Genomic DNA, 57,671 nt, shown 5'->3' on the forward strand with positions numbered 1-57,671 from the left:
TGAAATTACCCAGGTACACTTACTACTGCCTGCTGCAGAGGGCGAGTTGTTTATCTGTGGGGCAGCATTTGACGAACATTCTATTGGGGATGTTTTCGATTTGAAACTGCTGAAGGACAAGGATATTTCCCTTCTTTTTTACGGATCTAACCTTGCAGAGGTGGATGAAGGAAAGAACCTCGTTAATAAAATTTCAGAACTTACGCATCTGCATATTGCAGCTTCTACAACCACAACAGCCGGACAAAATGCCGGCGGCGACTGGAATCTTGAATATCAGTCAGATGACAAAGCCGTGATTGAACCTTTGTTTAATGCTGATTTGCTGACCGATTATCCCTACAATTTCTAAATTTTACCAACCTTATGAAAAATAAGTACAAATTAGTTTTGTTTGTGCTGTTTGTAATGTATTTCCAGTTTTTTACAGCACAAACTGTGAATATGTCGGTTTCTCAAGGGCCGAATATTGACGTTATGATGACCATCGGTATGTCTGATCTGAATATCGATAATTTTGAAGCAGATCTGAATACGGCACTTCACAATAAAGGTATACCTGAAGATAAACTCCGGGTAGAGGCTTTCGAGCGAATCACAACTTCATCCAATTCCGAAGATGCTCAGGCCATATTTGATATGTGGACCAGGTATGGTTACAATAAGGATACCTGGGAATTTGATCCTGTTAATAAATATATAAAAAGACAGAATAACGACTATCTGGCAGGATTTTATGATCCGACCTTCAATTCATCGAAATACACTCTTGAGGTAGACATGCTCAGTACAGAAGGATCGGATAACGATGATATGGGTATCACCTTTGGTATGAAAAGCGGAGCAGTGGGAGCATACCTGTTTAATTTTTCAGGCGCAGTCCGTACCTTAAAAACAACAGATTTTATTCCCGGACATGGTTTTGCATCCGGGCTTTATAAAATCACAGGTGATAACGGAGCACTGGAAGATGAACGGTACTATGTGAAAGGGTTAGTTGATTGCAGGCAGACCATTTTTTCGCCTTCTAATCACTCCACCTGGTATCACCTTAAACTGGAAGTCAACGGAAAGACAATAAAAATCTGGATGGATGGAGTTGAAGTTGTAAATTATGAAGCTCCGGAAATAGTTGAAGGCAGCTACGGATTTTTCTCTAACAGTCAGCCTGCAGCAACATTTAAAAACCTGGAATTAACACAATATTCCTTACGTGAATTTAAGGATGTATTGCGTGAACCACAATGGAGAAACAGTGCACTGCGGTTTAATGTGAATCTCGATGATCAGGAAGTGCAGGATTTTACAACGGATGACGACCTTGCAGAAATTCTGATGCGCTGTATTAATGAAGATATTCACTACCTTGGTTGGGGTGTTGATGCCAATAAGGATCAGTTTGAATGGTTTGTTCAGCAAAATAACAATAAGGGAACTTTTGTCAACAGAAGTTCTGGTTACTGGGCCTTGTGGATCGATGAAATTGCACAATACATTTATGATCAGTATGTATTTGAAACGGTTGAAGGGATGTATTTTATCGTGGGGACGTCAGTAGATATTGCCGTTGATCCTTCAGAGATGAAAACGGGCACTGCAAATGAAGCCTATCCCTGCGGCCGCTGGAAAATTACACATGATAACACGGTATTTGATAATAGCAATGGCCTGGCATCATGGCATGACCTTTACCTTGAAGATGTGCCGGAATACTATGATAAAGTGGGGAAATACACCTACTATTTCGAAGATGTTCCGTTAGGGAATGACATTTATTTTCACCGGATGCCGGTAGCCAGCTTTTCATATAATTCAGGAACCGGGGAACTGGTAAATAATTCCTTTGACCTTGATGGTGGAACAGCAAATGGTATTGAAGAATCACTGTGGCAATGGAAAGCGGTGAATTCAGAAGGAATAGATGAGTGGACCGATGGAATGTTTGATAAAACAGCTGTTCCCGGAGGTGAGTACCTTATCATGCTTACGGTTAAGGATCATCAGAATACCTGGAGCAGGCCATCCTGTAAATATGTCGAGGTATCTGAAACAACAGGAGGAGATGATGATATACCCATTGCACAGTTTAATATTCAACCGGATGTACTAACTACCTTTAGTGGTAATATGACGGTTGCAATAGATAATACTTCTGTTGATCCGTATAACAGATTGCTGGATCAGGAAGAATGGACTATTGTTCAACGTAAATATGATATAAACGGAGATCCCGTTGAAACCGAAATATACAGTGGAAATACGGCTTACACGGACTTTTCAGCTTACAGTGATGAAAGCGCGGAATACATTTTAAGTCTGAAAGTCAGAACAAATACCGGAATCTGGTCATTACCTTATTTCCGTACTTTAACCGTTATAGATGACGAAAGAGCACCTTCCGTTAATGCAAGTCCGGCAAGCGGAGACGTAACTACTGATGATTATATTTCTCTGAGTTTCAATGATGAATCCGGAGGAAGCGGTTTTGATGTCCAAAGGTATGTGATGACCAGGGATGCCGTAAGTCCGGAATCTGATGATCAGATTTGGGGATCGTGGAGTACTTCACAAACCAGACTGATTACGTTTCCTGCCGGTGGTGCTGACTGGTATATTCATTGCGAAGTGAAGGATAAAGCGTCAAACGTCAATGCCGTGTCTTTTGGACCTTATAATGTAACATTGATCGTAAGTGCTTTAAATGATCTTGTTCTGACAGATGAAGAAACAGCAACTTCGCCTGTGGATGTGCTGTATAATGATAAATACAGTACAGGAGGTAATCCTGAGGTTACCATTGTGACCCAGGGAAATAAAGGCCATGCAGTCGTTAATCAGGACGGCAGGATTGTGTATACACCGGAAAAAGATCTGTTCGGCACGGACAGTTTGTTTTATCAGTTGGATGATAATGGTACAACAGATGAGGCTAAACTGACTATTGTAATCAGAAACGTTGATGATGCGCCGGTTGCAAATGGTGAGGAGTATGCCCTGGATGAAAATGGTACAATTGCGCAGAATGTAGCCGATAACGATATTGAAGTCGATAATGATAACAGGGTTTATCACCTGGTCAGTGGACCATCTTACGCATCAGCCTTTAGTTTAAACGAAGATGGTTCCTTTAGTTATATACATGATGGCAGTGAAGTGGAAAGCGATGCATTTACCTATAAATTCGAAGATGCACATGCGTTTAGTTCTGTTGTAAGTACCACATTACACATTTCACTAATAAATGATCTTCCTGTTGGAGAGGATGAAGTCATTGATGTAACGGAAGATGTTGTCCGCCACTTCAGTGCTGCAGACTTTGCATTTAAGGATGATGATATAAACTCTGCATGCAAAGGTATTGTTATTGAGACCTCAGTTGACAGGGGTTCGCTGACATATGATGGTCACAACGTTGAAAACGGAGATTTTTGTGCAGACCTGTCACTTCTCGCGTTTAAAACATTGCAGGATGAAAGTGGTGATACCTATGCTCAGTTTACGTTCAGGTTAATGGATAATACGGATGCATTAAGTTCAGCTGCTTATACGATGACGATGAATGCACTTCCTGATAATGACGGAGATGGTATTGCCAATAATGTGGATCCTGATGATGACAACGACGGAATTACCGATGATGTGGAAATCGCCAATGGAACCGATCCCTATTCATCCGACACAGATGGCGACGGTGTAAGTGATGCGGAAGATGCATTTCCGAAAGATGAAGCAGAATCCGTGGATACTGATAACGATGGCATTGGAAATAACGCCGACACAGATGATGATAATGATGGTTACACCGATGCTGATGAGGCAGCCAACGAAACTGATCCGCTGGATGCAGAATCAGTACCGGCCGACAACGACGGAGATAAGGTAAGTGACCTGAACGACAATGATGACGATAATGATGGCGTTGCAGATGCAGAGGATAAATTCCCGATGGATGCAGCAGAGTCAGCAGATAATGACAATGACGGAATTGGAGACAATGCCGATACAGACGATGATAACGATGGTTACACCGATGCCGACGAAGCAGCCAATGATACCGATCCGCTGGATGCAGCATCTGTACCGGCCGATAACGACGGTGACAAAGTCAGTGACCTGAACGACAACGACGACGATAATGATGGCGTTGCCGATGCAGAGGATAAATTCCCGATGGATGCAGCAGAATCAGCGGACAATGACAATGACGGAATTGGAGACAATGCCGACACAGACGATGATAACGATGGTTACACCGATGCTGATGAGGCAGCCAACGAAACGGATCCGCTTGATGCAGCATCTGTACCGGCTGATAACGATGGTGACAAGGTCAGTGACCTGAATGACAATGATGATGATAATGACGGCGTTGCCGATGCAGAGGATAAATTCCCGATGGATGCAGCAGAGTCAGCAGACAATGACAATGACGGAATAGGTGACAATGCCGACACCGATGATGATAACGATGGTTACACCGATGCCGACGAAGCCGCCAATGATACCGATCCGATGGATGCAGCATCCGTACCGGCTGATAACGATGGCGACAAAGTCAGTGACCTGAACGACAACGACGACGATAATGATGGCGTTGCAGATACAGAGGATAAGTTCCCGATGGATGCAGCAGAATCAGCAGACAACGACAATGACGGAATTGGTGATAACGCCGATACAGACGATGATAATGATGGTTACACCGATGTTGATGAAGCAGCCAATGAAACAGATCCGATGGATGCAGCATCTGTGCCGGCCGACAACGACGGTGACAAAGTCAGTGACCTGAACGACAACGACGACGATAATGATGGCGTTGCAGATACAGAAGACAAATTCCCGATGGATGCATCAGAATCAGCAGACAACGACAACGATGGAATTGGTGATAATGCGGATACGGACGATGATAACGATGGTTATATTGATGCAGATGAGATTGCCAATGATACCGATCCTCTGGATGCCGAATCTGTACCGGCTGATAACGATGGTGACAAAGTCAGTGACCTGAATGATAACGATGACGATAATGACGGCGTTGCAGATGCAGAGGATAAGTTCCCGATGGATGCAGCAGAATCAGCAGATAATGACAATGACGGAATAGGAGACAATGCCGATACAGACGATGATAACGATGGTTACACCGATGCTGATGAAGCAGCCAATGATACCGATCCGCTTGATGCAGCATCTGTACCGGCTGATAATGATGGTGATAAAATCAGTGACCTGAACGACAACGACGACGATAATGACGGCGTTGTGGATGCAGATGATCAGTTTCCGTTAGATGCCTCAGAGTCTGTGGACACTGATAATGATGGAACCGGAAACAACGCCGATACGGATGATGACGGTGATGGTTATTCGGATGCAGATGAGATTGCCAATGATACTGATCCGCTGGATGCCGAATCTGTACCTGCCGATAATGATGGCGATAAGATCAGTGATCTGAATGATGACGATGATGATAATGACGGCATTACTGATGATGTAGATCCGACGCCGTTAGGTAATCCGGATGCCGTTTTGCCTGCAACGTTGGTTAATGTAAATCTTTATCCGGCAATAGGACATGGCCTTGCTATGCTGTCTGTAGATAATAAGCAGATTTATGATATTTATATCTATAGTCTGAATGGCCGGTTATTACATCAGATAAACAGTGTTCAGGGTAAACAAAAGGTTGATGTGAGCGACCAGCCCGGTGGAATATATCTGATCAGGGTCGTTCAGAATTCAGAGATAATAGCCAGTTTGAAACTCATAAAACAGTAATAAATCATAATGAAAGTGGAGGAGGTGTTCTTTGAGCACCTCCTTTTTTTGTATACGTGCAGATATTAAGGGTTTTAAGCCTGATTCAGGTACGGGATACAAGTCTGTAAATTAAATAAAAGTTAAATAAAAGACAAATAAAGTTAAATTATATTAGGTAATAAGGTGAATATATTGTAAATTTACCTCGTTAAATATTACGAAATAGTCAATTAGCTTAAATTTACTGTCATGAAAAGTCTTATAACCTTATTACTTCTTTTTGTCGGACTGGGTCTGAATGCTGAATCGCAAACAAAAGATCTGGTCGTAATTGATGAAAGTATTCAGGATATTAATCTTCTGAAAGAATCTACGCTGAGAGATGCAGAAATACTTCTCGTAAATGAAGAGTCTGAAGTATGGTTCGAAATATACCGGATCATTAATACCAATAGCAATATTAAGCAGGTCCATCTGCTTCTGCCGGTAAAAGATGGCAAGCTGGTCCTGAACAATGTAAGCTATGATCAGAATACAATAGGTGATGTTTTTGATATCAAACTTCTGAAAAACAAAAACATCTCGCTTCTGTTTTATGGCTCAAATTTTGCCTGTCAGGAACAGGGTAAGGCTTTAATAAATAAAATTTCCGAATTAACAAATCTGAAAGTCGCTGCGTCTGAAACCAAAACGGCTGGAGAGAATGCAGGTGGTGACTGGGGATTGGAATATCAGACCAGTGCTGATTTGGTTTTCGAACCTATTTTTAATGAGGCGGCACTAAAGGATTATCCATTGAATTTTTAAGGTAACAAACATATATTGCCTGTTTGAATGTAGAAAAGAGGGGGAATTCTGTAACGGAATTCTCCCTTTTGCATTATAAATACCAAAGGTTAATAATTCTGACAATTTGTTAAATGACATTTTTGTCAGTATCTGTTTTCTGTTGTTACTTGTTTTACACGTTATAGTGTAATGCATTGATTATGTGTGTTATAATCTTGTTGAACGGGCCTGGTTTTAAGATGCCGGATTTTTGATCACGAAATATGGAATGGTATTTGTTAAAACAGTTGCCAATATTAAAGGATTAAACAACAGCAGAGCTGCGCTCATTTAAATAAAACCGTTAAATTTGCGTCTGTTCAAAAAAATCACAATAACCAATGGGAATAAATACAGTGCTCTCAAAGTTTTTTGGAAACAAATCCGACAGGGATATCAGGGAAATTATGCCCTATATTACAAAAATCCATGAGGTATATCCTGAAATAGAAAAACTTGACGATGATGCCTTAAGAAATAAGACAACAGAAATAAAGCAAAGAATTAAAGATGTTTCATCTGAAGAACGAAGCAAAATTGAATCCATAAGGCAACAGATCGATGAAGATGCGGTTGCTTACGAAGAACGCGAAAAGCTTTACGATGAAATTGATGAACTGGAAGAAAAAATCTGGGAGAAGGAAAAAGGATTACTTGAAGATGTCCTGCCTGAAGTTTTTTCTGTTGTAAAGGAAACAGCCAGAAGATTTAAGGAAAATGAAACCATTAAAGTTCTGGCCACACAGTTCGACCGTGATCTGGCTGCAAAATTTGATTTTGTGGATATCGAAGGCGACTATGCCATCTGGCATAATTCATGGGTGGCCGGTGGTAATACGATCACCTGGGACATGGTCCACTATGAGGTTCAGCTGATTGGTGGTGTGGTATTGCATCAGGGTAAAATAGCGGAGATGGCGACAGGTGAAGGTAAAACTCTTGTAGCCACTTTACCGGTCTTCCTGAATGCGCTGGTGGGCAGAGGTGTACATCTTGTTACGGTAAACGATTACCTGGCTAAGCGTGACTCTGAATGGATGGGACCGCTATACCAGTTTCATGGTTTAAGTGTGGACTGTATTGATAAACATCAGCCGGGATCTGAGAGCAGAAGAAAAGCCTATAAGGCAGATATCACTTTTGGAACCAACAATGAGTTCGGCTTCGACTACCTGCGTGACAATATGGCATTTAATCCGTCAGAACTGGTGCAGAGAAAGCATCATTATGCCATAGTCGATGAGGTTGACTCCGTATTAATTGATGATGCCAGAACTCCGTTAATTATTTCGGGTCCGGTGCCTAAAAGCAACGATCAGCAGTTTGAAGAGCTGAAACCCAGGGTTGAAAAGCTGGTATCGCAGCAGCGTCATATGGTAACACAGTTGCTGACCGAAGCGAAACAGAAACTCAATTCCGAAGATTCAAAGGTTCAGGATGAAGGGGCTCTGCTGCTCTACAGGGCATACAAAGGGTATCCAAAGTACAAGCCATTGATTAAATACCTGAGTGAGCAGGGAATTAAAGCCCGAATGTTAAAAACAGAGAATCTGTACATGCAGGAAAACATGAAAAACATGCATATCGTTACAGATCCCCTGTATTTTGTAATTGATGAAAAGCTGAATTCTGTTGAACTCACAGATAAAGGTATTGATATTCTGACCGGCGATTCGGATGATCCTAAATTCTTTATTCTGCCTAATATTGGCGAGACCATTGCCGAAATTGAAAAGAATAAAGAGCTGAAGGAAGAGGCCAAAGTGGCTAAAAAAGATCAGTTATTGCAGGATTATGCGGTAAAATCGGAACGTGTACATACGGTCACACAACTTTTAAAGGCCTATTCCATGTTTGAAAAGGATGACCAGTATGTTGTGATCGACAATAAGGTGAAAATTGTGGATGAACAGACGGGTCGTATTATGGAAGGACGCCGTTACTCCGATGGTCTGCATCAGGCAATTGAAGCCAAGGAACGTGTAAAGGTGGAAGCTGCAACGCAAACCATGGCAACCATCACCCTGCAGAACTACTTCAGAATGTATGAAAAGCTTGCCGGTATGACCGGTACTGCGGAGACGGAAGCAGGAGAATTGTGGGATATCTATAAACTTGATGTCGTTGTGATCCCAACCAACAAACCAATTATTAGGGACGACCGTGAAGATAAGGTATATAAAACAAAACGCGAAAAATACAATGCTGTAGCAGAAGAGATCGTAGAACTGACTAAAGCCGGAAGACCGGTGCTTGTCGGTACAACCTCTGTTGAGATCTCTGAGTTGCTGAGCAGGATGTTAAAGATCCGGGGCATCAATCATAATGTGCTGAATGCCAAACTGCACCAGAAAGAAGCCGACATTGTGGCTCATGCCGGTAAAGAAGGTATGGTAACCATTGCAACAAACATGGCAGGTCGTGGTACGGATATTAAGCTTACGCCAAAAGTTAAGGAAGCCGGTGGTCTTGCCATTATAGGTACTGAACGGCATGAATCTCGTCGTGTGGACAGACAGCTGCGCGGTCGTGCCGGTCGTCAGGGAGATCCGGGTTCATCACAGTTCTATGTTTCACTGGAAGATGATCTGATGCGTCTGTTCTCAAGCGACAGGATTGTTAAAATAATGGACCGCCTAGGGTTGGAAGATGGAGAGGTGATACAGCACTCTATGATATCCAAATCCATAGAACGTGCACAGAAAAAAGTTGAGGAAAACAACTTCGGTATCCGTAAACGCTTGCTTGAATATGATGATGTCATGAATTCACAACGTGAGGTCATCTATACCAAACGTAAGCATGCCTTGCTGGGTGAACGTATGGGTGTTGAAATAGCTAATATGCTCTATGATACCTGCGAGGGACTGGTTGGTGAATATCATGATGCCACGGATTATGAAGGTCTCCGGATGGAACTCTTCAGGATTTTTGCCGTGGATCTTCCGGTAACAGAGGATGAATTCACCGGAATGTCTAAAAAAGATCTGTTTGATAAAACATACAATCAGATAATCGATACCTATAAGCGCAAGCAGGATAAGATTGCAACTACGGCAACACCTGTCATTCGCAATGTATACGAATCCAAAGGAGAACAGTATACCAACATCATGGTTCCGATATCCGATGGTAAGAGAATGTTCCAGATCAGTGCAAACCTGGAACGTGCCTACAAAAATGATTGTAAGGAGATCATCAGAAGCCTGGAGAAAAATATTCTGTTGTTGTACATCGACGAGGAGTGGAAAGAACATTTGAGAGAACTGGACGATCTGAGACAATCGGTTCAGAATGCAACGTATGAACAGAAAGATCCATTGCTCATATATAAATTTGAATCTTTTAACCTGTTTAAAACCATGATAGGTGAAGTAAACAGGAATGCCATTACCACTTTAATGCGGGCTCAGATTCCCACAAGAGAACCCGAGCAGGTACGCGAAGCCGTGGAACGCAGAAGTGATATGAGTAAATACAATACCCGTAAGGATGAGGTTGCAGCAGGTGGCAGATCGGGTGGAGAAGATCCGGATCAGCCAAAGCCAAAAGCACAGCCGGTAAGAGTGGATAAGAAAGTAGGCAGAAATGATCCGTGTCCATGTGGCAGCGGTAAGAAATACAAACAATGTCACGGTAAAGACGCTTAGTTATGCTCGGATACATTTTATGGAATGCTGATCCTGAAATATTCTCACTCGGCCCGTTGCACGTCCGTTATTACGGACTCATGTTCGGTATAGGTTTCTATATTGGCTACAGAATAATGCTGAACATTGTTAAACGGGAAGGATTACCCCAGGAATGGGTTGAAAAGCTTTTCATTTATACTATTATAGGTACTGTTGTAGGTGCACGTCTGGGACATTGTTTGTTTTATCAGCCGGAGTACTACCTGGCACATCCGATTGAAATCCTTAAAATTTGGGAGGGCGGACTTGCCAGCCATGGCGGTGCCATTGGCGTTTTAACAGCCCTCATCTTATTTTCCAGGAAGGTTTCCAAACGCAGTGTATTCTGGGTGCTGGACCGAATAGTCCTTGGTGTAGCTCTGACGGCAGCCCTCATAAGATTTGGCAATTTAATGAACAGTGAGATTTACGGATATCCTACTGATTCTGATTATGGGTTTGTTTATCTGAAAGACACAAAATTTGCCCACATGCTTGATGACGGCAGTGAGCTGGCAAAATTTGTTGATGATTATCATGTGGAAAAGGTGAAAGGGGAATCCCCGGACGGAGGCAAATCATGGCCTGTAATGTTTAATGTAACACTAAAGCAAGGTATTTCAGATGAAAAACAGGCTGATGCAATAGCCCGCTTTATCATTAAAGATGCATTGTCCAGATACGTCAAGGAGGATGGCGCCGAGTCTAATGTATATGTAGAACCGGATGTGCAGCCACAACTTAAGGTATTCAGGGGACACTGGCAGGCTACGTTTCCGGCTTTTGTCATACCCAAACACCCAACTCACATTTATGAGTCTCTGTGCTATTTGTTTGGTTTTGTATTGCTGATGTTTTTATATTATCGCACAAACCTCGCAGAAAAGAAAGGATTTCTGTTTGGATTATATCTTATTATTACCTTCCTGTCGCGTTTCCTCATCGAATTTGTTAAGGAGAACCAGGTCGGATTCGAAAAAGGCATGTCGCTGAATATGGGGCAGTGGCTGAGTATTCCTTTTGTACTGGCCGGCATTATTCTGATGATTCGCCCATTTATCATAAAAACCAAAGAAAGTAAGTAAAATATGGACGCCACAGTATCTCAAAAAGCCATAGAATATACCCGTAACCGGTCATGGTTGTTTGCTTTTGGTTCGCTGGTATTTGCCGCAGCCGGGGTTTATCTGATGCTAAATGCCGAAAACCTCACACAAAATGGCGGTACTGAATTGACGAACACGGTAATTGGCGGTTTTATGGTACTCTTTTTTGGATATGGTATGTTTTTGAATATCAGAAGATTAATTAAAAGAACACCGGCCTATATTTTTACCGGGGAAGGGCTGGTTTATAATCCAAAGGATCCGGAGCCTGGAATCGTGCCCTGGAGAGAAATACGATCTTTTGAAAGAACAAAGGTGAAAGGCAATTATTTTATTCTTTTAATGCTCAAGAATCCTGAGGCTGTAATAGAACGAGAGCGAAACGGCATGAAAAAGAGATTAATGAAAATGAACATGCGGGCCTATAAAACACCGTTGAGTATTGCGATGAATGAATTACAGATATCTGTAGTGGGTTTTGAATCGTTGTTAACACAGTACCTTAAACCGGTTTCCCGTCCCTGATTTGTATTCCGTGACATTTTTATTTACTAACACGAATAAAGTTTTATTTGTGAAATTAATTCTGTGTTAAAAAATTTGTGTTCCACAAAAAATATTTCATATATTTACACCTGTTAAGTAAGTATGCCTTAAACTTATTACTGAAAAAGAATTATGTAGATCAATTAAAAACATTTCGGATTGTTTTTTTATATAATTGATTGAAACAAAAGTTAAGTGTAATACAATGATTTATTTACCTGTAAACCTTAAAACATAAAGGAAAATGTTATCAAATCCTCTACCTTCAAAATTTTTATGGACGCTGACGCTTGGCGTTATACTTGTCACTTCAATCGGGACCTTTGCCAGAATACTGGAATGTCCGTATGCTGTCATGCTGTTGATCACAGGTCTGATATTATTGATTTGTAATATCATACTAATTATCAGGGATATTGTATTGAATGACATTACGAATAAAGCATTCTGGATCATTACGATGCTGGTCTTCCCGCCTGTAACATCCATTTTTTACCTGTTGCAAAGGGATGAACAGATCAAGTAATCAAAGAATGATAAGGCTGCTCAGCTGATCTTTGTTAAAAACAAAATTGGCCGTCTCCTGGAGTTGCAGTGCAGTTATGGATTGAATACGTTCGATCAGTTCCTGATATGAATCAAACCGGTTATAATGCAAAATACTTTTTCCGAAAGTCAGAAAATGGTTTTCCCTGTTCTCTGTTCCAATCGCTAACTGGCCGATCAGCTGACGTTTGGCAATATTAAGCTGGTTGACTGACAACGGCGTTTCTCTGAGCTTTTTTAGTTCAAGTTGAATAATGCGTTCAGATTTTTTCAGGTTCCTCTTGTCTGATCCAAAATAGATAGTTATTAATCCGTTTGAGGTAAATGGTGTGTAATTGGATTCGATGTTATACGCAATACCATTTTTTTCCCTCAGGTTAAGATTAAGGCGTGAGTTTAAACCCGGTCCTCCCAGTATATTATTCAGCAGATATACACTGTGCCTGTTATCATCATGAATGCCAGGAGCCACATTACCTGTAATATAGTGTACCTGGTATGTTTCCTGGCTCAGCGTCTTATATGTGGGTTTGTAGGTAAAATGACCGTTTCGTTGAGGTTCACCATAATTTTCAGGAAAGATTTCCAGGTATTTACGTGCAGTGGTCAGTACCCGGTTAAAGGAATAGTCGCCCATAACAAAGTAAACAATCTGGTTGCTGTGGTAGTTTTTCCTGATAAAACGGCTCAGATCATCCGAATTGAATTTTTCAAGCGTTTCCTCGGTTCCCAGAATATTATGGCCGAGGGGATGATCCTTGAAAATAAGGTCTTCAAAATCATCATGAATGGATTCGTAAGGTGAATCCTTGTATGAGTTTATTTCATCCAGTACCACATCCTTTTCCTTGTATATTTCATTTTCAGGAAAGGTGGAATTAAAGGTTATATCCGCCATCAGTTCTGTGGCCCGCGCCAGAAATGCTTTTGGGAAGGCAGCATAAATAAAGGTTTCTTCCTTTGTAGTATACGCATTTATTTCGCCGCCAATATTTTCAAGCCGGTTGAGGATCTGATAATTTTTTCGTTTAGCTGTCCCTTTGAACAACATATGTTCTATAAAATGAACGATGCCCTGTTCGTGTTCCGTTTCACTTGAGGAGCCACAGTTTATCACAATGCCGCAGTATGCTACATTCGATTGATAGGGCAGGTGAGCCACCCTTATGCCGTTTTGTAATGTCTCTAAATGATATTCTGCCATAAGTGGCGCAAATATACATGATTTTTTTACGCTGATAAATAATGATTGTTAAATCAGTGAAAGCCTGCAAATTCTCAAAACTCGCTTAAAAAGAAAACCACCTGCCGGACTACCGGCAGATGGGTTTCAGAATTAATGTAACTAAATTTTAAAATCAATATGTTATTGTGGTAAAAGAGAGCCGTTATAAATCACACCGTTTACAATTAAGCGGTAGAAGTAGATTCTGGATGATTCTTTGAAAAACGGAATATCAATGTTGCGAATGTTTTCTGTTTCCACATACTCATCCATAAGAACGTCAATCAGGTTGCCCAGGGAATCATAAACTTCCAGTCTGACATGTGCACTTTCTGTCAGGTCAATGTTAAAGTAAACTTCTCCTTCCGATGGATTCGGATAGGTGCAAAGACTAACATTCTGTTCTGCCGTTGGTTCAGTTCCGTCCATGGTGGTACTTTTTCGGTCCGTATCGTTACAATGCCCCGGACCGATAATGCCATTATTATATTTGTCGAGTGTGCCTGCGATAGCCAGAACAAGAGAACGGACTGATTCAGCTGATTCAACGCTGTAGTTTGCTAAAAGCTCCTCAGCCTGCTCCATCTCTTCCCGAACATCATGTGGATCAGATCCTGCCAGGATATTCAGATTGGCTGCACCGTATGCTCTTCCAAGGATAATGTAGCAGCTGCTTACAGAAGGACTGGAGATAATCTCAAGATAGGTCATGCCGCTGGTAAAGAACATTTCATTTTCATATTCTTTTCTGCCATCCATATCCATATCCGGCAGATTGGTCCATTTAATGTCGTATTTCCCTGATTCAGCAGAATGCGTTTTCCAGTAGCCGGGTGTAAGTGTGCAGCCCGAACCGGTTGGCTGAGGATCGGGATCAGGATCCGGATCAGTGCCGTCATTGGGTTCAACCGTTACAATAACATGACACTCAGAGCTTGTGATCAATGTGTCATCATCCCCTGAAATGGTAACAATGTTCCGGATAACTTCGGTATCCCCGGTGAAATCAGGTCCCATGGTGATGTTATAGTTATAATAAACCGGTAACTGATCCGTGAATGTGACAACGCCCAGGGGGTTATCCAGCATATTGTCTGTTACCCTTATTGTTCCGTTGACAACATTGGCAGGAGTTGAAAATGTTACATTCTGAAGCGAGGTGAACGGTATGCCATTCAGTTGCGCTATGGCACTGTTGTATCCGCTCTGAGCCTGTTCCGGATGATATATGATAGCAACTTCGGTGGTAGATCCAGGTTCAATCTGAACGACAGAATTATCCAGTGTAATGGCTGTATTGTTGAACCTGTCCGTAAGCTCAACTTCCATCGACCTGGACGGATGAGGATTATACAACTGTATGGTACAGGACAGGATATAATTCTCATCACTGAAGTTTGCGTCAACTTTTACTTCAAACGGTACATCAAGTGTTTCACCCTGTACCACATTATAGGAGGAGCTGTCACTGGTTTTGACAACGTTCCAGGCACAGTGTCTGTCAAAGCTTCCTTCTGTTTTTTGTGAAACGACAGGTGCATAGCAGTTGATGTCCACATCAGCCACCGCCGACTTATCCAGTTCAACAATTTTTGCCGTGTTCGGTAGGGTGAAGCTGTAAACGCCGTTAATAAAATCCGGTTGAATTAATCCATAGGTGTAAACCGGACGATTGTAGGTGAAGACCATTGAAGAGTCAACATCAGTCCATACTTTACTGCCGTATGAATCAGTTACCGTTACCGTATCATTTTTAATTGCTGTAATGTTGTTTATATCACTGAAGTTGTATGTCGCAGTTTTAATCTGGTCAGTATACTCATTTGCCATAAAGGTTATGGCCATGCCATCTGCCGGTTTTTCTTCAGATGTGAGTGTATATGTAAATTCTCTTGTTGTGGCTGGTGGTATGGTGGCATAGCCATACATGTTTGCACCATCCAGCATAACCTGACTGCCGTTTACCTGTTCCATGACAGTCAAAAAGAGATAATCGTCCGGATTTGTATTGCATATAAATACACTGCCTTTAATTGAATACCAGGTCATCGATCCTGTTTTTTCAACCGTAACCGTATAATCAACTGACGATTCTTCGCCAGCCATGAGGTTTAATTCTTCTACTGATGCCGTTTTAGTGATGGTCCAGTCATAAGCAAGAACTTTATCCGTTTTCATCACCTTGGTCATGGTAGGAATGTAGTAGTTTACGGTTGTAGTAACTTTGCTTGTTACTGCATCTTCGTTTAATACGAAAGCATTCGTAACAGAAGTGCTTTGTTTTCCGTCCGTATAGTCCGATTCATTAAGGACCGGTGTTTCAAAACTTCTTGTGACAGTTAACGTAGTACTTTCCGTTACAGGTTCATCTGTAATGACCCCAAAAGTGTCAGATATTGTTGCTGTTCCGTTTGTTTCGCTTATTACGGCATCGTCTTCATTCAGCGTGTAATTCAGAACATCTGAAATCTGTTTGTCATTGATTTGTATCACAACACTGTTTTGTTGATCCACCGGTTTTTGGTCGGTCGTATAAACATAGGTCAGATCAAGGGTTTCCCCGGGTTGCAGTACAATGATCTCTCCGGGTTCAATCTCATTAAAACTGACCTCTGATCCGTTGAACATATCTGAGATGGTGAATGTCATTGGTTCAGTTCCGGAAGGATTGGTAATGGAAACCGATCCTGTGACCTGGAATTTACTGTCAGTATATTTCTTTTCAGCATTAACGGTATACGTTACATCCGTCTGATCAGAGGGAAACTGGTTGACTTCAGGATCACTTGTTACCGTCAGGTCCCATTCAGAATTCCTGTTAAATGACGTGACCGTTGTTTGTTCCACAACCGGATAAAAACAGGTGACGTTTACAACGGCTTCTGCTGTTTGTCCGGTTTCCGAAATCATTGCTGTATTATCCACGTCAAAATTAAGAACACCTTCTGTTATTTGCGCATCACCTTTAAGATCTTCACTGATGGTGCGGGTATAGGTCCATTCACTGTCTTCAGAAATATTATACCAGCTTTTGTTGTCATAGGTGTCTGTTACGTTTATGATGTCATTTATTTCAGATACCATAAGCATACTTTGTGGTAGACTTATCGCAGTTTCCTTGCCATAGGTTATACCGCCGGAAATTAATCGGACGGATAATATTGTGCTCTCAGGCTCCTTATTCAGCCTTAAGGTAAAAGGAAAAACCCTGGTTTGATCCGGATTAATGATAAAGGTATTATTGTATGCAACACCTGTAATTTCGGCATTTACATCGTCAATGGTAGCTGTAAGTGTTCCGGTCAGATTGTTGACTTTTAATGGATTTACCACTGTGATTAATCCTTCAACCAGGTATCCCAGCGTAGCAGAATCCTTCGTTACGGAAACGGTATAGCTTACATCCTCAGTATCGCCGGTAATGAGATTCAGTGTATCTTCCGATACTGATTTGCTGATCGACCAGTGGTTCGTTCTTTCAAAAGATGTATTGGTGGCCACTTTTATGTCTGGCATGCTGACCATCACAAGCACTGAATCTGTATCTGAATTTCCGGTTTCAGCGATAATGGCTTCAGAGGACCTGAAAAGTGACGATTCCGACCCGGAGTAAATGTAGCTATCGTGACTGGTCCATTCCGCACTCTCTGAAACCCTGCCCAGAAATTCACCATTACGGAATATTGAGACCGAATCATTAATGATGATTCCATTGCCTTCTGCATGAACAGGTGCCATTGTTTCTGAAGGTTTAACCGGAACGGAACCTGATATATCCAGTGCAATGGTTTCCGGAATGTCCCCCTGAAGTATGGCTGTGTAGGAACAGCTTATACTTTCATCCGGTTTCAGAATACATGGTATGTTTCCGGAGAATGTCAGGTCTGTAAGTGTAATGCCTTCTGCAACAGGCTTTAAAGAATCAATGGTAAGGGCTTGTTGCAAAGTGTTGTGGATTACTATTTCACCTGTTATTTTGCAGGAGTTCTGTATTATTCCTGTTTGTATCAGTTTGGTAGAAAAACCGGTTGTGTAAGTAGCACCGGGAAACGTAAATACCGTGTCCTGCAATGCGGTTTCTTCGATAGACCATGTTTTTTCGCTGCTACAACTATAGCCGGCAGTGTGATTGACTTCAATTGCCTGGGAAAGTACAAAGTCAATATGGCTGATATCGTAATATTTACAATCCGATTTCATCGGAGCATGCAGTCCGGTGTCTGAGGTCACCTTTAAACCGTCGTAGTCATATATATTGGCGGCACTGTTCAAATCCACTGATTTTAAGTTATTCAGCGAACCACCTTTCACAATGACCTTTTCAATGGAAAGTCCCGGAGAAGTTTCAAAAGAGAAACTCTGATGTTCCGGATATCCGGTTTTTGTCACCTTTATCCAGGCATCATTGAATTGATAGTTATCATCTGAACAACTATAAAATGAAGTACTTGTACTATTTTGCAAAACGAAGGTTCCTTCATAGTAACCATCAATTTTAAAACCCGGATTATTACTGATCGTACAGGCTGTTGGATTACCCTCAACAACGTAGGGTACCACCCCGGTAAATGTTGTAACCGAATCACAATCCTGAGATATACCCGGAAGTGACGGAATTAACAACATTGCTGCAATCAAAAAAGGTAGAGAAGCTTTCATATTGTGCAAATTAGACGTTTAACCTTTACGGGTCATGTTAAGTTGGTTAAAAACAATTTATACAAAATTAATGTAAAAATTACAATAAAGAAAATAAATTGGCGTTAAAATGCACTTATTGTTAATATATAGTAATTTGAAGATGATTTAAAAGAATTGACTGATATGTCACAATATAAGTCTGAAAGGAGGGTGTTCTCAGATTTTAATACTGAACTTACGGGCAGGATCAAACCACAACTTATCCTCTTGTATGTGCAGAGGAGAGTTGAAGTTGTTTTCATATAAGCTTCCGGTTCCAAGTCCCTGGTGCATGGTAATTCCCAGTGTGGAGGTCCATTGAGCAATGGCATTCAATCCGATATTCGATTCCAGCGAAGAAGTTATCCAGTACTTTATGTTTTGACAATCAGCTCTTTTCATCCAGTCCTCACAGGCCCTGAATCCTCCCAGAAGACCCGGTTTCAGTATAATATACTGAGGGGATACATAAGACAATAGTTCGTTTTTTTCGCTGGGATCAGTTACGCCAATTAACTCTTCATCCAGTGCCACAGGAACCGGGGTGTTTTGACAGATTTTCTGCATCAGTTCAGGCTGTCCGGCTTTTACCGGTTGTTCAATGGAATGTATGCTTAAACCGGCAAGTCTGTCCAGGACAGGCATAACGGTGTTTTTATTAAATGCACCGTTAGCATCTACCCGCAGCTCAAGACTACCGGCGCTATAGCGTTTTCTGATTGAAGTGAGAATATCCAGTTCTGTTTCAATACCGATGGCGCCGATTTTCATTTTCAGACAGCGGAATCCTGCGTTCAGTTTATCATCAATCTGTTGAAGCATCCAGTCTCTTTCTCCCATCCATATCAAACCGTTAATGGGAATGCCATCCAGGCCACGGGTAAAACGGTTGTCTGTATAAATATGAGATGTTGCATGCAAATCTGCCATACCAGTTTCGAATGCAAACTGAATAGAGGGCCATGCTGCAAGTTGCTGGGTTAAATTGGGCTGATATCCGGTACGGTTAAAATCAGTGATTAATGCAAGCAGCTTTGTTTCAAATTCAGGATGATCATCATAGCTGAGTCCGGGCAACCTGGATATTTCACCGATACCGGTTTTATTTTCATCACTGAACAATAAAAGCCATGCAGGCTTGGTTTTTAAAACACCACGGGAAGTTCCCGCGGGAAACCGGAAGATAAGTTCATATTTATGCAGCCTGACGTTCATAATTGAATGATGAACACAAATAAACAAATAAAAAAGAAAATGGAGACTTATTAACATTATTTGTTGAAAACTTGTTTGAGCACTGTTAATTAGTAGTTAGTCAGTTGTTTATCCTGTGTTCAAAACAAGGTTGTTAACTTATCGTAAAACTATAAGCACAATCCTTACGTTATTCAACCGTAAAACGTGAATTTTTGTTATTTTTGTTGCTTATATAGCAAGGTAAAGCTATCAGAAAAAAAAGTATAAATGGGAAAGAATATTTTAAGAAAAGGCCATAGTTTGGTTCTGCTCCTGTTTGCAATGCTATCCGTAACCTCTTGCGTCACAAAAAAGCAGATTACTTATCTTCAGTCTCCCACAAAGAAGATTCCGTCATATGAAGATTACAAGCCGGAAAACTATAAGGTAGAACCCGGTGATGAATTGTATATCAATGTTGAACCATTGATGGAGGAAGAGCAGGGATTTCTCTCCACTTCCAGGCAAATAGCGGGTGGATCGATGGTGGGCAGAACATTATCGCTTTTAAGTTATCTGGTTTACGATGATGGCACCATTGATTTTCCTTATGTGGGAACTATAAAAGTTGAGGGACTGACAACAAGGGAGATCAGACAGAAAATAATGGATGTACTCGATGACTACCTGATGGAACAGGCAAAAGTTACGGTAAAACTGGTTAACCGGTACATCAGCATAATCGGTGATGTAAAATCCCCCGGCCGATATGAAATTTATGAAGAACAGCTGAATATTTTTCAGGCCATTGCCATGTCAGGTGATGTGGCTACCTACGGTAACAGGGCACAGATAAAGATAATACGAAAAGTTGGAGATGAGACGGTAATTAAGGAATTTGACCTGCGATCTGAAGATATTATCGGTTCAGAATATTACTATGTGGTACCCAATGATGTGATTTATGTGGAGAAAATGCAGGGACAATTCTTCCGTTTTGATAATTTTGGCAACCTCTTTTCCACCATAACCTCATCGTTATCGTTTTTAATTTTAGTACTGAGTTACACAAACGTTCAGTTGAAGCCATAGAATAGCATGAAAAAGAATTCTGTTGAAGAGAATTATAACAAACCTTATTATCCGCAGATTGAGCAGGAAGATGAAGGTATCAATATCAAAAAGTGGATTGTAAAAATCCTGGCCAACTGGTATTTGTTTGTTCTGGGTGTCGTCATAGCCGGCGGTATAGCCTATTTTATCAATAAAAAGATTGTCCCTTCCTATAAAGTGGGAACCACTGTGCTGATTGAAGAGTTCAAAAAATCGAACCTGATTGGTGCCCAATCCGTGATGCAGGGGTATGGCCTTGGCGGATACACCAACGTGAACAACCAGGTGGTTATCCTGCAGACCTTCTCATTGATTGAAAAGGCAGTGGATTCTCTGGATCTTTCAGTGGATTACTATGCTAAAGATGCATTCAGGGAGGTGCCGCTGTATAAAAACTCTCCGGTTGTTATCAACTTTGATTCCGTACCGGTAACAGCCGTTAATCTGATCTATTATTTCCGCAATGTTGATGAAAACCGGTTTAAAATTGTGTCAGACGGGAACGACTTTTTTGAAGGCTTTTCAGTGGAAGGCCGGTATGGTATCCCTGTCGTACACAAAGGTATTAAGTTCATGGTGACCCGCGACCCGGTTTACTATTCTGCCAAGGATCCCATCGAGATAAAATTCAGTTACAGAACGAAACAAAGTATTGTAAAAGAATTTAACAGCCGCTTATCCATTGATTATGTCATGGACGAAGCAACAATTGTGGAAGTATCCCTGACCGGCCCCAACCCACGGCGGGATCAGGAATTTCTGGATGGTTTGACGGCTGAATTTCTGGATGATAACCTGGCCAGAAAAAATCAGGAAGCCATTCGAACGATTGCCTTTATAGATAAACAATTGCGCGATATTGCAGATTCTCTGGCTAAAGCGGAAACAAAGCTGCAGAATTTCCGGTCCGAAAACCTGGTAATGGATATTTCGGCTCAGGCTAAATTATTAATTGACCAGGCCAATAAACTGGAAGACCAGCGGGCAAATCTGTTGCTTCAGAACAGCTATTACGATTATCTGATTGAATATCTGAAAAGTGAAACAACTGCCGGTAATATTGTTTCACCTTCTACCATGGGAATAACAGAACCTCTGCTGACAGAGCAGGTTAAACAGTTTGCTGAATTACAGAACAAACGTCTGTTTTTAACGGATAAAAACCCATTGTACGAATCTACAACAAGGCAGATTAATACCGTTCGTGAAGCATTGATAGAAACGACAGACAATGTGATTGAAAAAACAAACATTGCCATAAAAGATGTGGATGAACGCCTGGAAGAAGTTAAAAATAAAGCCAAAATCTTACCGGCAACGGAACGCGCGCTATTGGGCATTGAACGTACATTTACGGTAAATGACAGCTACTATACGTTTTTGTTACAGAAAAGATCTGAGGCGCAGATTCAGAAAGCATCGAATACACCGGATAATCTGGTTCTGGATCATTCCATGGTCCTGGCTAGGGTGGATGCCAATAAATCACGGATCAACTTTTTGATTTCTCTGGTTCTTGGATTGGGTATTCCGTTTTTGTACATCATCCTGAAAGATTATTTCAATATGCGCATTCAGAGTAAGGATGACATTGAAAAAGTATCAAGTGTACCGGTGCTGGGCATGATCCCACATACCAAAAAACAAGCCAGGGTTATAACTGTAAAATATCCCAAGCTCGCTGTATCTGAGGCGTTCAGAACCATCCGGACCCGCCTGGAATTTATGACGCAGGGTAAAGGGCAGATGATGATTCTTGTCACGTCATCCATGCCGGGTGAAGGAAAAACTTTTACTTCACTGAACATGGCCGGTATTTATGGCCTGTCGGGTAAAAAAACAGTTTTGCTTGGGTATGACCTCAGGAAACCGAGAATTGCAAAATATCTTGACATAAACGCCACTCCGGGTATCTCGAATTATCTCATTGGAAAGGTAACACTGGACGAGATCATCCAAAAACCGGAGGGACTTCCTTTTGATGTGATCGTTTCAGGTACGGTACCACCAAACCCGGGCGAGTTAATAGGGTCAGAAAAAAACAAAGAGTTGCTGGAGGAGTTAAAGAAGCATTACGATTACATCATTATCGACTCCAGTCCTGTGGGCATTGTTTCAGATGGTTATCTGCTGGCGCATTTTACAGATGTAAACCTCTTTATAGTCCGGCATAATTATACTATCAAACAGTTGCTGAAAGATAATCTTGAAACGGCAACGGCAGACGGCATTCCGAATCTGGCCGTTATTGCCAACGATATACTGGTTAAAAAGAGTACATACCGGTATGGAAGATATGTTTACGGACGTAGATATGGTAGCGGTTATGGCTACGGCTACGGTTATGGTTACGGCTATGGCTATGGATATGGTTACGGATACGGTTATGGTTATGGCGAGGGATATATTGAATCGGAAGAGGATAACAATTCCGGTTCAGATGATAAGGCTTAACCGGACGATATAATTATCAAGGTAATTCATTTTGGGTTGATCCTGAAATGAAGTACCTTTTTTTGTAAATGAGGCCTGCTTGGTTCACCTGTTGTGACTGAGGAGGCGAAGCTGTGTAAAGACATGAGTGAACAAAAAAACAAATATGCATGGTATGCCATCTACACGCGCTCCAGAGCAGAGAAGAAAGCATATGAATTTCTGCTTGAAGATGGCATTGAAACGTATCTTCCCATAAAAAAAACCTTACGGCAGTGGAGCGACCGTAAAAAAATGGTGGAGATGCCTTTAATACCATCTTACATCTTTGTCCATGTTTCGGAGAAAGAATATTACAAGGCACTCAATACACCGTATACCATCCGGTATGTAACTTTTAACGGAAAAGCGGCTCCAATACCTGAGCGGGAGATTAACATGCTTAAACTGATGTTAAGGGAGCTGCCCGGAGATGTGAATCTTATTGTTACGGATATTGAAAAAGGTGATATGGTTGAGATTACGGCGGGTCCGCTGAAAGGCGCAAAAGGAGAGGTCGTATATAAGAAAGGGAAACAGCACTTTCAGGTGCGACTTGAACCATTGGGGTATGCCGTGCAGGCAGAAGTGGCGGGCGTATTTTTGCAAAAAATAAAAGAGTAATGTACTTACGGGTTAAAAAATCTGTATGACCTTTGATGCCTATTTAGTCAGTGCAATCATTATTTTAATGGTAATTGCCCTGTTTAAGGAAATGTTCCGGCCGGGACTGATTCTTTTTTCAGGACTGTTTCTGTTTATGGCGCTTGGCATCATTGATGTCCAGGAAGCCCTGGCCGGTTTTTCCAATAAGGGGATGATCACCATTGCCATCCTTTTCCTTGTGAGTGAAGGTATCCGACAGACAGGAGCACTGAATTACCTGGCAAAGGTTATGCTGCCCAAAAAAGCATTACCCGTGCCCATTCTCTATCTTAAGACTCTGATTCCGGTATCGGCACTTTCTGCCTTTCTGAACAATACACCTGTGGTTATTATTTTTGCACCCATCTTTAAAAAATGGGCTGAAAAAGTTAACCTGCCGGCTTCCAAATTTTTGATTCCACTGTCTTACGCCACTATTCTGGGTGGGGTATGCACCTTATTCGGAACCTCCACAAACCTTGTGGTTCATGGTCTGATGCTGGATGCCGGATTCAAGGGGTTTGGAATCTTCGAACTGGGGAAAGTAGGCGGATTAATTGCACTGGCCGGTTTTATTTATATGGTTATATTCGGAAACTGGTTGCTGCCGGGTAAAAAAGTGCCCAAAACCTATTCATTCACCAATTTCAGGGAATATTATTTTGATGTCGTGATCAAACCCGGAAGTCCGTTGATCGGAGAGATGATCGAAAAACGGAAGAATCTTAAGTTTAAGGATTTTCTGGTCTCATCAATCCACCGTAACGGTCAGATTATTAAAACCACGCGTGGACGCTACATCATAGAAGAAGGGGATCATCTTATCCTGGCAGGAAAATCAGAAGCCATTGAGATGTTGCTGGAAATTGACGGACTGGAAATGGCCTGTCTTCAGAAAGTGGGGGATTCATTCCGCAAACAGAACCTTAAACAGATTGAAGCGGTGATATCACCCCGATTCCCAGGAATCGGCAGAAAAATCGGAGATTTCGACTTTCTTTCTCATTATGGTGGCATAGTTATGGCCGTACACCGTAATGGTGAACGCATCTCTTCCAATGTGGATGAACTGATTCTGAAAGAAGGGGATAATCTGATATTACTGGCAACAGAAAAGTTTCTGAATGACTGGGGGGATTCAAGGGTTTTTTATACAACCTCTTACCTGGGAGATGTCAGCAAGCCGGAGAAAAAGGACAAAATGTGGCTTTCTCTGATCATCATCATTGGTATGGTCGCAGGGACCACATCTTTTCAGCATTACAAGCTGTTTGATAAAATACCGCTTGATATGTTCTTTTTTGCTGCCATGGCAACAGTGCTCATGGTCTGGACCCGTATTTTACCGGCACAGAAATATACCAAGGCTATCAGTTGGGACGTGATCATTACCATTGCATGTGCATTCGGAGTGAGCAAAGCACTGAATAATTCCGGAGCTGCCGATGTGGTGGCAACGTTTACCATTAATATTTTTAAACGGTACGGTCCTTATGGGGTCATTGCTGGAATTTACCTGATAACCATGTTATTTACCGAGGTAATAACGAACAATGCTGCGGCCGCTCTTAGTTTCCCGATTGCTTACGCTGCAGCTCAGCAACTTGGGGTTGATCCGAAACCATTTTTTGTAGCCATTGCAATGGCAGCATCGGCTTCATTCAGTACACCTATCGGATATCAGACCAACCTTATTGTTCAAAGTATAGGTAATTACAGATTCTCGGATTATTTAAGAATAGGATTACCACTGAACTTCATAAGTATGGCTATATCAGTCATTTTTATACCCTACTTTTGGGAGTTTTAAAAACTATTTATAAAACAGAATTTATTTTTATCAGGAACGTGAAAATTATAAAGAAATGAAAGAAATTAATATTGCAGTCATCGGACTTGGTTATGTTGGATTACCGTTGGCAGTTGAATTTGGTAAAAAATACAAAACGATTGGTTTTGATATCAATCCGAAAAGAATCAGTGAATTAAACCAGGGAAAAGACAGGACACTGGAAGTGGAAGATGAATACCTGGCTGAAGTTATCCAAAACTCCGATGATAATAAAGGTATTTCTTTTACAACAGATATTAACGCCATCCGTACATGCAACTATTTTATTGTAACGGTTCCAACGCCAATTGATGAAAATAAGGTGCCGGATCTGACACCTTTGAAAAAAGCATCGGCATCTGTTGGACAGGTCCTGAAAACAGGCGATATTGTGATTTATGAATCTACGGTCTATCCCGGAGCTACAGAAGAGGAGTGCATTCCTGTACTGGAGGAAGTTTCCGGTTTAAAATTCAATGTGGATTTCTTTGCAGGTTATTCGCCTGAACGTATAAATCCCGGTGATAAACTGCATACTGTGACAAAAATATTGAAAGTCACATCCGGTTCCACACCTGAAGTGGCTGAAAAAGTAGATCACCTTTATAAATCAGTTATAGTGGCAGGTACGCATAAAGCGTCTTCCATAAAAGTGGCCGAAGCCTCCAAGGTGATTGAAAATGCACAACGCGATTTGAATATCTCATTTGTGAATGAACTGGCGCTGATATTTGACCGTATTGGCATTGATACCAATGAGGTTATCGAGGCTGCCGGAACAAAATGGAATTTTCTGAAATTCAAACCGGGCCTTGTAGGTGGTCATTGTATTGGCGTTGATCCGTATTATCTTGCATTTAAAGCAGAATCGCTGGGATATTATCCCGAAGTCATCCGTTCAGGAAGAAGAGTAAATGACAATATGGGCATTTTTGTGGCGAACAAGGTCCTTAAACTGATGATTAAAAAACAAAAGGCCATCGCCGATGCAAGGATACTCGTGCTTGGGGTGACATTTAAAGAAAACTGTCCTGATGTTAGAAATACCAAGGTGGTGGATGTGGTGCATGAATTCAGCGAATTCAGTAACGAAGTGATTGTACTGGATCCCTGGGCGGATAAAGAAGAAGTGAGAGAGGAGTACGGTGTTGATATCGTTAATAGTCTGGATTCCATTAATGGAAAGAAATTTGATGCAATCGTTCTGGCTGTTTCTCATAACGAATTTCTGGAAATGGACTTTGATGCATTGAAGAATGGAAATGCTGTGATTTTTGATATCAAAGGGGTTTTACCAAAAGAAATAGTTGACGGAAGATTATAAAATAGAATCAAGAACCAAGAATCAAGAACCAAGAACCAAGAACCAAGATATATGACTTACGACTTACGACACACGATTTACAATTCATGGTTCACGATTCACGGTTCACGATTCACGGATCATAGCAGGACTCACGATTCACGGCTCACGATTCACGACTCACGAATTACGGCTCACGTGTCAATTTTCTTTAAAATGCATAAAAGTAAAAGCAATCAACTACTTTAAACTGACTATTAATTATTAAGAAATGAATGAGATACATCCGATTTTCGACAGAATATTGCAGCGTAAAGATAAAGAGAAATTGCTGAATCAGCGTTCGGTATGTGTTTGGTTTACAGGTTTTTCAGGTTCAGGAAAATCCACCCTGGCCATAAATCTTGAACAGGAGTTACATAACAGAGGATTCCTGACCCAGATTCTGGATGGTGATAATATCCGTTCCGGAATTAATAAAAACCTGACGTTCAGTAAGGAGGACAGAGCAGAAAATATCAGGCGAATTTCTGAAGTTACAAAACTGTTTGTCAATGCAGGGGTCATAACACTGAATACCTTTATCAGTCCACGAAAGGAGATGCGTGATTCTGCCAGGGGTATAATTGGGAAGGAAAATTTTATCGAGGTTTTTGTGAATGCACCAATTGAGGTTTGTGAGCAGCGCGATACCAAAGGGCTTTATAAAAAGGCCAGGGCAGGAGAGATAAAGAATTTTACCGGGATTGATGCCCCGTTTGAAGTGCCGGAACATCCTGATGTTGAGGTCAGAACCGATCAGTTGTCGCTTTCAGAATGTACAGGTAAGATTCTGAATTATGTTTTGGATAAAATATCAAAATAATATTACCACATAACCAAACCAAATTACTCAACAATGAATTTACTGAACAATGCCATTACGGCTGCAATTTTAGCTGGAGAAGAAATCATTAAGGTGTATGACTCCAGGGATTTTGAGGTGGAATTAAAATCAGATAATTCACCTTTAACCAAAGCCGATAAAAAAGCACACCTTAAAATTACTGAGGTACTCAGCAAAACAGGTATTCCTATACTGAGCGAGGAAGGAAAACATATTGAATTTGATAAACGGAACGAATGGGAATTCTTCTGGCTGGTTGATCCGCTGGACGGAACAAAAGAATTTATCAAACGTAATGGTGAATTTACCGTAAATATTGCATTGATTAAGGAAGGACAACCGGTGATGGGAGTGATATACACCCCGGTTACTTCCACTTTGTATTATGGAGATCTAACGATTGGTGCTTTCAAAACAAAGGTTGAGGAAATACCTGTAGGAGAAGAGATTAAATTTAAAAGCGTGGATAGGTTACCTTGCGAGAAGGCGGTAAAATATACTATTATTGCAAGCCGTTCGCATTTAAGTGTTGAAACGGAAGCTATAATTGAAGAAAAAAGAAAAGAGTTCGGTGACATTGATATTATTTCGAAAGGCAGCTCATTGAAACTGTGTCTTGTAGCAGAAGGCTCAGCAGACTATTATCCCCGTTTAGGTCCCACCATGGAATGGGATACAGCCGCCGGACATGCCATAGCCCTCGCTTCGGGTTGTAAGGTCATCAGGCACGACAACAAGGAACCCATGACATACAACAAAGAAAATCTGCTGAATCCGTGGTTTGAGGTGTACAGGTGACGGGTTACGATATGAACCACCCCCAGCCCCCTCCTTGTAAGGAGGGGGATAAAAGGGGAGGTCCTATAACTATTTCTATTTCTTATGGAAATAAAAAGAAACTTCTTAAAGAATCCTCAGTATACCAAGCAGACAAGGCGCAATCTCAGAAACAATCCTACGTCTGAAGAAAAACGATTATGGCAATATTTAAAAGGGCGTAATCTGGATGGAAAGAAGTTCAGGAGACAGTATGGTATTGGACCGTATGTTGTAGATTTTTATTGCCCCGAATGTAACCTTATAGTTGAAATTGACGGATTAATTCATCAGAATGAGGGAAATAAAAAATACGATGAAGAACGTTCCCGGTTTTTAACAGAAAATGGTTTTAAAATTGTCCGTTATACAAACGAAGAAGTAAATAAAAATATAATCAACGTGCTCAAAAGATTACTATCAATCTTATAGGTACCATCCCCAACCCCCTCCTTATTAAGGAGGGGGATAAAAGGGGAGGTCCTATAACTATTTCTATTTCTTATGGAAATAAAAAGAAACTTCTTAAAGAATCCTCAGTATACCAAGCAGACAAGGCGCAATCTCAGAAACAATCCTACGTCTGAAGAAAAACGATTATGGCAATATTTAAAAGGGCGTAATCTGGATGGAAAGAAGTTCAGGAGACAGTATGGTATTGGACCGTATGTTGTAGATTTTTATTGCCCCGAATGTAACCTTATAGTTGAAATTGACGGATTAATTCATCAGAATGAGGGAAATAAAAAATACGATGAAGAACGTTCCCGGTTTTTAACAGAAAATGGTTTTAAAATTGTCCGTTATACAAACGAAGAAGTAAATAAAAATATAATCGACGTGCTCAAAAGATTACAATCAATCTTATAGATACCACCCCCAACCCCCTCCTTGTAAGGAGGGGGAAATGGGGGAGGTCTTATCAGAATCGATAAAAATTACGTTGGAAATCAATCATAACAACCTAAAGTAATACTGAAGCCCCCTTTCCGCGTGTCGCCAAAGCTATAGCAGTGGCACAAAGGGATTCAGGTGTGAAAAAGGAATGGACTGTAAATATATAAAATGAAACTCACAACTTATCTCGTTACCGGTGCTGCCGGATTTATAGCTTCACGAACAGCTGAGATACTGCTGGAGCAGGGGCATACTGTTGTTGGTCTGGATAACATGAACGACTACTATGACGTACGCTTAAAAGAACACAGGCTCGAAAAACTGAAGCAACATCCAAACTTTATCTGGAAATATCTGGATATTGAGGATTTTAATGCGCTTAAAGCATTATTTCAGGAATTTGCATTCAGTGTTGTATTTAATCTGGCGGCAAGAGCCGGTGTAAGGTATAGCCTTGAAAATCCGTTTGTATATAATTCCACAAACTCCACGGGGACATTAAACCTGCTGGAGCTGATGAAACAAAATGGAGTGGATAAAATGGTGCTGGCATCAACATCGTCATTGTATGCCGGTTTACCCATGCCGTTTACGGAGGATCTGGCGGTGAATACACCTTTAACGCCCTATGCAGCCTCAAAAAAAGCTGCTGAAATGATGGCGTATTCCTACCATAAGATGCATGATCTGGATATTTCTGTGGTGCGCTACTTCACCGTATTTGGTCCGGCCGGACGTCCGGATATGGCACCACTGCGTTTTGTTAAATGGATAGCAGAAGGAACGCCAATCACTTTATATGGAGATGGTGAACAGGCCCGGGATTTTACCTACGTGGATGACATTGCCCGTGGAACCATTGCCGCAGGTAAAAAAGTGGGCTATGAGGTCATCAACCTGGGCGGTGGTAACAATCCGGTAAGTATTAACAGTTTTATTGCCATGATTGAAGAGATGACCGGCAAAAAAGCCGTTATTGACCGTAAACCGATGCATAAGGCTGACATGAAGGAAACGTGGGCAGATATATCCAAAGCAGAACGCTTACTCAAATGGAAACCTCAGGTATCGGTGGAAGAGGGCGTAAAGCAAACGGTGGACTGGTATTATGCCAATGAAGCCTTTGTGAAAGATCTGAAGGTAATTTAAAAAGCAGGATTTGATGACAGAACCTTTGGTAACCATAGCATGTGCAACCTATAACCAGGAAAAATATATTGCTCAGACTATCGAAGGATTTCTGCTTCAAAAGACCACCTTTAAGGTAGAAATCATCATCCATGATGATGCTTCTATAGATGATACCGCGAAAATTATCAGAGAATATCAAAAGAAGGATGCACGGATCAAGGCCATTTTTCAAAAAGAGAATCAACATTCCCGTGGCGTCAAACCCTTCGTGGATATTTTAAGTCAGAAAGCTGAAGGTAAATATATTGCGATTTGCGAGGGAGATGATTACTGGACCGATCCGGATAAACTGCAAAAGCAGGTCGACTTCCTGGAAGCAAACCCTGATTATGGGATGGTCCATACCAACCATGCCATTTATTCTGAACATGAACATAAGTTTCTCAAACGAAACTTTGATGCACCGGTATACAACGATAACCCAACATTTGAAGATATTCTGCTGAAAAATCCGGTATCCACCTTAACGGTTTTAGCTAAGACCAGCCTGATACATAAGGTTATCAGTGATTTCCCCGAAAACAATACCTGGAAAATGGGTGACTTCCCCATGTGGCTTGGAATCGCTCACTATTCAAAAATCAAATATCTGCCTGATAATACAGCCGTATACCGAGTGCTGAAGAACTCGCTGAGTAATCAGCAGGACTTTAGTAAAAAACTGGCCATGTTCAATTCCGTGTTTGAAGTAAAAACATGGTATATGAAAAAATACGGTTGTTCGCAAGTGGTCAGAAAAAATGTAGAGATAGATTACCATAGAGAAAAGCTAAAGCTGGCCTTTGTATTCAGTGAACCCCAAACTGCACTTATGGCAAAACAGGAACTTTTAAAAACGAAAGCATTTAATTTTTTGGATGCTTTATTTGTTTTCGGATCTAAAAACACACTCAGCAGACTGATGGTAAAAGTTTATTTAAAACTCTTCATTTCGTTAAAATAGAATAATTTTATGATATTCTATTCAATCGTTTTAGAGATAATGCAATTGGATATTGGAGAAAGTCCTAATGTTATTTATTTAATAGATATAGTAATTCAATAATGTAATCGATGAAGATGCTGTTAGTTACACAATTGTTCTTAATTTGGAATAATACTGTTTTAAAATATTATCAAAGTCTTTTAACTATATAATGAAGATGAAAAAAAGTGCCCTTGTTACTGGTGCAGATGGTTTTATTGGATCACACTTAACTGAGGAGTTACTGAAAAAAGGGTATAAAGTTAAAGCTTTAAGTCAGTATAACTCCTTTAATTACTGGGGCTGGCTGGAAGATATTCCTGCAAATAATAAGTTGGAAATAATATCTGGTGATATAAGAGATCCTCATTTTTGTAAAATAATTACCAAAGATGTGGATGTTATATTTCATTTAGCAGCCTTAATTGCAATTCCATATTCATATAATGCACCAGATAGTTATGTTGATACAAATGTAAAAGGAACCCTTAACATTTGCCAGGCGGCAAAGGGAAACGGTAACATTAGGGTTATACATACTTCAACAAGTGAGGTTTACGGCACCGCACAATATGTACCCATTGATGAAATGCATCCCAAACAACCACAGTCACCTTATTCTGCTTCTAAAATTGGTGCTGATGCCATGGCTATGAGTTTTTACAATGCATTTAATTTGCCGGTAACTATTGCCAGGCCTTTTAATACCTATGGCCCCAGACAATCAGCAAGAGCAATTATTCCAACTATTATTACGCAGATACTTAATGGAGCAAATGAAATAAAGTTGGGTGATCTTACACCAACACGTGACTTTAATTTTGTCAAAGATACATGCAAGGGGTTTATTGCACTTGCAGAAACAAATGAAACCATCGGTAAAGAAATAAATATAGCATCAAACTATGAAATTTCTATGCAGGATACCTTGGATACCATACGGGAGATATTAAATTCAAATGTAAAATTTGTATCAGAAGAACACCGGATTCGCCCGGCTAAATCAGAGGTATTTCGCTTATGGGGTGATAATACATTGATAAGGAATCTGACTGGTTGGGAGCCTGAGTTCGATATCCGCAAAGGATTAGAAGATACTTGTGGATGGTATAGTGTGAAGGAAAACCTTGCAAAGTTTAAATCCGGAATATATAATTTGTAATGGCTGAGAAAAGAGCAGTAATACTAGCTGGTGGAAAAGGAACACGTTTAAAACCATTTACATATGTCCTGCCAAAACCCCTGGTGCCTGTTGGGGAACTACCTATACTGGAAATAATCATTAGACAGTTGAAGTATTATGGATTTAATCATATTACAATGGCAGTTAATCATCAGGCGGAAATTATTAAGGCGTTTTTCGGTAAAGGGGAGAAATGGAACCTTAAAATTGATTACTCACTGGAGGATAAACCTTTAAGCACAATGGGGCCATTAAAACTAATAAAAGATTTGCCTGAAAACTTCCTCGTGATGAATGGAGATATCCTCTCCGATATTGATTTTGCATCATTTTACGAACAACATTGCCATAACAAAGAACAATTTACCATCTTATCGAAAAAACGATTTGATAGGGTGGAATACGGAATTCTTGAGACAAATGAAACTGGTTATCTGAAAACATTTACAGAAAAACCCACCAATACTTACCAGGTAAGTACAGGTATGTATTTCATTAATCGCTCCGTATTGGAAATGATTCCAAAAGATACAGCATATGGATTTGATCATTTGATGTATAAGATGCTTGAAACCCATCAGCATGTAAAAGTTGTTCCGGTTGATGCATATTGGCTGGATATTGGCCGTCCTGACGATTATGCCATAGCGATGGAAACTTTTAATGAAAACAGGTCTAAATTTCTTCCAGTAGAATGAGGATATTGGTTACTGGCGCAAATGGTTTTGTGGGACAACGTTTATGTAAAAACCTTAAAGAAGGGGGGCATGAAGTCTTACAGTTTGACGTGGAACAAGGCGATATAACTGAGATTCCAGAACCCAATGGTCATCTGGATCATATTTTTCATTTGGCAGCCCGAACGTTTGTTCCGGAAAGCTGGAAAAATCCGTATGAATTTTATAAGACAAATACACTGGGAACAGAGGCAATACTTGAGATTTGCCGAATAAAAAATTGTTCCCTGACCTATATCAGCTCCTATGTTTATGGATTACCTGAGCAATTACCTATTAACGAGTTACACCCTGTAAAACCTAACACACCCTACAATCACAGTAAGTTGTTAGGTGAGGAATTATGTCGGTTTTATAACCAGCATTTTAAAGTAAATGTTACAGTTCTTCGACCCTTTAATATATATGGTTATGGACAATCTCAACATTTTTTAATCCCTACCATCCTGGGTCAAATATTAAACCCTGCTTTACAAGAAGTAACAATTCAAAACTTAACCCCCAAAAGGGATTATCTATATATCGATGATTTTATTAACTGTATTATGTCAACATTGGGATTGAATGGTTTTAAAATATACAATGTTGGATCAGGCAAGTCGTATAGTGTCGGAGAAATCATTCAAATTATACAGGATATTACTGGGTTGAATAAAATGATTATTGAAACAGGTGAAAGAAGAAACAATGAGATTAATGATGTTGTAGCTGATATATCATTGATAAAGAGTGAAATAAGCTGGGAGCCAAAACTTAAATTTAGAGAAGGATTGGAATTGATAGTACGTAGTTTAATGGAAGGAAAGCATTAGAATATAGTAATGGAAAAAATACTTGTCACACAACCGTTTCTTCCACCACTTGAAGAAGTGGAGCCTTATCTTAAACAGATATGGGAAAATAAATGGCTGACCAATAAGGGGCCATTTCACCAGGAACTGGAACAAAAACTGGCAGATTATCTGGATGTGGAGTATATATCGTTATTCAGCAATGGAACACTGGCTTTATTAATTGCATTAAAAGCGCTTAATATAAAAGGTGAAGTTATTACAACACCATATACATTTGTAGCTACCTCTCATACGCTATTATGGAACAACCTGACACCTGTATTTGCCGATGTGGACCCGGTTTATGGTAACCTTGATCCGGAAGCCGTTGAAAATGCTATTACGCCAAATACAACTGCCATTCTTCCGGTACATGTATATGGCAATCCCTGCGACGTAAAAGGATTGCAAGAGGTAGCAGATAAGCATAACTTAAAAATTATTTACGATGCAGCCCATGCATTTGGGGTTAAAGTAAATGAGAAGAGTATCATGCAGTATGGCGACCTCTCTGTTATGAGTTTTCATGCTACCAAACTCTTCAATACCTTCGAAGGTGGCGCCATTGCCTGTCATACCGAAGAGATGAAAACTAAAATTGATCATCTTAAGAATTTTGGATTCGACGGAGAGACCACCATCATCGGCACAGGCATTAACGCCAAAATGAATGAATTTTCTGCAGTGATGGGCCTGCTCCAGTTAAATCATTTTAAAGAGATTTTGCACAAAAGACAAACCATTGCAGAGCGTTACAGGAAAAATCTTAAAGGGATCAGCGGGCTCCGTTTTTTGTACGAAATGGCAGGAGTGGACCATAACAATGCGTACTTCCCTGTCTTTTTGGAAAAGAACTACCCACTGGATAGAGATACATTATATCAAAAGTTAAAAGACCAAAACATTTACGGACGACGCTATTTTTATCCACTGATTTCCTGGCTGGATTCTTACCAGAACCGGCCTTCTTCACATGCATCAAATCTGCCTGAAGCCGAGAAGCTTGCAAGTCAGGTGATTTGTCTGCCCATTTATCCGGATCTGGATCTGGAGATTGTGGATTTCGTTTGTGATATTATTGCTTCGCATACAAACAGGTGACTGGGTACATGTTACATGTTACAGGTGACTCATTATACCAAACCTTTAATCAATTGAAAATAAATACGATTAACGACATTTTAATTGTTCATTATTAACCATTCATTTTTCATTTAAATAAATTGTCAACTTTAAAACAACAGGCATATAAAGGTATTTTCTGGACGGCTCTTGACAGAATCAGTAATCAGGGTTTGCAGTTTATAATTGGAATTGTATTAGCAAGAATTCTAACTCCGGAAGAATTTGGTTTAGTTGGAATGATCACTGTTTTTATTGTCATTTCCAATGTATTTATTGATAGCGGATTTGGTTTAGCCCTGATAAATAAAAAGGAAACCAACATTATTGAAGAAAGTTCTGTTTTTTGGCTAAATCTGATTGTAAGCATTTTGGTATTTGTATTGCTCTATTTTTTATCACCCTATATCGCAAACTTTTATGAAGAACCAATATTAACTGATATAACACGTGTACTTGGCTTAACGCTTGTTTTACAAGCACTGGGTTCAATACATCTTAACCTTTTAACCAAAGAACTGGATTTTAAAACACAGTTTCGTTTAACGCTGACATCAAAAATTGTTTCAGGGATTGTTGGTATTGGTGCTGCACTGTATGGTTTTGGTGTTTGGGCTTTGGTTTTTCAGCGAATTGTACAGTCATTCTGGCAAAGTGCAGGTTTATGGATTTTTCATAAATGGCGGCCAAAACTTAGTTTTAGTTTACCGGAGCTTAAACCTTTATGGGGTTATGGTTCAAAATTACTTGCTTCGAGCTTACTTTCAACTGTTTCCGATAACATTTATTCTTTGGTTATAGGTAAAGGTTTTAGTGCAGCAGATCTTGGATATTACAGAAGGGCTAAAGGTTACCAAATTCTTCCGGTCTCGTTGTTAACTTCAACTATTGGAAGAGTTAGTTTTCCAATTTACTCAAAGGTTAAAGATGATAGTAAGAAATATCTACAGTTAATGCGAAAATCATTTTCTTTAATGAGTTTTGTAAGTTTTCCGGTATTGGCCGGATTAGCAGTAATGGCAAAGCCAATTATAATTGTTATGATTACTGATAAATGGCTGCCATCTGTTCCATACTTGCAATTACTTTGCATTATAGGAATGTTATATCCATGGAATTTAATGAATGTTCAGGCACTTGTTGCATATGGAAGGTCTGATTTAAATTTGAGAATTACAATAATTAAAAACGGCTTAAGACTGCTCAATTTATTTGTAATGATGAACTTTAGTGTGTTATTTATAGTGGTTGGAGAAGTTTTTGTATCACTTTTGTCCATTTTAATAAATAGCTACTATTCACGAAAAATATTTAATTATGGATTTATAAGTCAGTTGATGGATTTAAAACGGATATTTCTTTCAACTTCTTTACTGGTGCTAATAACATTAATTCCTTTGAAATTAGAACTTTCAGTAGAATATACGTTGACACTTCAAATAATGATTTTTGGTGTAGGGTTTATATTATTGAACCGATTAATTAATAAAGATAGTTTTAATGATTTACTTGTTAATTTAAAAAAATTAAAGTCAGGTAAAACGTGAATCCGCGCAAAAGAGCATGTATTTATAATGACTATTTAAGGTTCATCAAAAGATATTTTGTAAATCAATTTCACAAATTAAGAATAAAGAATAAACCTAAAATATTTTGTATTGGACTAAACAAAACCGGGACAACATCCTTTGAGTTTGTGATGAAAGAACTTGGTTTTATCGTTGGAGATCAGAGAGAAGGTGAAAAATTATTACACGATTATGCAAAACAGGAGTTTAGTTCACTGTTTAAGCTGTGTAAAACAGCACAGGTATTTCAGGATGCACCATTCAGTTTTCCCGACACCTATAAATATCTGGATCAGCAATTTCCGGGCAGTAAATTTATTTTAACCGTTAGGGATAATCCTGACCAATGGTACGAATCTATTACACGTTTTCATTCCCGAATATGGGCAGATGGTCGAAGGATACCAACTAAGGAAGACTTGCAGAATGCCACTTATATCTACAAGGGAAGGCCATGGGAAAGTAACAGGATATTATTTAAAACTCCCGAGTCTGATCCCTACAATAATCAGATGCTGATTGATTATTATACCAATCATGTTACGAATGTAAACGCTTATTTTAAGGATCGAACCAATGATTTATTGATTATAAATGTAGCAGAAAAAGCCAGTTATAGGCGGTTGTGTACTTTTGTACGAAAAAGACCGGTAAGAGAAAAGTTTCCCGTAATGAATAAATCATGATCTTATGAAATTAGCTGTAATGCAACCATATTTGTTTCCCTACCTTGCATATTTTCAGCTTATTTATGCTGTAGATAAGTTCATTTTTTACGATGACGTAAATTATATCAAGGGGGGATGGATCAACAGGAATAATATTCTCGTGAAGGGTGAAAAAAAACTGCTTACTCTGAATCTTATCGGTGCCAGTTCAAATAAGCTGATCAAAGATATAGAAATAGGTCAAAACAGGCAGAAATTGTTGAAAACCATACAACAGAGCTATACTAAAGCGCCTTTTTATAACAAAATATTTCCAATGATAGAATCTATTTTGTGCCATAATACAAACTTTATATCGGAATTGGCAATTCATTCAGTTATAAAAGTTTGTGAATTTTTAGGTATCGATTGCGAATTTGAAACCAGTTCCCTTATGTATGGTGATACAGCAGGTATGGAAAAAACAGAAAGACTAAAAAAAATATGTCGATTGAATGGTGCAGCAGTTTATGTAAACCCGATTGGTGGCCAGAATCTTTATAATAAGCATGATTTTATGCATAAGGGTATAGACTTGTTTTTTTTGAAATCAAGTTTCCCTGTTTATACGCAGTTTGATACTGGATTTATTCCCGGTTTATCAATCATTGATATTCTAATGTTCAATAAGCGGAAAGAAATCATTAATATGCTCGAAAAATATAAATTGGTGTGAAACGGATAGCCATACATAGTGTTCCTCGTTCTGGATCATCCTGGTTAGGCAGTATTTTTGATTCTCATCCGAACGTTGCCTATCGGTTTCAGCCGCTGTTCTCTTATACGCATAAAAGTCAGCTCAGGCCGAAATCCTCGTTTGATGATATAAACACATTTTTTGAAGATATACTGAACACGAAAGATTCATTGGTACTTCAAAAAGAAGCAATTTCTAATAAATTGGTTCCAGAGTTTACCAAAAATGAACCTACCCATATTGTCTATAAAGAAGTAAGGTATCATCATATTTTAGAAAACTTACTTAAAACAGATCCTGAAATTAAAGTTATTGGTCTTGTACGAAATCCCTGTGCGGTCATCAACTCCTGGATAAAAGCACCAAAGGAATTCAGAAAAAATGAAGGATGGAAAATAAAGGATGAGTGGCGCTGTGCACCAAAAAAGAATGCTGATAAACCGGAAGAATTTAATGGGTTTGAAAAATGGAAAGAAGTAACCCTTCTTTTTCATAAATTAAACGCTGAATTTCCTGAGCGATTTTATCTTCTGAAATATGACAGTTTACTGCAGAATACTCAGAACGCAGTGGAACAGTTGTTTAATTTCTGTGATCTGGAAGTGCCAGAACAAACCAGTTCTTTTATTACAGCAAGTCGTAGCATCCATAATTCGGACAATTCTTATTCAGTTTACAGAATAAAAGATAATGATTTAAACTGGGAAAATGAGTTGCCAAATGCAATCAGTTCACAAATAAAAGAAGAACTCAAAAGAACGCAACTTGAAATTTATCTTAAGGCGTAAATTACTTAATTTTACAAAATGGAACAGAAATCCGAAATAATACAGTTACCTAAAATTGAAGATCCAAGAGGAAATTTGTCGTTCATAGAAGAGAATAATCATATTCCGTTTAAAATAGAGAGATCGTATTGGATCTATGATGTGCCTGGCGGTCAGACCAGGGGAGGACATGCTTTTAAAAAGCAACAGGAATTTATTGTGGCGTTATCCGGAAGCTTCGATGTTTTGGTGGATGATGGAAAAGAAAAAAAAGTATATCAGCTTAACCGCTCCTATTACGGATTGTATATTCCTTCAGGATACTGGAGACAAATGCAGAACTTTTCAACCAATTCTTTAGCTCTTGTATTGAGTTCGACACAATTTGACGAGAAAGATTATTTACGTGCTTATGAAGACTTTTTAAAACTTAGGCAAAATGAAAAGTAGTGTTTATGATTGCGTAGTTTTACCCCTTAATAAGGTACAGAACCGAGCTGGTAACATTACCGTTGTAGAAGGCAATACAAACGTTCCATTTGATGTTAAACGTGTCTATTATTTATACGACGTACCAGGTGGAGAAGCAAGAGGAGGGCATGCTCATAAAAAACTTTATCAGTTAATTATTGCTGTTGGTGGTTCTTTTGATGTCTTGTTGGATGATGGTACTAATAAAAAAGTAGTAAAATTAAACCGCCCAGATTATGGCTTATTGATAGTATCGGGTATCTGGAGAGAGCTTTTTGAATTTTCGTCAGGAGCTACTTGTATGGTTTTGGCATCAGAAAAATATGACGAAAAAGATTATATTAGAGAATATAATTCATTCAAAATTTTTAAAAATGAATATTGAAGAAGTTACTTCAAGTGAATACGATGAAATCTTTCGTAATAATTATCATGTATTTAATTCACCAGATTTTTCAGAATTAAATAAAAATAAAGTAAATAGGCTATATTACTTATTATTTAAAGATTCTAAATTTAGATCAGGTCTTATTTTGGGTGAAAAGAACAATAATCTTATTTCACCATTTTCCGCTCCATTTGGTGGATTTACATTTTTAAATAATAATATTAAATTATCAATATTAGATGATACTTTACGAACTTTATTAGAGTGGGGCAAAAAAAAAAGATTTAAGTCAGTTAGAATAACACTACCGCCGACTATTTATAATGAGGACGTTATTTCAAAGCAGGTGAATTGTTTATTTCGAGCCAATTTTAGAATCACACAGATTGACTTAAATTATTCCTTCAATACTTCCTTATTTAATAAGGATTATAGTTCAGTTTTATGGAGAAATGCAAAGAAGAATTTAAAGATAGCTAGTTCAAACGATTTTAATGTAGTTTATAGTCAGGATTCAAAGAACTTAGAGGTCGCATATAATATTATAGCTTTTAACCGAAGGGAAAGGGGATTTCCATTACGAATGACTATGAATCAAATTTTGGAAACTTCCAAAGTAATTTGTATTGATACCTTTTTATGTAAATATGAAGGCAGCTATATAGCTGCTGCAATTGTGTTTAAGGTAACTGAAAAAGTTGTTCAGGTTGTTTATTGGGGCGATAATCCGGAGTATTCATCCCTAAAGACGATGAATTATTTATCCTTTAAGGTTTTTGAACATTACAGTAATGAAAACATTCAAATAGTTGATATTGGACCATCAACAGAAAACTCCATCCCCAATTATGGTTTATGTGATTTTAAAGAAGGTATAGGTTCAAATATTTCTCAAAAGTTGACATTTATAAAAGAGTATATCTAGTGGTTAAACTTGTAAGTTTTGATTTAAATTATCTCGAACTTTCCTGGCGTTGGTTAAATGATATTGAAATAAAAAGGCTAACTGATGCATCTGATTTCACTAAGGAAGAGCAGTTAATATGGTATAAAAATCTAAAAGAAAAAAAAGACTATATGATATGGGGTATTGAATATAATAAAATTCCTGTAGGTTCTTGTGGATTAAAGAGCATAACTGAACTCGATTGTGAGTATTGGGGATATATTGGAGAGAAAGAGTATTGGGGAAAAGGAATTGGAAAAACCATAATAGATAGAATGATAGTGGAGGCAAAAAAATTACAACTCGTAAGTATATGGTTAAAAGTAGTAAATGATAACAAACGGGCAATAAAATTATATGAACGTAAAGGATTTCTGACAATTAATGAGAATCATGATGCTCTTTTTATGCGTAAAATGTTATGATTAAATTTCTGGATTTAAAAACTATTAATGCAACTTATGAACCTGATTTATCTGAAGCAGTTCAACGTGTAATAAATTCAGGGTGGTATTTATTGGGAAAGGAAAATGAAGCCTTTGAAAATGAATATGCAGATTTTATAGGGACAAAATATGCCATTGGGGTAGCTAACGGACTTGATGCCCTAAGGCTTATTTTTAAGGCTTATATAGAATTGGGTTATTTAAATGAAGGAGATGAGGTAATAGTACCAGCAAATACATACATTGCATCAATATTAGCAATTTCAGATAATCGACTTAAACCAGTTATCGTCGAACCTTCAGTAGATACATTTAACATAGATCCCTTTTTAATTGAAAATGCAATTACTTCTAAAACAAAAGCAATTCTATTAGTTCATTTATATGGTAGAAATGCTATGCATAAAGAAATAGAACGAATTGTTAAAAAATATAATTTATTGCTCATTGAAGATAATGCACAAGCTCATGGTTGCTTTTACGGAGACAAACGAACAGGATCATTAGGACATGCATCAGGACATAGTTTCTATCCAGGGAAAAACTTAGGTGCTTTGGGTGATGGAGGAGCAGTTACAACTGATGATGAGGAGTTAGCCTCCATGATACGGATATTAGGCAATTACGGGAATACTAAAAAATATGTAAACGATTATCAGGGATTAAATTCTCGTTTGGACGAAATTCAAGCAGCCATTTTACGTGTGAAATTACAGCGCTTAGATGAAGATAATCAGTATCGTCGTGACCTCGCAAAATTATATTTGAATAATATTGTTAATACATCAATTATATTGCCATACTTGCCTGCAGAACTTGAGCAAACACATGTTTGGCATCTTTTTGTTATTCGTAATACAAATCGTGATAGGTTACAAAAATTTCTTACGGAAAAAGGCGTGCAAACACTTATCCATTATCCAATACCACCGCATATTCAAAAGGCTTATTCCAATTTTACATTTAACAACCGTGGTTATCCAATAACAGAACAATGTGCTGCTGAATGCCTGAGTTTACCAATTGGTAAACACCTAAATGAAAGCGAAGTAATTGAAATCTCCAAACTTATCAACGAATTTTAAGCATGGGTAAATTGTATGTTCACATCGGTTTACCTAAAACTGCAACAAGTACATTACAAGTTGAGCTTTTCAATAAGATTGTTTCTGAAAAACTAGAATATCTAGGAGTTCAACATCCAAGAGATAAGAAACAAGATATATTGTATTATAAATTTATGAATTCTGTTAATACAGGAACTGAAATAGAACAGACCAAGTCTTTGCTGAAACATAAATTAGATAAATATGATTTATTAATTTCAGAAGAAATGCTTGTCGTTACAAGTGCTAGTATTACATGGCGAGAAAAATTACAAAATTTATCTTTAATATTAAAAGGACTAGATTTTAGCATAATTATTAGTGTGCGAGAACCTGCATCAGCAATGTTTTCATATTATTTGGAACTTTATGCAATATTAAAAAAGCGTGGAAGTTTTTTAGATATTGCTTTAAAGGATGATGCAATGCGAATTTATTATTATAAAGAATTTTTAAGTTTCTGTATCGATAAATTTAGTAAAACACGTATAAATTTGATTAAGTTCGAAGATATTATTAAAAATGATATTACTGATATTACTAAGATTATAGGTTACACCCCAACCAAAATTACTTTTAGTAATATTAATTCTAAAATCCTTAAAAATGAAAAAATAATTACAAATTCAAATATAAATATTAGTCAACTATTCATGTTTGTAACTAGAGTTTTAAAACTAAACAAAATAAGATTCTTAAAACGGTTTAAAGGTTTATACAAGATTTTGTTAAATAAAACAAAAAACATCATTTTAAAACAAGATAAGGTAAATATAGTATCCACTGAAGTTTTGGACCAAATTAGAATTGAATTGAAAGATCAAACAGATTATTTAAGAGATAACTATAAAATTGATTATTCAATCTAATCATAAATGTAAATAGATGCTTGTTTTACTTTAATACAACTAAATTTATATTAAACGATTAAATAGAAAAATGAATAAAACTCATGATCCTCTCGTATCGGTTATTGTTTTAACATATAATAGTTTGGATTATGTATTGGAAACTTTAGAGAGTGTAAAACAACAGTCATATAAAAAAATTGAATTAATTATAACGGATGACGGTTCGTCTGATAAAACCGTTAGTACATGTGAAACCTGGTTATTGAGGAATAAAAAATGGTTTATACAAACTCGACTAATTACCACCGAGAAAAATACTGGAGTTCCAGCAAATTGTAATCGTGGAATAAAGGCAGCAAAAGGTGAATGGATAAAATTTATTGGTGGCGATGATTTATTACTGAAAGATTGTATAAAAAATAATATTGACAATACAGTAAAAAATGCAAAGATTAAAATCCAGTTTTCGAAGCAGCTATACTTTAAAGCATTAAATGGGGAAAAACAAATAATTGAAGATCTTTATTTCAAAGAAAATTACAGATATTACAATATTGATAATGAAGAACAATATAAAGTTTTATTAGTAAGGAACTTTTTAATTGCACCAACATCGTTTTTTAAAGCAACTGTATTTTATGAGATTGGTTTGTTTGACGAATCAATAAAGGGAATTGAGGACTATCCGTTTTGGTTGAAAGCTTCCCAGAAAGGTTATAAATTTTACTTTTTTGATAAGGAAACCGTCATGTACAGAAAGTCTGAAATTAATAGTTCCAGTTTGCCGAGAATGCATTTATATATGAAAAAGATATTTTTTAAATATAGATTCATTCCATTGTTGAAATATAGGCCTTATTACGCATATGACAGGTTTATCTTTTACACCTTAATTCCTTTAATCCTTAAAAACAAATATTTCAAAGTGTTTTATTATGTATTATCACCATTATCAGTATTTAAGTCATTCAGCAACATTAATCCATGAATTTTATATTTTGTTGTAATGAGTATCCACCATCTAAGAATGGTGGTGTAGGTACAGTAACAAAGATAGTTGCAGAAGAGCTAACTCAAAGGGGACACCGTGTTATTGTTATTGGGTCTTATGATTATTATTATCCTTACCTTAATAAGGATAAACGACCAATCAAAACAATAATCAATAATGTTGAAATTCATAATCTAACTTATAACCGATATAAAAGGTATTTTGGTCTAAGATTTTCCCGTTTTATACAGCTTTTTTTAAGAAAAATCTATGTTGAACATTTCATTATTAAGGGCGCAATTAGAAAGCAGGAAGGTTATATAAAAGATTTAGCCGATAAGAATAAAACCGATATAATTGAATTTGTTGATTACAATATATTTAATAAGTTATTAAAGTTTAAAATTAAGTATGCTTCTTATAAACAAAAAACAACATTCAGAATCCACGGTTCTGCATCTTTTATACATTATTTCAAGAATGGTTCTATCAATAATACACTTTTAGAAAATGATATTAACTATTTAAGTAACGCGGATTTTATATTAAGTACAAGTGATTTTTCCAGCCAATTTTTAAAAAAACACTTAAATGTTAAATCAAAAATTGATAAGATATATAATCCAATTAGTTTTAATAAAAAACTGGTTAAGCCTTTAAATTTAGAAAGTAACAGGTTACTTTATTTTGGTAAATTAACAAAAACAAAAGGAATATTTACTTTAATAAAAGCATTTAATGAAATCTCACTAAAGCATTCAGAATTTGAATTAATCATAATTGGAACCGGTGAAAAAATACAAGTTGAAAATGAAATAACACCTCATGTTAAGTCACAAGTAAAGTTTTTAGGATTTGTTTCGGATGAAGAATTAGTAGATGAAATAGACAAGTCGTATTTGTGCATTTTACCATCATATTTTGAAAACTTTAGCATGGCTGCTTTGGAAGTTCTGTCAAGAAAACGGACATTGATATACACAAAACGGGCTTCTGGTCCAGAATTAATTGATGATGGTGAAAATGGTATATTGGTTAACCCAGAAGACCATGAAGAACTAAAAAATAAGATCGAAAAGTTAATTATTGACAAGGATTATAACTTTCAGTTAGCAGAAAAAGGATATAAGCATTGTATGAAACATTTCTCAACAGATAAAATTGTTGATTCATTAGAAGGATATTATAGGAGTATATTAGCTAATAGTTAAATGTCAGAGCAACCTCTAATAACTGTTTTTATATTAAACTGGAATCGTAAGCAATACCTTGATAGGGTTATAAGATCCATAATAAATCAGACGTATAAAAATTTGGAGATCCTATTTGTAGATAATGATTCCAGTGATGGCTCTTATGAATATGTAAAGGCCAATTATCCAAATATAAATGCATATAAATTAGATGAAAATTATGGCTGTCCTTATGGAAGGACACTGGGTAGCCGGTGGGCAAATGGCGAATTCATATTATATGCAGATGATGATGGGGTTTTAGATAAATACGCCCTTGAAAATGCTTATAATAGTATTACAACTGATGACAGAATAGGGGTTGTAAGTGGAAAGGTTATAGAATTTACACGTGAGAATGAGATTACTGATAACATTTCAATTAAACCTGATAAAAAGATATTACCTTTTTTTCATGGTGGTATTTCCATGCACAGAATGAGTATGTATGCTAAAACCGGATTATATCCTCCTTTTTATTTTTACGGAGGAGAGGAAGGATATTTATCAATGAATATGCTAAAAAATAACTACTACGTTATTCATGACGCTTCGGTTGTTTTATGGCATGAAAAGAAAAAAAACAGAAATAGGGCTGTTGAACTGGTTAACCGGCAAAAAAATAACCTGACCAATAAAACAATATTTTGGCCGTGGATCTATTTGTCATTGTATGTTTTAAAAATCATAATTAAACATCCTTACCAGGCATTTAAATATAAGGTATTATTGAACTGGTTAAAACTCTGGCCAACTCAAATCATAAAATCATTTTTAACAGGATTACATAACAGAGCCCCTTTGATGAGAAATGAATTTAAATCTTATATTGGTTTAAGCATAAATACAAATAAAGTAATACCAGAAAAATTTGATAAAATATCAGTATTTAAGAAACTGTTTTTTGTTATAGTAAATAGTTAAAATGAAAGTACTTATTGTTCAAAGAGTATTACCCAAGTACAGGCAGGATATTTTTACCGAATTAAATAAGGAGGTAAAGATTAATGTGATGTATAGTCAACTCAAACATGCATCTTTTCTGTATGAACAAAAAAGTAAAGATGATTTGTTTATAAAAGTTCCTGCATACAAGTTTGGGAAAAGCAATACAGCAATATTGCAATGGCCACTTAAATTAATAAGGAAAATAAAACCGGAACTTATTGTTTGTGAAGCTTCTCCAAGTTTTTTAACATTATGGCTAATAATAATTTTAAAATACTTTTTAAGTTTTAAATTGGCTCTTTGGGGGCACGGTGTTAAATATAATGTTTCAAATCCGTATTTAGGCTTTCGAGGTAAACTCATAAAGTATTTACATAAAAAAGCGGATGCATTATTAATTTATTCCCGTGATAGAGCAGAAATTATTCGAAAATTCCCTATGAATTGTGAAAAGACATTTGTTGCAAGTAACACTTTGAATACGAATAAATTAATTGACATTAATAATCGTCTTAAAAAAACTGATCTTAAAGATTTTAAAATTAAAAATGGCTTTAATAAAACATATAATCTAATCTTTGTTGGTAGGTTATTGGAAAACAAGGGAATTGATTTAATGCTTGAAGTTTTTAAGCTATTGAATGAAGACCTTGATATTGCTCTGCATATAATTGGAGATGGACCACAGAAAAATTTTGTGGAGCATGAAGCTGCTACATCTGAAAATATTCACTACCATGGTCAGATCTACGATGAGGAATTACTTTCAAAGTATCTATTTTGTTCTGATTTATTTGTAATGTTGGGTTATGTCGGACTATCTATTATTCATGCTTTTGCATTCTCTTGTCCGTTAATAACAACTTACGGTCCGGATCATAGTCCTGAAATTGAATACTTGAAAAACGATATGAATGGAAGAATAGTAAATAACAATATCCATGATATCAGGAATACCATTTTAGAAATACTAAATAATCCTCAAAAACTTGGTGAAATGCAGAGAGAAGCTTTTGATACTATAAACTCAGAAGCAAGTTTGGAGAATTTTATATCTGGTTTTAAGCAATTAATTTCTTATTTGGATAATGAGATTTAAGGAGTTTTACAGATGGTTTCGAAAAATGCCTTTTTTAAAAAAATGGTTTGTTTTTTTTATAATTATTAGACCAATCATTGAACCTTTTTATTTTTTTAAAGAAATATCTGTTGTACTATCTCCATTGTATTGGATTGGATTATTGACATTTGTTTTTTCAATATTTGCATTAGTAAGATATAAAACCAATAAACTAAAGAAGTTTAATTCATTTAAAATATGGGGTATATTTGTTATATTTTCATCATTTACATTAATATTTTCTTCAAGTCTGGTAGTATTTCTAAATTTCTTTATTAAGCTAACGTACCCTGTACTTATTTTCTTTTTTCTAAGGGTTTTAATTAAAAACAAAGTAGACTTAATAGGGGTATTAACAAGCTTCTTATATTCAATGATCTTTGTTGTTGGATGGTTCTTATATGATATTTTTGAATTTGGGTTTAACTTAAGATTTGGTAGCAGTTATGCGGATATTGTTAACTATGGGTTTTATGCAAACTTTGCATTTATATTACTAATATACTTTTTTATTGAATCCAGAAGCAAAAAAAAATTATTTAAGTTCAACATTAATCCATTAGTACTTATCGTATCAGTTTTAGCCATAATTTCTGCTCTTTGGGCTATTAAACATCTTGCTTCCATTGCTGTATTTATAGGTATCTCAATTGTATTTTTATTGACAAATTCAGGAACCAACAAGAAACTGTCATTTATTGCTTTGTTCGTTTATATTGGATTTATTCTAACTTTTGGTGGAAACTTCTATGAAGAAGTAATGTCGGAAAAGGTAGAAAAAGAAATAGAAGTTGCAGAGGGTGTGAGAGATGAAGCACAGTTGTTTCATGGTAGGGGATCAAGATGGATATGGTTATGGGATGAATATAAAAATGGAAACACTTTTTCTTATTTTTTTGGTTATCCATATAATTTAAGGTTTTCATTTCACATGGTTGGGATTACACCTCATAATGATTTTTTGAGAATTCTATTTCTTACCGGAATTTTCGGACTCCTGTTTTATCTATCTTTCATATTTAATATATTTAAGCGAATAAGGTTCTTGAATGAAAGGGATAAATTTTTGTTTTATTCATCCTTATTGACTTTTATCTTGTATTCACTTTCTACTGTGCCTACTTTTTATCCTGGGTTTAATAATTTTATATTTACCACATTTGCATATCTAACTTTGCCAAAAGGTATTTTAAAATATTATGACTAAATATAAAGTGCTGATAGTTGGTAAGGAGCCACCCCCGTATTATGGAACAACCGTTTGGTACGAAACTCTGCAAAAACAATTGTGGCCCGATGATTTTAAAATGTGTTGGTTTAATAACAACATTCACAAACAATTATCAACCTTGGGCAAACTATCCATTAAAAAGATCTTTTTAAATGTTCAATTGTATTTTCAGTTTTTTAAATACCTGAAAAAAAATAAACCTGATTTAGTAATGGTTCCTATAAGTCAGGCAACTGTCGGTTTTCTAAAGGATTCTGTTTTTGTTTATATAAGTTCTATTTATTCAAAAACGATTCTCGTTTTACATGGTTCAAACTGGTTAAACTGGCTATCTAATAGTAGCAAACCTGTAAAGAGATATAGTGAACATATTATTAGACGTGCTGATTCGGCCGTTGTATTAGGCGAAAATCTAAAGTTTATCTTTGAGAAATATCTGCCAAAAGATAGAATCTTTGCTGTTCCAAACGGTATAAATTTTCGTATAACGGAGAAAACGAAAGGTAAATCCAATGCAAATTCCAAATTGGTTTTAACGTATCTCGGAAATTTACAGGCCACAAAAGGCATTAAAGAGATTTTTAAATCATTGGAAAAAATAGATGCAGACAGGATTGTCTTTAAAGTAATTGGAGAATGGAGAGATAATGAAACTAAAGAATTCTGTTTAGATATCGTAAACAAAAATCATTTGGATGTAGATTTTAAAGGTCCACTCTATGGTGAACATAAATATGCAGAATTGGCAACAAGTGATTTATTTATTTTTACACCAAAAATGCCGGAAGGTCATCCACTTGTAATACTGGAAGCAATGGCAATGGGTTTGCCAATTATTACAACGGACCGGGGAGCAATCAGTGAATCCGTACAAGATGGATTTAATGGTTTTGTTTTGAAAGATCCGGAGCCAGATATTATTGCCCGGAAGATAAGCTTTTTTATAGATAATCCTTTGGAATTAAAGAAATGGGGAGAAAATAGTAAGAGTCTGTATAATAATAAGTTTACAGCTAAAAATATGGTTGAAAATTATTCAACTGTTTTTAGAAAAATATTGGAAATTAAATGAAACAACTCACACAACAACTTAAATCGGGTAAAATGGAAATTGTTGAAGTGCCGTTTCCAGCATTAAACAAGGGCTATATCATGGTACGAAACCATTATTCCGTAATTAGCTCCGGCACAGAAGGCAAAACGGTGACTGATGCAAGAAAAGGATATATCGCCAAAGCACGATCTCGCCAAAAAGAAGTTAAACAGGTTATTTCGATGATAAAAAGTAACGGATTGTTGCCAACATATAAATTTGTTATGAATAAGCTGGAAGCACCTTCTGCCCTGGGCTATAGTACTTCCGGAGAAGTTATTGCTGTTGGTGAAGGGGTAAACGAGTATCAGGTTGGTGATTGGGTAGCTTGTGGTGGAAATACAGCATCGCATGCCGATGTCATATCTGTTCCTGTAAACCTGGCTGTAAAGGTTCCTAAATCTGTAGATTTAAAACAAGCTGCATTTTCCACACTTGCGTCTATTGCCATACAGGGGATCAGGCAATCCAACTTAAGATTTGGTGAGAACTGCTTAATTATTGGAATGGGGATCATTGGGCAGCTGACCTACAAAATAATGGAAGCTTCCGGAATAAATCCGCTCGGTATAGATGTTTCAGAAACACAACTTACATTAGCCCGTAAAGCCGGATTAAACAGCGTATATAATCGTTCTCAGGATGGACTTGAAGAAATTATTTCAGCATTTACAGGTGGTATTGGGATTGATGCTGTTATCATTACAGCCGGAACTTCGTCCATTGATCCGGTAGAATTTGCCGGTAAAGTAGCCCGCAAAAAAGGAAGGATAGTTGTTGTAGGTGCAGTACCAACAGGCTTTAGCAGAGAAAATTATTATAAAAAAGAACTCGAGTTGGTAATGTCAAGTTCTTATGGCCCCGGAAGATCTGATTTAAACTATGAAGAAAAAGGACAGGACTACCCGGTTGGTTACGTACGCTGGACAGAAAACCGTAATATGCAGAGTTACATAAGACTTCTGGAGAACAATAGAATAAATATAAGTTCTATGATTTCCCACACCTTTGACTTAGCTGATTCGCCTGATGCATACGATTTAATACTTTCAAAATCAGAACCATATTCAGGAATTCTGATTAATTATGATTTAGAGAGTACTTTAAATAAGGACGTATTACTGAGGAGCGATACCATTTCGGTAGATGAGGTAAATGTTGGTTTTATTGGTGCCGGCACTTTTGCACAGGGAACACTTTTACCAGCCATGAAGGACAAATGCAATTTTATTGGTGTTGCTACTTCACGAGGGAATACTGCAAAATATGTGGGAGACAAGTATGGCTTTAACTATTGTGCCGAATCAGCTGATAAATTACTCGGGGATGAAACGATTAATACGGTTTTTGTTACAACCCGGCATAATTTGCATGCACAATATGTCATCGAAGCGCTTACAAAAAATAAGAACGTCTTTGTTGAAAAGCCTTTAGCTATGAATTTCAAGGAGCTGAAGGATATTAAGAAATCCTTTGACAGGTCGCAGGGTAATGTAATGGTTGGATTCAACAGAAGATTTGCGCCGGCTGTTCAGGAACTAAAAAAGCATTTTAGTGATAATGTACCTAAATCAATTGTGATCAGGGTTAATTCAGGAATTATGCCGAAAGAGCATTGGGTTAATGATCCGGAAATTGGAGGAGGACGTATTATTGGAGAAGCCTGTCACTTTATTGATTTAGCTATGTTTTTATCCAGTTCATCCATTATCTCTGTGTCTGCCGAGACCATGAAAGATCCAAATGATTTGAATAATACAGTTGCGATAAACCTAAAAATGAAAGATGGTAGTATAGCATCTGTAAATTATTTTGCCAATGGAAACAAAGAAGTCAGGAAAGAGTATATTGAAGTATATTCCGCAGGCGTTGTCGGGAGAATAGATGATTTTAAGGAACTCTCAATATTTGGTAAAAAGGTGATCAATACAAAATATAAAAGTGTGGATAAAGGGCACAGGCATTGCGTTCAAACATTTCTAACTTCAATTATGGAAGGGAAATGTCCTATTTCCTTTGAGGAATCTTATTTAAGCACTCTGGCTACATTAAAAGCTGTTCAAAGCATTAATGAAAACAGAAAGATTCAAATTGATGAGGAATGATTGAAGAGGCATTATTAAAACTTAAAAACTATATTGAATCACAGAATTACAGGGGTTACGATCCATATGATGCCTTAAACTCGCCCTTATTTAAATTACCGGTTTTAAAAAGTAATAAGCTAATACGTTTTGGCTCTCAACAACTGGTAAAACGTTTTCCGCTGAATTTAAGACCCCTGCTGTTCATTAAAAAAGGCATAAATCCGGTTACCCTTGGGCTATGTATTCAGGCCTATGCGTATCTTTATGAACATGATAAGAAAAATAAACAGCAACATTTTAATAAAATTGAAGCCTTAATTGAAAATTTAGAAATGCTAATTCCTGAAGGATATTCAGGTGCCTGTTGGGGATATAATTTTGATTGGGAAGCAAGGTATGCAAGGATTCCTTCTTTGGAACCAACAGTTGTTGCAACCGGAATAATTACCAATGCTTTATATATTGCTAATGAAAAGACAGGGATAAAAAAAGCAGCTGATCTGGTGGTCAGTGCTTCGGCCTTTGTAACTAAAGATTTAAAAAGAACTACATTCGCAGATGGCATTTGTTTTTCGTATTCGCCTTTCGATCGTCAAACTGTTTTTAATGCTTCAATGAAAGGTGTTAGAATTCTGGCACAGGCTTACAAACTAACCCAAAATGTAAACCTAAGAGACCTTGGTGAAAAAGCAGTCGATTTTGTCGTGTCGCATCAAAATGAGAATGGTTCCTGGCCATACGCCTTAGCCAATAAAGGAGATTGGTCCGATAGCTATCATACGGGGTATGTTCTGGATTGTCTTGACGATTTTCAAAAGTTGACAGGTGTTAATAAGTATAATCCCTTCATTAAAAATGGTTATGAATATTTCATACAGCATTTTATCATAGACGATCAGATTCCTGCTTTTTATGATTATAATCAATATCCTGTTGATTGTACCGCGGCATCTCAGATTATACTGACTACAAGTCGATTTGGCGATATGGAAATTGCAAAAAATATTGCACTGTGGACGATCAATAAAATGCAAAAAAGTAACGGGAGCTTTAAATTCAGAATGTTTAAGAATTATGTAATTCATAATTCGTTTATGAGGTGGTCTGATGCATGGATGTTTGCAGCCCTTTCAAAAATATACGAGAAAAAATGAAAATTGCTTTTTACCTCGGACATCCTGCCCATTTTCATTTATTTAAGAACGTCATAAAATCCTTATCTGCGACGCATGATACTACCATACTGATTAAAAAAAAGGATATTCTGGAAAAGCTTTTGGAGGAAGCAGGCCTTACATATATCAATATTCTTTCAGAAGGCAGAAAAGACAGTAAAACAGGATTGTTGGTAGGGATGATTAAAAGATCATGGCGCCTGTTCAGATTTTATAAAAAACTTAAACCTGATCTTTTAGTCGGAACAAGTGTGGAAAATTCCTTTATGACTAAGATATTGGGAATTCCAAGTATAAATGTAAATGAAGATGATGCTGAAGTGGTACCTCTCTATGCTAAGTTAAGTTATCCGTGGGCATCCGTAATATTAAATCCTTCCAGCTGTAATTCCGGTAAATGGGATGAAAAAGCGATTAAGTATTCCGGTTATCAGGAACTGGCATATTTGCATCCCAATCATTTTACGCCACAAAAAAAAGTAGTTGAAAAATATTTTCCGGTCACTGATACTTATTTTATTATGCGGTTTGCTAAACTAACTGCACATCATGACAAAGGGATAAAAGGTCTTAATGCAGAACTTTCCAAAGAAATAATAAAAATTTTGGAACCTCATGGCAAGGTTTATATTACTTCTGAAAGAGAATTGTCACCCGAGTTTGAACCATACAGAATAAATATCGATACGTTGGATATGCATGACGTTATATCTTTTGCGAGCTTATATATCGGGGATAGTCAAACAATGGCTGCTGAAGCGGGTGTACTGGGTATTCCCTTTATTCGTTTTAATGACTTTGTTGGAAGAATAGGTTATTTGAAAGAACTGGAAAACACATATCAGTTAGGTTTTGGTTATCTGCCAACACAGAGTGATCAATTGCTAAACCGGATAACAGATTTACTGAACGATGATAAACTAAAACATTTTAATCAAAACAGCAGGATGTTAATGCTTAAGGATAAAATTGATTTACATCTGTTTTTAACATGGTTCATCGAAAACTATCCTCAAAGTGTAAAAATAATGAAGGAAAATCCCGATTATCAGAACCGGTTTAAGTAAATGCCTCCAATTTCACTCTATCTGTTAAATCATAATTATGGTTTATTTCTTGAAGAGGCCATACAATCTGTATTAGATCAAACTTTTACTTATTTTGAATTTATCATAATTGATGACGGTTCAGTTGATAAGAGCAGAAAAATACTCCAAAATTTATCTCAGACTCATCCTCAGATAAAAATTGTTTATCAGGAAAATTATGGCTTAATTGCATCGGCAAATAAAGCGGTCGAAATAAGTTCCGGGTATTATCTAATCAGGCTTGATGCTGACGATATATTGCATCCTGATGCATTAAAAATATTATGTCGTTATGCTGAAAATTATCCCGATACCGACTGGATTATTCCCGGCTATTACCTGACAAACCAGTCCGGCGAAGTTACCGATAAAAAGAACCGGGGAATGGAACCTTTTTATATTTCACTTGAAGATACAGAACCACATGGTGCATGTTCATTAATAAAGAGGAAAACACTTTTAGAGGTTGGTGGATATTCAAGTCATGTGACCTGTAGAGATGGACTGGATTTATTTTTGAAAATAAAAGAAAAGAGGAAAATATTATCGGTACCGGAACACTTATTTTATTACAGGCAACATAATCAAAGTTTAACCAGGAATAAAAAACTTATAGAACAAACAGAATCTGTTTTATTAAAACGAAATCTTTAATCGTTACACGTAACCTGTCACCCGTAACGTGTAACCAGTAACCATTCAGAATGAAAATCATATCAGTAGTAGGGGCAAGACCCAATTTTATGAAGATAGCACCATTTATTAAAGCTATCGATGCGTATAATAATGAGAACAACGATAAAGTTGAACATATCCTGGTGCATACCGGGCAGCACTACGATGACCGGATGAGCCGGTCTTTTTTTGAGGCGCTGAATATTCCGGATGCCGATATCAACCTGGGCATCGGATCAGGGACGCATGCCGAGCAGGTCGGAAATACCATGATCGCATTTGAAAAGGTACTGCAACAGGAAAAACCGGACTGGGTAGTCGTGGTGGGAGATGTCAATGCAACGCTTGCCTGTTCGGTAACGGCAAAGAAGGAACACGTTAAGGTTTGCCATATTGAAGCCGGCCTGCGCAGTGGTGATATGCAGATGCCGGAAGAAATCAACCGTTTGGTGACTGACCGCTTATCCGATCTGCTGCTGACACCGGATAAACTGTCCATTGAAAACTTAAAGGCAGAGGGTGTTGAAGATAAAAAGATCGGGTTTGTTGGGAATATCATGATCGATACGCTTGAAGCACAGCGGGAAAAGGCACAGAAGCTGGAGATCCGGAATATTCTGAAAGAAAACCTTCTGGATGAAAACGAGTTGCCTGATCATGGTTTTTCAAAGTTTGGCATTGTGACGCTGCATCGTCCTTCGAATGTGGATGATAAAACGGTCATTGGTGCGATCGTAAATTTTTTCATACGGGAAGTGATTACCGACCTGCCATTGATCTGGCCCATACACCCTAGAACACAAAAGCAGTTAAAGTCTTTTGGATTATGGGATGCTGTTTGTGAGGCGCCAAACCTGGTGCTGCTGCATCCGCTGGGCTATCATGATCTGTTGCGTCTGAATATGGATGCTGAGATAATGCTGACCGACAGTGGAGGCCTTCAAGAAGAGTGCACCGTTTTGGGAACACCTTGTCTGACCCTGCGCTGGAATACAGAACGTCCGATTACCCTCAGGGAATATGGTGGAGCCAGCGTACTGGTGGGAAACAACATAGAACGCATCCGTTCAGAGTATTTTGAAACCATTGCCAAAGACCGTAAACCACAGCGCCCTGAACTTTGGGATGGAAAAACAGCAGAGCGGTGTTTGCGTGCAATTCTGGAATATGATGAACGTGATTCGTAAAACCGTGAACCGTGAAATCGTGGAATCGTGATTCGTGAAATCGTGATTCGTGAAGCGTAATATCTTAAAATGGTTTATGAAATTTGATGTAATCAGATTAAAATATGACTCACGACTTACGATTAAAGACCCAATTCAATCCCTAAATCCAAATAAAATGAATCACAAAGAATTAGATGTATGGAATTTGTCCATGCAATTTGTTGTCGATATTTATGAGCTCACTAAAAAATTTCCGCATTCTGAACAGTTTGGTTTAACGAATCAGCTTAGGCGAAGTGCTGTATCTATTCCTTCAAAAATCGCCGAAGGTGCCGTCAGAGAACATACTAAAGAATATAAGCAGTTTTTAAGTATAGCACGTGGTTCTGCCGCAGAAAGTGAAACACAATTACTGATAGCTCAATCTTTACGTTACATAGATAATGAATTGTCGGATTTAATACTAGAAAAGAATAAACGAATAATGATGATGTTGACTGCAATGATTCGTAAAATGCGTTAACCTTTTGTTATTTGTAAAATCGTGAACCGGGAATCGTGAAGCGTAAACCGTGAAATCGTGAAAACATGATCTTGGTAAATGTTAATTGTATTCTGTAATCAATTTTGACTGTTACATAAAGTTCCGACTTACGTCTCACGACCAACGACTTACGGTTAACGTCTCACGTCCTACGCCTAACGATTAACGACTCACGACTCACGTAAAAAAATGGATTTCAACCTCAAAACATATCAGCAACTACTGAATGCATTAGTGCAGGCAGGATATGATTTTCAGGTGTTTTCAGATTTTATTGCGACAGAAAAAGCTAAAACAGTTACCCTAAGATTTGATTCAGAGAAAAATTTAAGAAATACACTTTACATAGCTGAAATCCTTCATGAATTCAATATAAGAGGTACTTTTTATATTAGAATTTTAAAGGAGTTAAACCTGAAAGGTATCATTGAAAAACTGAAGTCTCTAAACCACGAAATTGGTTATCATTATGATGATCTTACGGAATCCGGTGGTAATTTCAGTAAAGCTATCGATCGTTTTAAATCAAATCTAAGCCTTCTGAGGACCAACGCACCTGTAAAGACTATTGTTGCAGAGGGTGCCCCCTTAAGCAAATACGACAACCGCTCGTTGTGGCAAACCTATGACTACCATGATTACGGCATTACCGGAGAGCCCTATTTTGATGTGGATTTCAGTAAGGTCTTATATTTAACCGATACCGGTCGCCGTTGGGATGGTTACAAGGTTAGTGTACGCGATAAGATCCCGGAACACCAGGAACGATGGGAGAGAGAAGGTCTGGTATTTCATTCCACCAAAGATATCATAAAAGCCATTCAGCAG

Annotated in this window: 48 protein-coding genes (2 of these 48 cut by a window edge); 45 read left to right on the forward strand and 3 right to left on the reverse strand. The window is 37.8% G+C overall.

Annotation, left to right across the window (positions count from 1 at the left end; genetic code table 11):
• The 7 genes from ACE1EF_RS02385 to ACE1EF_RS02415 all read left to right on the forward strand — a co-directional run.
• A protein-coding gene (locus tag ACE1EF_RS02385; RefSeq protein WP_375719007.1) for a DUF4347 domain-containing protein crosses the window boundary here: on the forward strand, window positions 1-352 show its 3' portion. Its footprint begins 206 nt before the window's first position; only the last 352 of its 558 coding nucleotides appear in the window; its start codon lies off the left edge, out of view; it ends in the stop codon at window positions 350-352.
• A gap of 14 nt (window positions 353-366) precedes the next feature.
• Window positions 367-5,790 carry a T9SS type A sorting domain-containing protein gene (locus ACE1EF_RS02390; protein ID WP_375719008.1) on the forward strand — a complete coding sequence of 1,808 codons (5,424 nt, stop codon included), beginning with the start codon at window positions 367-369 and terminating at the stop codon, window positions 5,788-5,790.
• Between the two features lie 231 nt (window positions 5,791-6,021).
• A complete protein-coding gene (locus ACE1EF_RS02395; RefSeq protein WP_375719009.1) occupies window positions 6,022-6,579 on the forward strand; it encodes a DUF4347 domain-containing protein in 558 nt (185 codons plus the stop codon).
• 362 nt (window positions 6,580-6,941) lie between these two features.
• Window positions 6,942-10,250 carry a preprotein translocase subunit SecA gene (gene secA, locus ACE1EF_RS02400; RefSeq protein ID WP_375719010.1) on the forward strand — a complete coding sequence of 1,103 codons (3,309 nt, stop codon included), beginning with the start codon at window positions 6,942-6,944 and terminating at the stop codon, window positions 10,248-10,250.
• A 2-nt stretch (window positions 10,251-10,252) separates the two neighbouring features.
• The gene (lgt, locus tag ACE1EF_RS02405) at window positions 10,253-11,356 is read left to right on the forward strand and encodes a prolipoprotein diacylglyceryl transferase (RefSeq protein ID WP_375719011.1); all 1,104 of its coding nucleotides are present in this window, start codon (window positions 10,253-10,255) and stop codon (window positions 11,354-11,356) included.
• A gap of 3 nt (window positions 11,357-11,359) precedes the next feature.
• Entirely contained in the window at window positions 11,360-11,902 is a 543-nt protein-coding gene (locus tag ACE1EF_RS02410) for an STM3941 family protein (RefSeq protein WP_375719012.1), read from the forward strand.
• Window positions 11,903-12,167: 265 nt separating this feature from the next.
• On the forward strand, window positions 12,168-12,449 hold the full coding sequence (locus ACE1EF_RS02415; RefSeq protein WP_375719013.1) for a PLDc N-terminal domain-containing protein: 282 nt from the start codon (window positions 12,168-12,170) through the stop codon (window positions 12,447-12,449).
• Here ACE1EF_RS02415 and ACE1EF_RS02420 read toward each other — a convergent pair whose 3' ends face one another.
• From ACE1EF_RS02420 to ACE1EF_RS02430, 3 genes are all read right to left on the reverse strand, one after another.
• Complete coding sequence (locus tag ACE1EF_RS02420) at window positions 12,450-13,673, reverse strand: M16 family metallopeptidase (protein ID WP_375719014.1); 1,224 nt, start codon at window positions 13,671-13,673, stop codon at window positions 12,450-12,452.
• Window positions 13,674-13,835: 162 nt separating this feature from the next.
• Complete coding sequence (locus tag ACE1EF_RS02425; protein WP_375719015.1) at window positions 13,836-18,353, reverse strand: hypothetical protein; 4,518 nt, start codon at window positions 18,351-18,353, stop codon at window positions 13,836-13,838.
• 198 nt (window positions 18,354-18,551) lie between these two features.
• Entirely contained in the window at window positions 18,552-19,589 is a 1,038-nt protein-coding gene (locus ACE1EF_RS02430; RefSeq protein WP_375719016.1) for an o-succinylbenzoate synthase, read from the reverse strand.
• 249 nt (window positions 19,590-19,838) lie between these two features.
• Between ACE1EF_RS02430 and ACE1EF_RS02435 the strand changes: the two genes are divergently transcribed.
• From ACE1EF_RS02435 to ACE1EF_RS02620, 38 genes are all read left to right on the forward strand, one after another.
• A complete protein-coding gene (locus ACE1EF_RS02435; RefSeq protein WP_375719017.1) occupies window positions 19,839-20,642 on the forward strand; it encodes a polysaccharide biosynthesis/export family protein in 804 nt (267 codons plus the stop codon).
• Between the two features lie 6 nt (window positions 20,643-20,648).
• Window positions 20,649-23,117, forward strand: a complete 2,469-nt coding sequence (locus ACE1EF_RS02440) for a GumC family protein (RefSeq protein ID WP_375719018.1) — start codon at window positions 20,649-20,651, stop codon at window positions 23,115-23,117.
• A gap of 123 nt (window positions 23,118-23,240) precedes the next feature.
• Entirely contained in the window at window positions 23,241-23,759 is a 519-nt protein-coding gene (locus tag ACE1EF_RS02445) for a UpxY family transcription antiterminator (protein WP_375719019.1), read from the forward strand.
• 25 nt (window positions 23,760-23,784) lie between these two features.
• Entirely contained in the window at window positions 23,785-25,590 is a 1,806-nt protein-coding gene (locus tag ACE1EF_RS02450) for an SLC13 family permease (protein WP_375719020.1), read from the forward strand.
• Window positions 25,591-25,645: 55 nt separating this feature from the next.
• Entirely contained in the window at window positions 25,646-26,935 is a 1,290-nt protein-coding gene (locus ACE1EF_RS02455; protein WP_375719021.1) for a nucleotide sugar dehydrogenase, read from the forward strand.
• Window positions 26,936-27,185: 250 nt separating this feature from the next.
• The gene (gene cysC, locus ACE1EF_RS02460) at window positions 27,186-27,779 is read left to right on the forward strand and encodes an adenylyl-sulfate kinase (RefSeq protein ID WP_375719022.1); all 594 of its coding nucleotides are present in this window, start codon (window positions 27,186-27,188) and stop codon (window positions 27,777-27,779) included.
• Between the two features lie 33 nt (window positions 27,780-27,812).
• A complete protein-coding gene (cysQ, locus tag ACE1EF_RS02465; RefSeq protein ID WP_375719023.1) occupies window positions 27,813-28,598 on the forward strand; it encodes a 3'(2'),5'-bisphosphate nucleotidase CysQ in 786 nt (261 codons plus the stop codon).
• A gap of 84 nt (window positions 28,599-28,682) precedes the next feature.
• Window positions 28,683-29,048 (forward strand): endonuclease domain-containing protein, encoded by a 366-nt coding sequence (locus tag ACE1EF_RS02470; protein WP_375719024.1) that lies wholly within the window; start codon window positions 28,683-28,685, stop codon window positions 29,046-29,048.
• A gap of 72 nt (window positions 29,049-29,120) precedes the next feature.
• Window positions 29,121-29,486, forward strand: coding sequence for an endonuclease domain-containing protein (locus ACE1EF_RS02475; RefSeq protein WP_375719025.1), 366 nt, complete (start codon window positions 29,121-29,123; stop codon window positions 29,484-29,486).
• Window positions 29,487-29,681: 195 nt separating this feature from the next.
• Window positions 29,682-30,662 (forward strand): GDP-mannose 4,6-dehydratase, encoded by a 981-nt coding sequence (locus ACE1EF_RS02480; protein ID WP_375719026.1) that lies wholly within the window; start codon window positions 29,682-29,684, stop codon window positions 30,660-30,662.
• 13 nt (window positions 30,663-30,675) lie between these two features.
• On the forward strand, window positions 30,676-31,647 hold the full coding sequence (locus ACE1EF_RS02485) for a glycosyltransferase (RefSeq protein ID WP_375719027.1): 972 nt from the start codon (window positions 30,676-30,678) through the stop codon (window positions 31,645-31,647).
• A 199-nt stretch (window positions 31,648-31,846) separates the two neighbouring features.
• A complete protein-coding gene (locus ACE1EF_RS02490) occupies window positions 31,847-32,830 on the forward strand; it encodes an NAD-dependent 4,6-dehydratase LegB (protein ID WP_375719028.1) in 984 nt (327 codons plus the stop codon).
• Complete coding sequence (locus ACE1EF_RS02495) at window positions 32,830-33,549, forward strand: sugar phosphate nucleotidyltransferase (protein WP_375719029.1); 720 nt, start codon at window positions 32,830-32,832, stop codon at window positions 33,547-33,549. The genes ACE1EF_RS02490 and ACE1EF_RS02495 overlap by 1 nt, the downstream gene beginning before the upstream one ends.
• Entirely contained in the window at window positions 33,546-34,400 is an 855-nt protein-coding gene (locus ACE1EF_RS02500) for an NAD-dependent epimerase/dehydratase family protein (RefSeq protein WP_375719030.1), read from the forward strand. The genes ACE1EF_RS02495 and ACE1EF_RS02500 overlap by 4 nt, the downstream gene beginning before the upstream one ends.
• A 9-nt stretch (window positions 34,401-34,409) precedes the next feature.
• Window positions 34,410-35,522 carry a DegT/DnrJ/EryC1/StrS family aminotransferase gene (locus tag ACE1EF_RS02505; protein WP_375719031.1) on the forward strand — a complete coding sequence of 371 codons (1,113 nt, stop codon included), beginning with the start codon at window positions 34,410-34,412 and terminating at the stop codon, window positions 35,520-35,522.
• A 122-nt stretch (window positions 35,523-35,644) separates the two neighbouring features.
• Complete coding sequence (locus tag ACE1EF_RS02510) at window positions 35,645-37,090, forward strand: lipopolysaccharide biosynthesis protein (protein WP_375719032.1); 1,446 nt, start codon at window positions 35,645-35,647, stop codon at window positions 37,088-37,090.
• Entirely contained in the window at window positions 37,087-37,797 is a 711-nt protein-coding gene (locus tag ACE1EF_RS02515; RefSeq protein WP_375719033.1) for a sulfotransferase, read from the forward strand. The genes ACE1EF_RS02510 and ACE1EF_RS02515 overlap by 4 nt, the downstream gene beginning before the upstream one ends.
• Window positions 37,798-37,801: 4 nt before the next feature.
• Entirely contained in the window at window positions 37,802-38,494 is a 693-nt protein-coding gene (locus ACE1EF_RS02520) for a WbqC family protein (protein WP_375719034.1), read from the forward strand.
• Complete coding sequence (locus tag ACE1EF_RS02525; protein WP_375719035.1) at window positions 38,491-39,303, forward strand: sulfotransferase; 813 nt, start codon at window positions 38,491-38,493, stop codon at window positions 39,301-39,303. The genes ACE1EF_RS02520 and ACE1EF_RS02525 overlap by 4 nt, the downstream gene beginning before the upstream one ends.
• A gap of 18 nt (window positions 39,304-39,321) precedes the next feature.
• Window positions 39,322-39,732 (forward strand): sugar 3,4-ketoisomerase, encoded by a 411-nt coding sequence (locus ACE1EF_RS02530; RefSeq protein WP_375719036.1) that lies wholly within the window; start codon window positions 39,322-39,324, stop codon window positions 39,730-39,732.
• Window positions 39,722-40,138, forward strand: coding sequence for a sugar 3,4-ketoisomerase (locus ACE1EF_RS02535; protein WP_375719037.1), 417 nt, complete (start codon window positions 39,722-39,724; stop codon window positions 40,136-40,138). The genes ACE1EF_RS02530 and ACE1EF_RS02535 overlap by 11 nt, the downstream gene beginning before the upstream one ends.
• Window positions 40,128-41,066, forward strand: coding sequence for a hypothetical protein (locus ACE1EF_RS02540; RefSeq protein ID WP_375719038.1), 939 nt, complete (start codon window positions 40,128-40,130; stop codon window positions 41,064-41,066). Before ACE1EF_RS02535 ends, ACE1EF_RS02540 begins: the two co-directional genes overlap by 11 nt.
• Window positions 41,066-41,512, forward strand: coding sequence for a GNAT family N-acetyltransferase (locus tag ACE1EF_RS02545; protein WP_375719039.1), 447 nt, complete (start codon window positions 41,066-41,068; stop codon window positions 41,510-41,512). The genes ACE1EF_RS02540 and ACE1EF_RS02545 overlap by 1 nt, the downstream gene beginning before the upstream one ends.
• Window positions 41,509-42,618 carry a DegT/DnrJ/EryC1/StrS family aminotransferase gene (locus ACE1EF_RS02550; protein ID WP_375719040.1) on the forward strand — a complete coding sequence of 370 codons (1,110 nt, stop codon included), beginning with the start codon at window positions 41,509-41,511 and terminating at the stop codon, window positions 42,616-42,618. Before ACE1EF_RS02545 ends, ACE1EF_RS02550 begins: the two co-directional genes overlap by 4 nt.
• A gap of 2 nt (window positions 42,619-42,620) precedes the next feature.
• The gene (locus tag ACE1EF_RS02555; RefSeq protein ID WP_375719041.1) at window positions 42,621-43,508 is read left to right on the forward strand and encodes a hypothetical protein; all 888 of its coding nucleotides are present in this window, start codon (window positions 42,621-42,623) and stop codon (window positions 43,506-43,508) included.
• Between the two features lie 70 nt (window positions 43,509-43,578).
• On the forward strand, window positions 43,579-44,478 hold the full coding sequence (locus tag ACE1EF_RS02560) for a glycosyltransferase (protein ID WP_375719042.1): 900 nt from the start codon (window positions 43,579-43,581) through the stop codon (window positions 44,476-44,478).
• The gene (locus tag ACE1EF_RS02565) at window positions 44,475-45,692 is read left to right on the forward strand and encodes a glycosyltransferase family 4 protein (protein WP_375719043.1); all 1,218 of its coding nucleotides are present in this window, start codon (window positions 44,475-44,477) and stop codon (window positions 45,690-45,692) included. The genes ACE1EF_RS02560 and ACE1EF_RS02565 overlap by 4 nt, the downstream gene beginning before the upstream one ends.
• On the forward strand, window positions 45,693-46,637 hold the full coding sequence (locus tag ACE1EF_RS02570; protein WP_375719044.1) for a glycosyltransferase family 2 protein: 945 nt from the start codon (window positions 45,693-45,695) through the stop codon (window positions 46,635-46,637).
• A 1-nt stretch (window position 46,638) separates the two neighbouring features.
• Entirely contained in the window at window positions 46,639-47,760 is a 1,122-nt protein-coding gene (locus ACE1EF_RS02575) for a glycosyltransferase family 4 protein (protein ID WP_375719045.1), read from the forward strand.
• Window positions 47,750-48,988, forward strand: coding sequence for a hypothetical protein (locus ACE1EF_RS02580; protein WP_375719046.1), 1,239 nt, complete (start codon window positions 47,750-47,752; stop codon window positions 48,986-48,988). The genes ACE1EF_RS02575 and ACE1EF_RS02580 overlap by 11 nt, the downstream gene beginning before the upstream one ends.
• Complete coding sequence (locus ACE1EF_RS02585; protein ID WP_375719047.1) at window positions 48,981-50,084, forward strand: glycosyltransferase family 4 protein; 1,104 nt, start codon at window positions 48,981-48,983, stop codon at window positions 50,082-50,084. The genes ACE1EF_RS02580 and ACE1EF_RS02585 overlap by 8 nt, the downstream gene beginning before the upstream one ends.
• Window positions 50,081-52,210 carry a bi-domain-containing oxidoreductase gene (locus ACE1EF_RS02590; protein ID WP_375719048.1) on the forward strand — a complete coding sequence of 710 codons (2,130 nt, stop codon included), beginning with the start codon at window positions 50,081-50,083 and terminating at the stop codon, window positions 52,208-52,210. The genes ACE1EF_RS02585 and ACE1EF_RS02590 overlap by 4 nt, the downstream gene beginning before the upstream one ends.
• Window positions 52,207-53,346, forward strand: coding sequence for a pectate lyase (locus ACE1EF_RS02595; protein WP_375719049.1), 1,140 nt, complete (start codon window positions 52,207-52,209; stop codon window positions 53,344-53,346). Before ACE1EF_RS02590 ends, ACE1EF_RS02595 begins: the two co-directional genes overlap by 4 nt.
• The gene (locus tag ACE1EF_RS02600) at window positions 53,343-54,434 is read left to right on the forward strand and encodes a DUF354 domain-containing protein (protein ID WP_375719050.1); all 1,092 of its coding nucleotides are present in this window, start codon (window positions 53,343-53,345) and stop codon (window positions 54,432-54,434) included. Before ACE1EF_RS02595 ends, ACE1EF_RS02600 begins: the two co-directional genes overlap by 4 nt.
• A complete protein-coding gene (locus ACE1EF_RS02605) occupies window positions 54,435-55,109 on the forward strand; it encodes a glycosyltransferase family 2 protein (protein ID WP_375719051.1) in 675 nt (224 codons plus the stop codon).
• Window positions 55,110-55,159: 50 nt separating this feature from the next.
• The gene (gene wecB, locus ACE1EF_RS02610; RefSeq protein WP_375719052.1) at window positions 55,160-56,317 is read left to right on the forward strand and encodes a non-hydrolyzing UDP-N-acetylglucosamine 2-epimerase; all 1,158 of its coding nucleotides are present in this window, start codon (window positions 55,160-55,162) and stop codon (window positions 56,315-56,317) included.
• A gap of 157 nt (window positions 56,318-56,474) precedes the next feature.
• Window positions 56,475-56,822, forward strand: a complete 348-nt coding sequence (locus ACE1EF_RS02615; protein ID WP_375719053.1) for a four helix bundle protein — start codon at window positions 56,475-56,477, stop codon at window positions 56,820-56,822.
• Between the two features lie 210 nt (window positions 56,823-57,032).
• Window positions 57,033-57,671: the 5' portion of a hypothetical protein gene (locus tag ACE1EF_RS02620; RefSeq protein ID WP_375719054.1), read on the forward strand. Its footprint extends 141 nt past the window's final position; 639 of the gene's 780 nt are visible here — the first part of the coding sequence; it begins with the start codon at window positions 57,033-57,035; its stop codon lies off the right edge, out of view.

It is taken from the genome of Quyinboa sediminis (assembly GCF_042219855.1).
Taxonomy (GTDB): Bacteria; Bacteroidota; Bacteroidia; order Bacteroidales; family UBA5342; genus JBHJHP01.

Excerpts from the sequence above, each read along its gene's own strand:
- ACE1EF_RS02430 (WP_375719016.1), bottom strand. The coding sequence starts at position 19,589 with ATGAACGTCAGGCTGCATAAATATGAACTTATCTTCCGGTTTCCCGCG.
- lgt (WP_375719011.1), top strand. The coding sequence starts at position 10,253 with ATGCTCGGATACATTTTATGGAATGCTGATCCTGAAATATTCTCACTC.
- ACE1EF_RS02485 (WP_375719027.1), top strand. The coding sequence starts at position 30,676 with ATGACAGAACCTTTGGTAACCATAGCATGTGCAACCTATAACCAGGAA.
- cysC (WP_375719022.1), top strand. The coding sequence starts at position 27,186 with ATGAATGAGATACATCCGATTTTCGACAGAATATTGCAGCGTAAAGAT.
- ACE1EF_RS02440 (WP_375719018.1), top strand. The coding sequence starts at position 20,649 with ATGAAAAAGAATTCTGTTGAAGAGAATTATAACAAACCTTATTATCCG.
- ACE1EF_RS02530 (WP_375719036.1), top strand. The coding sequence starts at position 39,322 with ATGGAACAGAAATCCGAAATAATACAGTTACCTAAAATTGAAGATCCA.
- ACE1EF_RS02585 (WP_375719047.1), top strand. The coding sequence starts at position 48,981 with ATGACTAAATATAAAGTGCTGATAGTTGGTAAGGAGCCACCCCCGTAT.
- ACE1EF_RS02540 (WP_375719038.1), top strand. The coding sequence starts at position 40,128 with ATGAATATTGAAGAAGTTACTTCAAGTGAATACGATGAAATCTTTCGT.
- ACE1EF_RS02495 (WP_375719029.1), top strand. The coding sequence starts at position 32,830 with ATGGCTGAGAAAAGAGCAGTAATACTAGCTGGTGGAAAAGGAACACGT.
- ACE1EF_RS02505 (WP_375719031.1), top strand. The coding sequence starts at position 34,410 with ATGGAAAAAATACTTGTCACACAACCGTTTCTTCCACCACTTGAAGAA.
- ACE1EF_RS02455 (WP_375719021.1), top strand. The coding sequence starts at position 25,646 with ATGAAAGAAATTAATATTGCAGTCATCGGACTTGGTTATGTTGGATTA.
- ACE1EF_RS02575 (WP_375719045.1), top strand. The coding sequence starts at position 46,639 with ATGAAAGTACTTATTGTTCAAAGAGTATTACCCAAGTACAGGCAGGAT.
- ACE1EF_RS02480 (WP_375719026.1), top strand. The coding sequence starts at position 29,682 with ATGAAACTCACAACTTATCTCGTTACCGGTGCTGCCGGATTTATAGCT.
- ACE1EF_RS02490 (WP_375719028.1), top strand. The coding sequence starts at position 31,847 with ATGAAAAAAAGTGCCCTTGTTACTGGTGCAGATGGTTTTATTGGATCA.
- ACE1EF_RS02600 (WP_375719050.1), top strand. The coding sequence starts at position 53,343 with ATGAAAATTGCTTTTTACCTCGGACATCCTGCCCATTTTCATTTATTT.
- wecB (WP_375719052.1), top strand. The coding sequence starts at position 55,160 with ATGAAAATCATATCAGTAGTAGGGGCAAGACCCAATTTTATGAAGATA.
- secA (WP_375719010.1), top strand. The coding sequence starts at position 6,942 with ATGGGAATAAATACAGTGCTCTCAAAGTTTTTTGGAAACAAATCCGAC.
- ACE1EF_RS02425 (WP_375719015.1), bottom strand. The coding sequence starts at position 18,353 with ATGAAAGCTTCTCTACCTTTTTTGATTGCAGCAATGTTGTTAATTCCG.
- ACE1EF_RS02570 (WP_375719044.1), top strand. The coding sequence starts at position 45,693 with ATGTCAGAGCAACCTCTAATAACTGTTTTTATATTAAACTGGAATCGT.
- ACE1EF_RS02500 (WP_375719030.1), top strand. The coding sequence starts at position 33,546 with ATGAGGATATTGGTTACTGGCGCAAATGGTTTTGTGGGACAACGTTTA.
- ACE1EF_RS02535 (WP_375719037.1), top strand. The coding sequence starts at position 39,722 with ATGAAAAGTAGTGTTTATGATTGCGTAGTTTTACCCCTTAATAAGGTA.
- ACE1EF_RS02410 (WP_375719012.1), top strand. The coding sequence starts at position 11,360 with ATGGACGCCACAGTATCTCAAAAAGCCATAGAATATACCCGTAACCGG.
- ACE1EF_RS02450 (WP_375719020.1), top strand. The coding sequence starts at position 23,785 with ATGACCTTTGATGCCTATTTAGTCAGTGCAATCATTATTTTAATGGTA.
- ACE1EF_RS02520 (WP_375719034.1), top strand. The coding sequence starts at position 37,802 with ATGAAATTAGCTGTAATGCAACCATATTTGTTTCCCTACCTTGCATAT.
- ACE1EF_RS02475 (WP_375719025.1), top strand. The coding sequence starts at position 29,121 with ATGGAAATAAAAAGAAACTTCTTAAAGAATCCTCAGTATACCAAGCAG.
- ACE1EF_RS02420 (WP_375719014.1), bottom strand. The coding sequence starts at position 13,673 with ATGGCAGAATATCATTTAGAGACATTACAAAACGGCATAAGGGTGGCT.
- ACE1EF_RS02395 (WP_375719009.1), top strand. The coding sequence starts at position 6,022 with ATGAAAAGTCTTATAACCTTATTACTTCTTTTTGTCGGACTGGGTCTG.
- ACE1EF_RS02590 (WP_375719048.1), top strand. The coding sequence starts at position 50,081 with ATGAAACAACTCACACAACAACTTAAATCGGGTAAAATGGAAATTGTT.
- ACE1EF_RS02550 (WP_375719040.1), top strand. The coding sequence starts at position 41,509 with ATGATTAAATTTCTGGATTTAAAAACTATTAATGCAACTTATGAACCT.
- ACE1EF_RS02595 (WP_375719049.1), top strand. The coding sequence starts at position 52,207 with ATGATTGAAGAGGCATTATTAAAACTTAAAAACTATATTGAATCACAG.
- ACE1EF_RS02565 (WP_375719043.1), top strand. The coding sequence starts at position 44,475 with ATGAATTTTATATTTTGTTGTAATGAGTATCCACCATCTAAGAATGGT.
- ACE1EF_RS02605 (WP_375719051.1), top strand. The coding sequence starts at position 54,435 with ATGCCTCCAATTTCACTCTATCTGTTAAATCATAATTATGGTTTATTT.
- ACE1EF_RS02615 (WP_375719053.1), top strand. The coding sequence starts at position 56,475 with ATGAATCACAAAGAATTAGATGTATGGAATTTGTCCATGCAATTTGTT.
- ACE1EF_RS02390 (WP_375719008.1), top strand. The coding sequence starts at position 367 with ATGAAAAATAAGTACAAATTAGTTTTGTTTGTGCTGTTTGTAATGTAT.
- ACE1EF_RS02580 (WP_375719046.1), top strand. The coding sequence starts at position 47,750 with ATGAGATTTAAGGAGTTTTACAGATGGTTTCGAAAAATGCCTTTTTTA.
- ACE1EF_RS02470 (WP_375719024.1), top strand. The coding sequence starts at position 28,683 with ATGGAAATAAAAAGAAACTTCTTAAAGAATCCTCAGTATACCAAGCAG.
- ACE1EF_RS02445 (WP_375719019.1), top strand. The coding sequence starts at position 23,241 with ATGAGTGAACAAAAAAACAAATATGCATGGTATGCCATCTACACGCGC.
- ACE1EF_RS02415 (WP_375719013.1), top strand. The coding sequence starts at position 12,168 with ATGTTATCAAATCCTCTACCTTCAAAATTTTTATGGACGCTGACGCTT.
- cysQ (WP_375719023.1), top strand. The coding sequence starts at position 27,813 with ATGAATTTACTGAACAATGCCATTACGGCTGCAATTTTAGCTGGAGAA.
- ACE1EF_RS02555 (WP_375719041.1), top strand. The coding sequence starts at position 42,621 with ATGGGTAAATTGTATGTTCACATCGGTTTACCTAAAACTGCAACAAGT.
- ACE1EF_RS02560 (WP_375719042.1), top strand. The coding sequence starts at position 43,579 with ATGAATAAAACTCATGATCCTCTCGTATCGGTTATTGTTTTAACATAT.
- ACE1EF_RS02435 (WP_375719017.1), top strand. The coding sequence starts at position 19,839 with ATGGGAAAGAATATTTTAAGAAAAGGCCATAGTTTGGTTCTGCTCCTG.